The 57,671-nt window shown below is 40.5% G+C and carries 44 protein-coding genes, 9 tRNA genes, 3 rRNA genes and 2 pseudogenes (2 of these 58 running past the window's edge); 18 read left to right on the plus strand and 40 right to left on the minus strand.

The window, feature by feature from the left end; translation table 11 throughout:
- On the minus strand, nt 1–517 hold the 5' portion of the coding sequence (gene metG, locus L4F91_RS08065; protein ID WP_395895871.1) for a methionine--tRNA ligase. 1,535 nt of this gene lie to the left of the window's left edge; the window shows 517 of its 2,052 coding nt (coding positions 1–517); it begins with the start codon at nt 515–517; the stop codon falls past the left edge of the window.
- A 179-nt stretch (nt 518–696) separates the two neighbouring features.
- Here metG and apbC point away from each other — a divergent pair, with 179 nt between their 5' ends.
- Nucleotides 697–1,821 carry an iron-sulfur cluster carrier protein ApbC gene (gene apbC, locus L4F91_RS08070; RefSeq protein ID WP_395897856.1) on the plus strand — a complete coding sequence of 375 codons (1,125 nt, stop codon included), beginning with the start codon at nt 697–699 and terminating at the stop codon, nt 1,819–1,821.
- 293 nt (nt 1,822–2,114) lie between these two features.
- On the opposite strand, the gene rpsO is transcribed toward apbC, so the two are convergent.
- The gene (gene rpsO / locus L4F91_RS08075; RefSeq protein ID WP_250349684.1) at nt 2,115–2,384 is read right to left on the minus strand and encodes a 30S ribosomal protein S15; all 270 of its coding nucleotides are present in this window, start codon (nt 2,382–2,384) and stop codon (nt 2,115–2,117) included.
- Between the two features lie 170 nt (nt 2,385–2,554).
- Here rpsO and L4F91_RS08080 point away from each other — a divergent pair, with 170 nt between their 5' ends.
- The gene (locus tag L4F91_RS08080; protein WP_395895874.1) at nt 2,555–3,691 is read left to right on the plus strand and encodes a glycerate kinase; all 1,137 of its coding nucleotides are present in this window, start codon (nt 2,555–2,557) and stop codon (nt 3,689–3,691) included.
- Between the two features lie 259 nt (nt 3,692–3,950).
- On the opposite strand, the gene ruvB is transcribed toward L4F91_RS08080, so the two are convergent.
- From ruvB to L4F91_RS08120, 8 genes are all read right to left on the minus strand, one after another.
- A complete protein-coding gene (gene ruvB, locus L4F91_RS08085; RefSeq protein ID WP_395895876.1) occupies nt 3,951–4,958 on the minus strand; it encodes a Holliday junction branch migration DNA helicase RuvB in 1,008 nt (335 codons plus the stop codon).
- Nucleotides 4,959–4,971: 13 nt separating this feature from the next.
- The gene (ruvA, locus tag L4F91_RS08090; protein WP_250349679.1) at nt 4,972–5,586 is read right to left on the minus strand and encodes a Holliday junction branch migration protein RuvA; all 615 of its coding nucleotides are present in this window, start codon (nt 5,584–5,586) and stop codon (nt 4,972–4,974) included.
- Nucleotides 5,587–5,672: 86 nt separating this feature from the next.
- Nucleotides 5,673–6,233: a crossover junction endodeoxyribonuclease RuvC gene (gene ruvC / locus L4F91_RS08095; protein ID WP_250349678.1), complete on the minus strand. Its 561-nt coding sequence runs from the start codon at nt 6,231–6,233 to the stop codon at nt 5,673–5,675.
- A gap of 77 nt (nt 6,234–6,310) precedes the next feature.
- Nucleotides 6,311–7,051: a YebC/PmpR family DNA-binding transcriptional regulator gene (locus L4F91_RS08100; protein ID WP_250363442.1), complete on the minus strand. Its 741-nt coding sequence runs from the start codon at nt 7,049–7,051 to the stop codon at nt 6,311–6,313.
- Between the two features lie 373 nt (nt 7,052–7,424).
- Nucleotides 7,425–7,868 (minus strand): dihydroneopterin triphosphate diphosphatase, encoded by a 444-nt coding sequence (gene nudB / locus L4F91_RS08105; protein WP_395895877.1) that lies wholly within the window; start codon nt 7,866–7,868, stop codon nt 7,425–7,427.
- Between the two features lie 42 nt (nt 7,869–7,910).
- Entirely contained in the window at nt 7,911–9,680 is a 1,770-nt protein-coding gene (gene aspS / locus L4F91_RS08110; RefSeq protein ID WP_250363444.1) for an aspartate--tRNA ligase, read from the minus strand.
- 84 nt (nt 9,681–9,764) lie between these two features.
- Nucleotides 9,765–10,061, minus strand: coding sequence for a type II toxin-antitoxin system YafQ family toxin (locus L4F91_RS08115; protein ID WP_250349674.1), 297 nt, complete (start codon nt 10,059–10,061; stop codon nt 9,765–9,767).
- The gene (locus tag L4F91_RS08120; protein ID WP_265762759.1) at nt 10,062–10,352 is read right to left on the minus strand and encodes a type II toxin-antitoxin system RelB/DinJ family antitoxin; all 291 of its coding nucleotides are present in this window, start codon (nt 10,350–10,352) and stop codon (nt 10,062–10,064) included.
- A gap of 197 nt (nt 10,353–10,549) precedes the next feature.
- Here L4F91_RS08120 and cmoA point away from each other — a divergent pair, with 197 nt between their 5' ends.
- Nucleotides 10,550–11,275 (plus strand): carboxy-S-adenosyl-L-methionine synthase CmoA, encoded by a 726-nt coding sequence (gene cmoA, locus L4F91_RS08125; RefSeq protein WP_265762653.1) that lies wholly within the window; start codon nt 10,550–10,552, stop codon nt 11,273–11,275.
- Complete coding sequence (locus tag L4F91_RS08130) at nt 11,262–11,528, plus strand: hypothetical protein (protein WP_265762652.1); 267 nt, start codon at nt 11,262–11,264, stop codon at nt 11,526–11,528. The genes cmoA and L4F91_RS08130 overlap by 14 nt, the downstream gene beginning before the upstream one ends.
- 181 nt (nt 11,529–11,709) lie before the next feature.
- Here the strand turns inward: L4F91_RS08130 and L4F91_RS08135 are convergent, their stop codons facing one another.
- Together L4F91_RS08135 and L4F91_RS08140 are read right to left on the minus strand one after the other, a co-directional pair.
- Nucleotides 11,710–12,876, minus strand: coding sequence for a porin (locus tag L4F91_RS08135; protein WP_265762651.1), 1,167 nt, complete (start codon nt 12,874–12,876; stop codon nt 11,710–11,712).
- Between the two features lie 354 nt (nt 12,877–13,230).
- Nucleotides 13,231–13,662, minus strand: a pseudogene (locus tag L4F91_RS08140) (phage minor head protein); the annotation flags it as partial.
- A gap of 92 nt (nt 13,663–13,754) precedes the next feature.
- Between L4F91_RS08140 and L4F91_RS08145 the strand changes: the two are divergent.
- Nucleotides 13,755–13,943, plus strand: a complete 189-nt coding sequence (locus tag L4F91_RS08145; RefSeq protein ID WP_250349671.1) for a hypothetical protein — start codon at nt 13,755–13,757, stop codon at nt 13,941–13,943.
- 151 nt (nt 13,944–14,094) lie between these two features.
- Nucleotides 14,095–14,328: pseudogene (locus tag L4F91_RS08150) on the plus strand (lipopolysaccharide kinase InaA family protein); the annotation flags it as partial.
- A gap of 212 nt (nt 14,329–14,540) precedes the next feature.
- On the opposite strand, the gene rrf reads toward L4F91_RS08150, so the two are convergent.
- The 10 genes from rrf to wecA all read right to left on the minus strand — a co-directional run bounded on the left by rrf (nt 14,541) and on the right by wecA (nt 22,238).
- Nucleotides 14,541–14,656, minus strand: a 5S ribosomal RNA gene (gene rrf / locus L4F91_RS08155).
- A gap of 111 nt (nt 14,657–14,767) precedes the next feature.
- Nucleotides 14,768–17,666: ribosomal RNA gene (locus tag L4F91_RS08160) — 23S ribosomal RNA — on the minus strand.
- 309 nt (nt 17,667–17,975) lie between these two features.
- Nucleotides 17,976–18,051 (minus strand) — tRNA-Ala (locus L4F91_RS08165).
- Between the two features lie 25 nt (nt 18,052–18,076).
- Nucleotides 18,077–18,153: transfer RNA gene (locus L4F91_RS08170), tRNA-Ile, on the minus strand.
- Nucleotides 18,154–18,233: 80 nt separating this feature from the next.
- Nucleotides 18,234–19,776, minus strand: a 16S ribosomal RNA gene (locus L4F91_RS08175).
- Together the 16S, 23S and 5S rRNA genes with 5 tRNA genes alongside form the textbook arrangement of a ribosomal RNA operon.
- A gap of 138 nt (nt 19,777–19,914) precedes the next feature.
- Nucleotides 19,915–19,991: transfer RNA gene (locus tag L4F91_RS08180), tRNA-Pro, on the minus strand.
- Between the two features lie 8 nt (nt 19,992–19,999).
- Nucleotides 20,000–20,075, minus strand: a tRNA-His gene (locus L4F91_RS08185).
- 21 nt (nt 20,076–20,096) lie between these two features.
- Nucleotides 20,097–20,173 (minus strand) — tRNA-Arg (locus L4F91_RS08190).
- 171 nt (nt 20,174–20,344) lie between these two features.
- Nucleotides 20,345–21,157, minus strand: a complete 813-nt coding sequence (locus L4F91_RS08195) for a Wzz/FepE/Etk N-terminal domain-containing protein (RefSeq protein ID WP_395895880.1) — start codon at nt 21,155–21,157, stop codon at nt 20,345–20,347.
- A 10-nt stretch (nt 21,158–21,167) separates the two neighbouring features.
- Nucleotides 21,168–22,238 carry a UDP-N-acetylglucosamine--undecaprenyl-phosphate N-acetylglucosaminephosphotransferase gene (wecA, locus tag L4F91_RS08200; protein ID WP_395895882.1) on the minus strand — a complete coding sequence of 357 codons (1,071 nt, stop codon included), beginning with the start codon at nt 22,236–22,238 and terminating at the stop codon, nt 21,168–21,170.
- Between the two features lie 148 nt (nt 22,239–22,386).
- On the opposite strand from wecA, the gene hemL reads away from it, so the two are divergent.
- Nucleotides 22,387–23,676, plus strand: coding sequence for a glutamate-1-semialdehyde 2,1-aminomutase (gene hemL, locus L4F91_RS08205; RefSeq protein ID WP_250349669.1), 1,290 nt, complete (start codon nt 22,387–22,389; stop codon nt 23,674–23,676).
- Between the two features lie 19 nt (nt 23,677–23,695).
- Nucleotides 23,696–24,556, plus strand: a complete 861-nt coding sequence (locus L4F91_RS08210; protein ID WP_250351657.1) for a DMT family transporter — start codon at nt 23,696–23,698, stop codon at nt 24,554–24,556.
- A gap of 60 nt (nt 24,557–24,616) precedes the next feature.
- On the opposite strand, the gene glnD is transcribed toward L4F91_RS08210, so the two are convergent.
- On the minus strand, nt 24,617–27,214 hold the full coding sequence (glnD, locus tag L4F91_RS08215) for a bifunctional uridylyltransferase/uridylyl-removing protein GlnD (protein ID WP_395895885.1): 2,598 nt from the start codon (nt 27,212–27,214) through the stop codon (nt 24,617–24,619).
- Between the two features lie 690 nt (nt 27,215–27,904).
- Nucleotides 27,905–28,708: a type I methionyl aminopeptidase gene (gene map / locus L4F91_RS08220; RefSeq protein ID WP_250349667.1), complete on the minus strand. Its 804-nt coding sequence runs from the start codon at nt 28,706–28,708 to the stop codon at nt 27,905–27,907.
- 137 nt (nt 28,709–28,845) lie between these two features.
- Between map and erpA the strand changes: the two genes are divergently transcribed.
- The 4 genes from erpA to L4F91_RS08240 all read left to right on the plus strand — a co-directional run bounded on the left by erpA (nt 28,846) and on the right by L4F91_RS08240 (nt 32,731).
- Nucleotides 28,846–29,187, plus strand: coding sequence for an iron-sulfur cluster insertion protein ErpA (gene erpA / locus L4F91_RS08225; protein WP_268738983.1), 342 nt, complete (start codon nt 28,846–28,848; stop codon nt 29,185–29,187).
- A 14-nt stretch (nt 29,188–29,201) separates the two neighbouring features.
- On the plus strand, nt 29,202–29,561 hold the full coding sequence (locus L4F91_RS08230) for a YacL family protein (protein WP_265762644.1): 360 nt from the start codon (nt 29,202–29,204) through the stop codon (nt 29,559–29,561).
- 107 nt (nt 29,562–29,668) lie between these two features.
- On the plus strand, nt 29,669–31,954 hold the full coding sequence (mrcB, locus tag L4F91_RS08235; RefSeq protein WP_395897858.1) for a penicillin-binding protein 1B: 2,286 nt from the start codon (nt 29,669–29,671) through the stop codon (nt 31,952–31,954).
- Nucleotides 31,955–31,972: 18 nt separating this feature from the next.
- Nucleotides 31,973–32,731 carry a PIN domain-containing protein gene (locus L4F91_RS08240; protein WP_265777364.1) on the plus strand — a complete coding sequence of 253 codons (759 nt, stop codon included), beginning with the start codon at nt 31,973–31,975 and terminating at the stop codon, nt 32,729–32,731.
- 18 nt (nt 32,732–32,749) lie between these two features.
- Here the strand turns inward: L4F91_RS08240 and L4F91_RS08245 are convergent, their stop codons facing one another.
- Nucleotides 32,750–34,294, minus strand: a complete 1,545-nt coding sequence (locus L4F91_RS08245; protein ID WP_395895888.1) for a peptide ABC transporter substrate-binding protein — start codon at nt 34,292–34,294, stop codon at nt 32,750–32,752.
- An 81-nt stretch (nt 34,295–34,375) separates the two neighbouring features.
- Nucleotides 34,376–34,738 carry a YbaN family protein gene (locus L4F91_RS08250; protein ID WP_250363455.1) on the minus strand — a complete coding sequence of 121 codons (363 nt, stop codon included), beginning with the start codon at nt 34,736–34,738 and terminating at the stop codon, nt 34,376–34,378.
- A gap of 127 nt (nt 34,739–34,865) precedes the next feature.
- On the opposite strand from L4F91_RS08250, the gene prlC reads away from it, so the two are divergent.
- The 4 genes from prlC to L4F91_RS08270 all read left to right on the plus strand — a co-directional run bounded on the left by prlC (nt 34,866) and on the right by L4F91_RS08270 (nt 42,972).
- The gene (gene prlC, locus L4F91_RS08255) at nt 34,866–36,908 is read left to right on the plus strand and encodes an oligopeptidase A (RefSeq protein ID WP_395895890.1); all 2,043 of its coding nucleotides are present in this window, start codon (nt 34,866–34,868) and stop codon (nt 36,906–36,908) included.
- Nucleotides 36,909–37,140: 232 nt separating this feature from the next.
- Complete coding sequence (locus L4F91_RS08260) at nt 37,141–38,928, plus strand: transferrin-binding protein-like solute binding protein (protein ID WP_395895892.1); 1,788 nt, start codon at nt 37,141–37,143, stop codon at nt 38,926–38,928.
- A 9-nt stretch (nt 38,929–38,937) separates the two neighbouring features.
- Complete coding sequence (locus L4F91_RS08265) at nt 38,938–41,493, plus strand: TonB-dependent hemoglobin/transferrin/lactoferrin family receptor (protein WP_395895894.1); 2,556 nt, start codon at nt 38,938–38,940, stop codon at nt 41,491–41,493.
- Between the two features lie 60 nt (nt 41,494–41,553).
- A complete protein-coding gene (locus L4F91_RS08270) occupies nt 41,554–42,972 on the plus strand; it encodes a surface lipoprotein assembly modifier (RefSeq protein WP_395895896.1) in 1,419 nt (472 codons plus the stop codon).
- A 160-nt stretch (nt 42,973–43,132) separates the two neighbouring features.
- On the opposite strand, the gene L4F91_RS08275 is transcribed toward L4F91_RS08270, so the two are convergent.
- The 9 genes from L4F91_RS08275 to L4F91_RS08315 form a co-directional block, all read right to left on the minus strand.
- Nucleotides 43,133–44,395 carry an NRAMP family divalent metal transporter gene (locus L4F91_RS08275; RefSeq protein WP_395895898.1) on the minus strand — a complete coding sequence of 421 codons (1,263 nt, stop codon included), beginning with the start codon at nt 44,393–44,395 and terminating at the stop codon, nt 43,133–43,135.
- Nucleotides 44,396–44,684: 289 nt separating this feature from the next.
- Nucleotides 44,685–44,759 (minus strand) — tRNA-Gln (locus L4F91_RS08280).
- Nucleotides 44,760–44,804: 45 nt separating this feature from the next.
- A tRNA-Gln gene (locus L4F91_RS08285) sits at nt 44,805–44,879 on the minus strand.
- A gap of 27 nt (nt 44,880–44,906) precedes the next feature.
- Nucleotides 44,907–44,991: transfer RNA gene (locus tag L4F91_RS08290), tRNA-Leu, on the minus strand.
- Nucleotides 44,992–44,996: 5 nt separating this feature from the next.
- Nucleotides 44,997–45,073, minus strand: a tRNA-Met gene (locus L4F91_RS08295).
- A gap of 145 nt (nt 45,074–45,218) precedes the next feature.
- Nucleotides 45,219–46,442, minus strand: coding sequence for an ROK family transcriptional regulator (locus tag L4F91_RS08300; RefSeq protein WP_250349656.1), 1,224 nt, complete (start codon nt 46,440–46,442; stop codon nt 45,219–45,221).
- A gap of 140 nt (nt 46,443–46,582) precedes the next feature.
- Entirely contained in the window at nt 46,583–47,728 is a 1,146-nt protein-coding gene (nagA, locus tag L4F91_RS08305) for an N-acetylglucosamine-6-phosphate deacetylase (RefSeq protein WP_395895900.1), read from the minus strand.
- 12 nt (nt 47,729–47,740) lie between these two features.
- Nucleotides 47,741–48,544, minus strand: a complete 804-nt coding sequence (gene nagB / locus L4F91_RS08310) for a glucosamine-6-phosphate deaminase (protein ID WP_250349654.1) — start codon at nt 48,542–48,544, stop codon at nt 47,741–47,743.
- A 193-nt stretch (nt 48,545–48,737) separates the two neighbouring features.
- Entirely contained in the window at nt 48,738–49,886 is a 1,149-nt protein-coding gene (locus L4F91_RS08315) for a 5-methyltetrahydropteroyltriglutamate--homocysteine S-methyltransferase (protein ID WP_250363463.1), read from the minus strand.
- Between the two features lie 216 nt (nt 49,887–50,102).
- Between L4F91_RS08315 and L4F91_RS08320 the strand changes: the two genes are divergently transcribed.
- Nucleotides 50,103–50,909 carry a DNA ligase gene (locus L4F91_RS08320; protein WP_395897860.1) on the plus strand — a complete coding sequence of 269 codons (807 nt, stop codon included), beginning with the start codon at nt 50,103–50,105 and terminating at the stop codon, nt 50,907–50,909.
- A 44-nt stretch (nt 50,910–50,953) separates the two neighbouring features.
- On the opposite strand, the gene adk is transcribed toward L4F91_RS08320, so the two are convergent.
- The 4 genes from adk to galE form a co-directional block, all read right to left on the minus strand.
- Nucleotides 50,954–51,598, minus strand: coding sequence for an adenylate kinase (gene adk / locus L4F91_RS08325; RefSeq protein WP_250349652.1), 645 nt, complete (start codon nt 51,596–51,598; stop codon nt 50,954–50,956).
- A 133-nt stretch (nt 51,599–51,731) separates the two neighbouring features.
- Nucleotides 51,732–52,733 (minus strand): bile acid:sodium symporter family protein, encoded by a 1,002-nt coding sequence (locus tag L4F91_RS08330; RefSeq protein ID WP_395895903.1) that lies wholly within the window; start codon nt 52,731–52,733, stop codon nt 51,732–51,734.
- A 34-nt stretch (nt 52,734–52,767) separates the two neighbouring features.
- Entirely contained in the window at nt 52,768–54,036 is a 1,269-nt protein-coding gene (locus L4F91_RS08335) for an AmpG family muropeptide MFS transporter (RefSeq protein WP_265777345.1), read from the minus strand.
- 72 nt (nt 54,037–54,108) lie between these two features.
- Nucleotides 54,109–55,125, minus strand: coding sequence for a UDP-glucose 4-epimerase GalE (gene galE / locus L4F91_RS08340; protein WP_395895905.1), 1,017 nt, complete (start codon nt 55,123–55,125; stop codon nt 54,109–54,111).
- Nucleotides 55,126–55,319: 194 nt separating this feature from the next.
- Here galE and L4F91_RS08345 point away from each other — a divergent pair, with 194 nt between their 5' ends.
- Entirely contained in the window at nt 55,320–56,633 is a 1,314-nt protein-coding gene (locus L4F91_RS08345; protein ID WP_395895907.1) for an NCS2 family permease, read from the plus strand.
- Between the two features lie 75 nt (nt 56,634–56,708).
- Here L4F91_RS08345 and pheA read toward each other — a convergent pair whose 3' ends face one another.
- Nucleotides 56,709–57,671: the 3' portion of a prephenate dehydratase gene (gene pheA, locus L4F91_RS08350; protein ID WP_250349647.1), read on the minus strand. The gene runs 201 nt beyond the window's last position; 963 of the gene's 1,164 nt are visible here — the last part of the coding sequence; its start codon lies off the right edge, out of view — the gene reads right to left on this strand; its stop codon occupies nt 56,709–56,711.

A 57,671-nucleotide genomic window follows, 5' to 3' on the forward strand; every position in this document is an offset into this window, starting at 1 on the left:
TAATTAATTCTGTTGGGCTATATGTGGCAGAACAAACTTCGCAATTATCACCATATTGATCAGGGGATTTACATTTTGGGCAAGTCCCTTTAACAAATCGATCAGGCAAGAACATTTGTTTTTCAGGATCGAATAATTGTGAAATAGTACGGCTTTTGATAAAACCATTTTCTTTTAATTTACGATAAATACATTGTGCCAATTCACGATTTTCTTCACTATGGGTAGAATGATAGTTATCAAAGCTAATATTAAAGCCTTCAAAATCTGCAATATGTTTCTGCTGTACATCGGCAATTAACTGCTCAGGTGTAATGCCCATTTGATCAGCTTTCAACATAATTGGCGTGCCGTGCGCATCATCGGCACAAACAAAATAAATTTCGTTGCCACGCATACGCTGGAAACGCACCCAAATATCGGCTTGGATATGTTCAAGCATATGTCCTAAATGGATAGGGCCATTGGCATAAGGCAATGCACAAGTGACTAAAATTTTACGAGGTGAATTTGACATTATCTGTTCCTTTATCATCAGAAAAATTGTGCCGAATTTTACCTTATTGACGGTATTTTTTCCAGTTCAAGGCGGTTTATCTCAATTTATACTTAACAGCACCGCGTTGCCGTGTTTAAATATACCAACAAATTTACTCAACTATTTACTTACGATCGACTTAACAATAGGAAATAATGATGAGCATTCATTTTTCAGCGAATTTAAACGAGGCGCAACAAGCCGAGATTCAACAACGATTCCAACAATTTAAACAGCAAAGCTTACAGCGTGATTTAATTAACCTCAATGCAATCAAAAAAGTAGAACTCGGTGCAGGCGTTTTACGCATTGAAATTGCGATGCCTTTTGCTTGGAATAGCGGTTTTGAACAATTAAAAGCCGCCCTAACTAAGGAATTAGAAAAAATCACCCAAGCACAAGAAGTAAAATGGGTGCTGAACTATCAAATCGCCACATTAAAACGTGCCAATAACCACCCTGCAGTGAAAGGTATTAAAAATATCATTGCGGTGAGTTCAGGCAAAGGTGGTGTGGGCAAGTCCACGGTTTCAGTAAATTTAGCTTTAGCCTTACAAGCACAAGGGGCAAAAGTTGGATTGCTTGATGCCGATATTTATGGTCCTTCCGTACCTCATATGCTTGGCGTCGCAGATCAACGCCCAACCTCGCCAGATAACAAACACATTAATCCTATTGAAGTATATGGCCTACGAACCAATTCAATTGGCTATTTAATGGAACCAGATAATGCCACCATTTGGCGTGGGCCTATGGCAAGCAGTGCATTAAGCCAACTTTTGCAAGAAACCCTATGGGCAAAAGATGGCGTAGAGCTGGATTATTTAGTGATTGATATGCCGCCGGGAACGGGAGATATTCAGCTTACGCTCTCACAACAAATCCCTGTAACCGGGGCGATTGTGGTTACGACCCCACAAGATATCGCCTTAATTGATGCGATTAAAGGGATTTCAATGTTCCAGCGTGTTTCTGTCCCTGTGCTTGGTATTGTGGAAAATATGTCGGTGCATATTTGTAGCCACTGCGGTCATCACGAACCGATTTTTGGCACTGGTGGCGCTGAAAAAATGGCAGAAAAATATCAAGTAAAAGTCCTCGCACAACAACCATTACATATCCGCCTACGTGAAGATATGGATAACGGTAAACCTACGGTGATTTCTGCCCTAGACAGCGAAATTGCCCAATCTTTCTTACAGTTAGCAGAAAACGTTGCCAGCGAACTTTATTGGCAAGGAGAGATTATTCCAAGCGAAATTTTATTTAAAGCGGTGGAATAAACCTATTCGCACTTCACCAAGTGCGGTGCTTTTTTCACAAGTTTTTCAACGCATCTAATTTCAATATAAGGGCGGTTTGATGTATTCGCCCTTATATCGCTTAACTAAACGACTGGCGATAAAGCACTAAGCCTGTACCATACGATGTAAAATTGCCTTATTCTCTCATACATTAGTGCGGTGTTTTTTTCGGCAATTTTACGCATAAAAGAAAATTCATTCTGCACATCACCCAATCCCGGGCATAAAAAAACGCTCAATCTCTTGAGCGTTTTCTTTACTTAATTTAATGATTAGCGACGTAAACCTAAACGCGCGATAATTTCGCTATATTTAGCTAAATCAGTACGTTTTAAGTAATCTAATAATTTACGACGACGAGAAACCATACGTAACAAACCACGACGACCGTGGTGATCTTTTTTATGAACAGCAAAATGACCTTGTAAGTGGTTAATTTGCGCTGTTAATAATGCAATTTGAACTTCTGAAGAACCAGTATCTTTTGCATCACGACCAAACTCAGCAACGATTTCTGCTTTTTTTTCTGTACTTAGAGACATAGTTAAATCCTCAATTATAGGGGTTAATCATACATCAAACGCCGATCTCTAATTCAGCGCCGACAAGGAGCGATAATTGTAACGACTAGGCAAAAAAATGCAATAAATATCTTGAGATTTTTTCGGTTAGCAAGGTAGTATAACAATAGGTTTTTACGAAGGAATTGATAATGAAAATACTCATTGCACCAGACTCATTCAAAGAAAGCTTAACTGCTCTTGAAGTAGCGGAGGCGATTGAAATTGGCTTTAAAAAGATTTTTCCACAAGCGCAATATTGTAAAATCCCAATGGCTGATGGTGGTGAAGGTACGGTGCAATCCTTGGTGGATGCCACCAAAGGAAAGCTAATACGATGTACTGTCACTGCCCCGTTAGGTAATAAAATTGATGCATTTTGGGGGCTTTCTGGTGATGGTAAAACCGCATTCATTGAAATGGCAGCGGCTTCTGGATTGCATCTTGTACCAATGGAAGCACGCAATCCATTGAAAACCACCAGTTTTGGTACGGGAGAATTGATTTTAGAGGCATTAAATTATGGCGTTAAAAAAATTATTCTAGGTATTGGAGGGAGTGCAACCAATGACGCAGGTGTAGGAATGTTGCAAGCCTTAGGCGCACGTATTCTCAATGGTGAAAATCAGCTTTTAAGCTATGGTGGCGAGCAGTTAATTAACATCGTTCATATTGATTTACACCAGCTTGATCCGCGTTTAGCCCAAGTACAAATTGAGGTTGCTTGTGATGTGAGCAATCCAATGTGTGGTGAGACAGGGGCATCAGCAGTATTCGGGCCACAAAAAGGAGCAACGCCTCAAATGGTTCAGCAACTGGATGTCGCACTTGCACATTTTGCACAAACCGTGCGGCAACAACTTGGTATTGATATTGCTAACCAAGCGGGAGCTGGCGCGGCAGGAGGAATGGGCGGTGGATTATTGCTTCTCCCTAAAGTGCGGTTGAAAAAAGGGGTAAATATTGTATTAGAAACCTTAAATTTTGCCACACAAGTACAAAATGCGGATTTAGTGATTACAGGTGAAGGCAGAATGGATGGGCAAAGTGCATACGGAAAAACGCCAATTGGCGTCGCTAAAGTAGCCAAACAATTTGGCAAGCCTGTTATTGCTATCGTAGGTTGCCTACGAGAAGATTACGAAGTGGTGTATGAGCAGGGTATTGATGCGGTATTTCCTATTATTCGTCAGCTAGATAGCTTGGAAAACACCTTACGATCAGGAAAAGAAAATCTGATTTCAACCGCACAGAATGTTGCCCGATTTTATCAGTTAGCCACAAGATAACTTGAGTTCAGCTCAAAGTGCGGTGCAAAAATTAAGAAAATTTGTACCGCACTTAATTTATCTATGGAATAGTTTTTTCATTCGCTTTTCTTAATTAAACGTGATTACCACATCTTATCAGGACTAAATATAATGCGATCCAAAATCCTCTTTTATCTCATTATACTTTGAGTGAATATTTAGCTAATTTGCGATGAAATTTTCTACCTATCTTGCAAGCAAATGGTTCGCTCCCCTACTTGCTCCTTTCTTTTCTTGCTTAGTCGGTGAGTTTATTGACACCAAAATGGCGATAGGTTCGTAATGTGGCGATACGTCCTCTTGGTGTACGTTGTAAAAAACCTTGCTGAATTAAATAAGGCTCAAGCACATCTTCAATGGTTTCGCGTTCTTCACCAATGGCGGCAGCAAGGTTATCTAACCCCACAGGGCCACCGTCAAAACGTTCAATAATCGCGCTTAATAATTTGCGATCCATAAAATCAAAACCAGCCATATCCACATCCAACATTGAAAGGGCTGATTGCGCAATTTGTGCGGATATTTGGCCTGCATTTTTTACATCCGCATAATCACGCACGCGACGTAGTAAACGATTTGCAATACGTGGTGTGCCACGGGAACGGCAAGCAATTTCTTGTGCGGCATCTTGTTCAATGGCTAAATTTAAGCATTGCGCACTGCGTGCCACAATAGACGTGAGATCTTCCACTGAATAAAATTCTAAGCGTTGCACAATGCCAAAGCGATCTCGCAAAGGGGAAGTGAGCGAGCCAGCTTTAGTCGTTGCACCAATTAAGGTAAAAGGGGGTAAGTCTAATTTGATCGAACGTGCGGCTGGCCCTTCACCAATCATAATATCAAGCTGATAGTCTTCCATTGCGGGATACAGGACTTCTTCAATCGCTGGGGAAAGGCGGTGAATTTCGTCGATAAATAGTACATCGTGCGGTTCGAGATTGGTAAGCATCGCAGCAAGATCGCCCGCTTTTTCTAATACTGGCCCAGATGTAGTACGGATATTGACGCCCATTTCATTGGCTACTATATTTGCCAGCGTGGTTTTTCCTAAACCCGGGGGGCCAAAAATTAAGAGGTGATCGAGCGCATCTTGACGCAACTTTGCCGCTTGAATAAAAATTTCCATTTGCTCACATACTTGTGGTTGCCCCACATAATCAGTGAGTAATTTAGGACGAATCGCACGATCAATATATTCTTCATCAAATTTTTCTGTTGCGCTAACAATTCTATCTACTTCAATCATTATTCTGCCTTATTTATAACGCTGCTTTTAGGGCTTCGCGGATTAATTGTTCACTATTAAGTGTTGGATCGGCGACTTTTTTCACCATTTTTTCCGCCTCACTTGCTTTGTAACCTAAAGCAATTAATGCCGCTACCGCATCATCAATATGCATATTTTCTTTGTTTGATGATTTTTCAACCATAGGCAAATGGGTACTTTCAATAAAGAAATCTGCTTGTTGTAAATCTTTAAATTTCCCTTTTAATTCAACCAGTAAACGTTCTGCTGTTTTTTTTCCAACGCCCGGAATTTTAACCAATTTAGACAATTCTTCACGTTCTATGGCATAGGCAAATTCATTTACTGACATTGCAGATAAAATTGCTAAGGCTAATTTAGGCCCAACGCCATTGGTTTTAATCAGTTCGCGAAATAGACTACGATCTTGTTTATGAGAAAAACCAAATAATAAATGGGCATCTTCTCGCACCACCAAATGGGTGAATAATGTGGTTTGTTGCCCTGTTTCTGGCAAGTTATAAAAGCTGGTCATTGGCAATAAAAGTTCATAGCCGACGCCTTGTACATCAAGTAAAATTTCTGGTGGTTGCTTCTCGACTAATAATCCTGTTAAACGGCCTATCATAATTTCCCCTTAAAACGATTTGCCATAGCATAAAATAAAACTGGATAAATATCCAGTTTTAAACAATAAATTTTCACCCTTAACGATTATAAACGAAAACGCCCTCGGCTATATCTAGGACGTAAAAGTGCGGTGCTTTTTACGCCTGTTTTTTGCATATTTTGATTAACTTGAGCAAGCTGGGCGGCAGAATGAGCGTGGGTGATGGCGATAGCTAAGGCATCTGCCGCATCGGCTTGTGGCTTTGCAGATAATTTGAGGATTCGCATTACCATTTCTTGTACTTGGGTTTTATCCGCAGCGCCTGTTCCGACCACCGTTTGTTTCACTAAACGAGCCGCATATTCAAACACTGGTAAATCTTGGTTCACCGCAGCGACAATCGCCACGCCACGTGCTTGCCCGAGTTTTAATGCAGAATTGGCATTTTTTGCCAAAAAGACCTCTTCAATGGCAAACATTGTAGGGTGGAATTGAGTGATAATTTCGCTCACACCAGCATAAATTCGTTTTAAGCGTGTGGGCATATCTTCTGCCTGAGTACGAATTACGCCGCTGCCTAAATAGTCTAATTTAAGTCCAACTTGGCGGATCACTCCATAACCCGTTAAACGAGATCCCGGATCGATACCTAAAATAATTGCCATCTTTTTTCCTAAATGAAAAAGGTGCTGATGAGATCACGCACCTTTTAAATTATCGTCAATAAAATCAATGTGAAAAATTAAAGCAGTGCCGCCACTTCATCACTGATTTCACCATTGTGATAAACGTTTTGCACGTCATCACAATCTTCCAGCATTTCAATTAAGCGTAATAATTTTGGTGCGGTTTCTGCATCAAGATTCACCGTAGTAGATGGGATCATTGTGACTTCTGCTTCTTGAATTTTAAAGCCAGCTGCTTCAATCGCTTCACGCACTGTACTTAAATCTTCCCACGCAGTATAGATTTCAAAGCTACCATCTTCTTGTGGTTGGATATCATCTGCGCCCGCTTCAATCGCCGCTTCTGTTAACGCATCTTCATCCGCTTCGGCAATCAAAATTAAGCCTTTTTTACTGAATAAATATCCTACCGAGCCTTCTGTGCCTAAATTCCCGCCACATTTGGTGAAACTTGGGCGAACTTGTGAAATCGTGCGGTTTGCGTTATCGCTTAGGCATTCCACCATAACCGCTGTGCCGCCCGGGCCATAGCCTTCATAGACTTTGGTTTCCATATTCGTATCATCGCCACCGCCTACACCACGGTCAATTGCACGATTAATGGTATCACGTGTCATATTGTTAGAAAGGGCTTTATCCACTGCCGCGCGTAAACGTGGGTTGGCACTTACATCACCACCACCTAATTTTGCAGCGGTAACTAATTCACGAATTAATTTAGTAAAGATTTTTCCACGTTGGGCATCTTGGGCGGCTTTACGATGTTTAATATTCGCCCACTTACTATGTCCTGCCATTTTTTTTCCTTCTGTTTTCTGTGATCTTTTTGATCTTGAGTTTAATTAAATTTGTTTGTTTTTATAAATCGAGTTTCGCCGTTGGCGACTTACTTTTTTTTGCGCGTGCAAAGTAAAAGTAAGTAAAAAGAAAGCACGCCCGACTTCACTGCTTTTCTTCACTTAGTTGAAATTTTCTTTACGCAAAATTCAGAACTCGCTACGCTCAAACACGCTGAATTTTGCTAAAAATTTCAAGTCGTTCAGGCAGTTCAGACGGGATCAAGCTGAACGCTGATATTATTTATATTATTCCCCAAGTGCGGTGAAAAATTCTCTTATTTTTTCATCGCATCTTTCCCCTTTTTAGCAAAAAGAGGCTAGGGGAGATTTATCAGCCTTTATTTATTAAATATTTCTCTATCGCTGCGGCATTATTTGGTGATTTTGTTAGCTGTATGGCTTCTTGCACCGAAACCCATTTAAAAGCTAAATGCTCAGTTAATTGAGGCTCAAATTCTTGTTCAACCGCATATAAAAACCAATATTCTCGACAGTGCGTGATATTCGGTGCGTATTTATAGCGGAAATGAGGAAAAATTTCAAATTCTACGCTTTCATTGCAATCAAAAAGTGCGGTGGAATTTGGTGAAATTTTTAACCGCACTTCTTCCCAAAGTTCACGAATCACCGCTTCTTTTGGTGTTTCGCCCTTTTCTATTGACCCCGTTACCGACTGCCAAAAATCAGGATCATCTTTGCGTTGCAACATTAAGACCAGATTTGTCTTTTTAGCATAGATAACAACTAAAATACTTTGCGGGTTTTTGTAATTCATACAAGATAAGACGTGGGTGTCCCCACGCCTATTTACCTAAAGTTATTTCTCGTTTTTTACTACGCTAATCCCTAATTCGGCCAATGCCTGCGGGTTCGCATAGCTTGGCGCTTCTGTCATTAAGCACGCCGCGGCGGTGGTTTTCGGGAAGGCGATCACATCACGAATGTTGTCTGTGCCAGTTAAAAGCATCACTAAACGATCTAACCCGAAAGCCAATCCTGCGTGTGGTGGCGTACCGAATTTTAAGGCATCAAGTAAGAAACCAAATTTTTCATATTGTTCTTCTTCATTAATGCCAAGAATACGGAAGACTGTTTGTTGCATTACTGGGTCAAAAATACGCACAGAGCCGCCGCCCACTTCGTAACCGTTAATGACCATATCATAAGCATTTGCTACTGCTGAGGTAGGATCTTGCTCAAGTTGTGCTGGGCTGAAATCTTTCGGTGAAGTGAAGGGGTGATGCATCGCGGCAAGATTGCCTTCTTCATCACGCTCAAACATTGGGAAATCAATGACCCAAAGTGGTTTCCATTCGTCTAAACGGGTTAAGCCTAAATCACGACCTAATTTCAAACGCAATGCGCCCATTGCATCTGTTGCCACGTTCCATTTATCCGCACCAAAGAAGAGAATATCGCCATTTTGTGCTTGTACACGTGTTAATAAAGCATTCAGAACATCTTCAGATAAGAATTTAGCGATTGGGCTTTGTACCCCTTCTAAGCCTTTTTCAAGCTCATTCACTTTCAACCAAGCTAAGCCTTTTGCACCATAAATGCCGACAAATTGAGTATATTCATCAATTTGTTTACGCGTAATGCTTGCGCCATTTGGCACGCGAATCACAGTAACACGGCCATTTGGATCATTAGCTGGACCGCTAAATACTTTGAAATCAACCTCTTTAACTAAATCAGCCACATCGACCATTTCTAATGGATTACGCAAATCGGGTTTATCTGAACCAAAACGTTGCATTGCTTCTTGCCACGTCATCATTGGGAATTTGCCGAGATCTACGCCTAAGATCGCTAACCATAATCCGTGGATCATCTGTTCCATAATTTCACGCACTTCTGGTGCGGTTAAGAACGAGGTTTCCACATCAATTTGGGTAAATTCAGGTTGACGATCAGCACGTAGATCTTCATCACGGAAACATTTTACAATTTGATAATAACGATCAAAGCCAGACATCATCAATAATTGTTTAAACAATTGTGGTGATTGTGGTAAGGCATAGAATTTCCCTTTATGGACACGGCTTGGTACTAAATAATCGCGCGCACCTTCAGGGGTGGCTTTCGTTAGCATTGGGGTTTCAATATCTAAGAAACCGTGATCATCCATAAAACGGCGTACGAAACTGGTAATCTTCGCACGAGTTTTCAAGCGTTGCGCCATTTCAGGACGACGTAAATCTAAGTAACGATATTTTAAGCGTTGTTCTTCTGTATTATTTTGGTTGAAATCCAATGGCAATACATCCGAGGCATTATAAACAGAAAGAGATTTTGCCAACACTTCCACTTCGCCCGTTGCCATTGTTTTATTAATTTGATTTTCAGGGCGAGCAATGACTTCACCTTTAACTTGAATACAAAACTCATTGCGTAAATTGGCTGCCGCGCTCAATGCTTCTTGATATTTAGGATCAAAACAAACTTGCACAATCCCTTCGCGATCGCGTAAGTCAATAAAAATAAGTCCACCTAAATCACGGCGTTTATTCACCCAGCCACTTAGCGTAACCTCTTGCCCAATGTTGTTGCGGTTTAATGCCCCGCAATAATGAGTTCGCATCATAATATTTTCCTTTAAAATTTTAAAAAGTGATAACAGCGGAATTATAGCGGAAATCGAGGGCGGATAGAATTGTTAATTGAGAAGTTATGCAAAAACTTCTGAATGTGTGTTTAACCGAACTAATTTTAGGCATTGTTGTTCAATTTTATAAATTAGCACGAGATCATTGAGAATATGGCAATCCATATAGCCTTTCAAATTATCTTTAAGTGGATGATTTTTATATTCGGCAGGCAGGGTTATCCCATTTGTTAAGTAATGCATTACTTCCAAATAGCGGGGATGAACAAACAAGTGTGGCATTTTTTTGGCAAGTTGTACTAAATCTCGCTTAAATTCTTTTGCCATTTCAATTTCATTAATTGGCAATGGCTGGCTCATTTATTCTTTTCCTTCGGCTTTTTGTTTTAGTAAAGAGGCAAGATCAGTATTAGCATCAAGAGAAAACCGCTCAGCTTTTCCATTTTCAATTTCATTCATTGCCATTAACGTTTTTGTATTAGGTTGCAAATAATTCAAACTTAAAGGAATAGCTTTAGTCGCAACAATTTCCGTTAAAAACATATTGAATACCTGTGAGGGAGTAAGGCCATATTGTGCAATCACTTCAAACGCCTCGGTTTTTAAATGCTGTGGCAAACGAAAATTCACCACCGCATTATTATTCGTCATTGTTGCCATAATAAACCCCTTGACAGATTAAGTTAAGTTTATAGCATTATATTGCATATACATTATCATTACAAATTAAGCTTAATCTATTTTCATTTGTGAGAAGCACCGTCTTACTCTAAAATACAAGCAAAATAAAGTGCGGGGAAAATTTTATTAATTTTCAGCACATTTTAGTGAAAAATTTAGGATAAATAATGACTAAAGATACCCTCTTTTCTGCCCCGATTAAAAATTTAGGCGATTTTACTTTTGATGAAAATGTCGCGGAAGTGTTTCCCGATATGATTCAACGTTCTGTGCCGGGATATTCTAATATCATTACCGCAATTGGTATGTTGGCAAGCCGTTTTGTTACGCCTAATTCAAATGTGTATGATCTGGGTTGTTCCCGTGGTGCAGCAACGCTTTCTGCCAGACGTAATATTCAGCAACCTAATGTGAAAATTATTGGGGTGGATAATTCGTTGCCAATGGTAGAGCGTTGCCGTCAGCATATTCAGGCTTATCACAGTGATATTCCCGTTGAAATTTTATGTGATGATATTCGCCAAATTCACATTGAAAATGCCTCAATGGTGATTTTAAATTTCACCCTGCAGTTTTTGCCACCGCAAGATCGCACCACGCTACTGACAAAAATCTACCAAGGTTTAAACCCAAATGGGGTGTTAGTATTATCGGAAAAATTCCGTTTTAATGATGAAAAAATTGATGATTTACTGATTAATCTGCACCACGAATTTAAACGAGCCAATGGTTATAGTGAACTAGAAGTTAGCCAAAAACGCACCGCACTTGAAAATGTGATGCGAACAGATGAGATTGAAACGCACAAAGTGCGGTTAAAATCCATAGGATTTTCTCACGTTGAACTGTGGTTTCAGTGTTTTAATTTCGGTTCAATGATTGCCATTAAATAATGAAAAGGCTTTCATTCGTTTTGATTGCACTATAGGAACGGTAATTTATCCCCTTTATGCTCGAGATAGGGGAGTTACCGGCCTTTCACAACTGAGTATAGATCCGATTTTCACGCGCGATTTTATTATTTTTTACGACCGTACTTTAACAAATCCACAACAACTTATTACTGCCAGCCAAAAATTAGGGACTGAATTGCTTTACGAATACCAGAACCTTAATGCTATTGCAGTGCATATTCCTGAGAAATAGGATCTTCAATTGTTAGAAAAGCAGTTAGCAAACCTTAACGGTGTATTACAAGTAAACCCATCGCAGGTCATGCAATTGCATGAAAAATAGAAATTTAAAAGTAACCGATTCAAAGTTAGAGCATACTAAAAAAGCCACGTCAAACGTGGCTTTTGGGATAGATAAATATCTAATCTAACAATTAGAAGTAAACGCGTAAACCAACACCGTAGCGGTTGTCTTTAGCAGAATGTCTAGCTTTAGTACTTGCTGTAACATCATCAAGTTTAGCTACATCATAGATAGAGCCAGTACCTTTAGTACGAGAATGTGCATACTCTACATAAGCTACTACATTTTTGTTAAATGCATAATCAGCCCCGATAACATATACATTCTCTGTAAGTTTTTTATCTTTATCTACTGCCAATGCTCCAGAAACGGTGCGTAAGAAATTAGCATCACCTTTATCAAAACCTAAACCAGCTTTATTACCTTTATATTCATTACGCTCCCAGATTGCATATACAGAAGCATTCTCTAAATATTGGTATTTAGCCGCAACTTCTAAGAAACGACCTCTTCCTTCTTGATCTTGGGTTTGGTGATCTTTGTAATAAGATTGACCATACTCAGCACCGAAAGTTGCTGGTCCATAAGTAAATTGAGAAGCTACACGCCAAGATTGAACTTTACGACCTGTATCATTTGACAATGCATCACCATTATCATTCACTTCTACAGTATAGCCAGCGTTTAAATTCACACCAACATCAGCGAATTGACCTGCATAAAATGCAGATGCACCGTAAGCATATTTAAGTTTCTCATCTGCATTATTTTTCTTAGCTTCACCAAAAGCGTAGTCAGCACCGAAACCTAATGTTTGACCTTCAGCTAATTGGAAGTCAGCAGTACGGAAAGCAACCACTTTATTTCCACCAGTGAAAAGATTATTATTTCCACCAAATAAGTAAGAGTGATCATTAATTTCTACCGCATCACCAGAAGTATTTTGTTTACCAAAAGATACGCGACCAACACCCTCTTTTTCTAGTGCTAACCATAATTTATTAGTTGTAATATTGTTGAATGATGAACTTGTATCCCAACGATCACCACCTTCATTAAAACGGAAACGAGTATAAGCAACTGCTTTATAACCATCACCTAAATCGTGTTGTGCTTGGATAAATACACGTGATTCATTGTTACGTAAATCAGCACGTTGATCATTACCAAATTTACCTAAAACCACATCAAAACGACCGCCTACATCTACTTGTGTGCCATCGTTGTTATAAACTGTTGCCGCGCTTGCTGAAGTTGCTACAGCTGCAACTGCTAATGCTAATAATGTCTTTTTCATAATTAAATTCCTTTCAGAATTAAGTTGTTATAACAAATTTTAAAGTTAGGCTAAAACTTTTCTTAAAAGAAAATGTCAAAGCTGACTTCACTTGAAGCACGGCTATATTGGCAAAGAAATATTCAAGTGTCAATGTAAAATCTGAAAAAGTTCATTGTATTTAGTGATCAAGATCACATATTTTAAGAAAAAATCCATCTCTATATTTGCTTAATACAGAATTTGTATGAATTTGCACCTAATGTATAAAGTATAAATAATGATGACTTATCAAGGTTACTTAAGGCATATAGGAGCTAAAGTTAATAGCAGTATTAAATTCTCTTTCAAATTGAGCAAAATCCCATTTCAACCCCCGCCACTCATTTCCCGTTTGGCAAATGGATGCCCCAGTTTTTCAGGATGCAGATCTAAATTCGGCTTATAACTACTGCGCCCCACATTGTAATCAACCCCACGGTCAGTAATCACCCAACGGTCTTCATTCACTTTAAATGCCCTGGTTTTCTCGGTTTCTCGTTGGTTAATTTTACGCTCATATTCCACCAATCGCCCTTCTCTTTGGGTCATGGTTAAATTACGTCGCTTAATATCTCGCTCGGCAAGGGCAATCACCGTACAACGGCAATTAAAGCCATTAGGCGGGTAAAAGGTGTGCCAGAATGGATCATCATAGGCATACACTAAACCATTCATTGCGCTATGACTTGGGCAGGTGCGATCATCATTGACGGCACTATATTGCCGATAAGGGCGACTATCCACATTATCCCGCATTTGTTGATACCACTGAGCAAAATCACCATCCTCAAAAAAGCAATGATTTTGTCGAATAAATAATTAACAAAAAAGCACCGCACTTAAAATAACACTCAAATATGACTTATTTGAGTGAATTTTGGGTATTACGCGTAAAAAAGACAGCCCGCTATAAAGGAGAGCAAAAACCAGAGCAAGTAGCTGCTTATCAACATACATTGGAACAATACGATGAATATCAAGCCGTTTTATTGATGAAACAGGATTGGATACCTTTTATTACCGCCCTTATGCCTAATAATTGCTAAACGATACCTGCGCACATCATCTGTTGCAGCTCAAATCAAAGAACAAAATAGCTTAATTACATTCACGATTTATTCAGCTACGATGGATAGGTGTTTATTTGAAGCAGGGTTTGAATGAGTATTGCGACTAATCCGTTAATTACATGACCGACAAATTTGCCACACTAACCTCAGCCCCCATACTATTTTAGTACAACATTTCACCACGCTAGAACAAAAATATTGGCTCTTAGATTTCGATAAATGCACAGAAAAATCGGGTAATAGTTGGAAAGCTCAAAATCTAACTAAATTACACCGCTCTTTTAATAAAGAGGGAAATAAACTGGCAATTCAATTTACTCAGCCAGATTGGAATGAAATTTTAGTTGGATATCCTAAATAATTTAGCAGCTATATAAATCCTTTTCTCTTATTTTGAATAAAAATAGAAATTTTTATTTGACTTTGCAAAAAGTGAATTTTAAAAATTTAATAACCTACTTAGATTTCAATCCTCTTTTATCTTTTGAGTAATAGAGTGAAAATATCCCTCCTCCCTACCAAAATAGAAAAACGCCACTGAGTTCCCTCAATGGCGTTCTTCTCTCATTCAAAACCTGGCGGTGCCCTACTCTCACATGGGAAACTCCCACACTACCATCGGCGTTACAGCGTTTCACTTCTAAGTTCGGCATGGATTTAGGTGGGTCCACTGCACTAACGCCGCCAAGATAATTCTTTATCTCATCTAAATCTTATCTCTTCTTCACAGACTTCAAAGCCTTACGCTCTAAAATCCCTACTCTTTCAATCAAAAACAAGCCAAAACCCTTGAGTGTTGTATAGTTAAGCCTCTCGGGCAATTAGTACTGGTTAGCTCAACGACTCACATCGCTTACACACCCAGCCTATCTACGTCTTAGTCTCAAACAACCCTTACCAACTTAAAGTCGGGGAGAACTCATCTTAAGGCAAGTTTCGTGCTTAGATGCTTTCAGCACTTATCTCTTCCGCATTTAGCTACCCAGCAGTGCCTCTGGCGAGACAACTGGTACACCAGTGATGCGTCCACTCCGGTCCTCTCGTACTAGGAGCAGCCCCTCTCAATTCTCCAACGCCCACGGCAGATAGGGACCGAACTGTCTCACGACGTTCTAAACCCAGCTCGCGTACCACTTTAAATGGCGAACAGCCATACCCTTGGGACCTACTTCAGCCCCAGGATGTGATGAGCCGACATCGAGGTGCCAAACACCGCCGTCGATATGAACTCTTGGGCGGTATCAGCCTGTTATCCCCGGAGTACCTTTTATCCGTTGAGCGATGGCCCTTCCATTCAGAACCACCGGATCACTATGACCTGCTTTCGCACCTGCTCGACTTGTCTGTCTCGCAGTTAAGCTTGCTTATACCATTGCACTAACCTGACGATGTCCGACCGTCATTAGCAAACCTTCGTGCTCCTCCGTTACGCTTTGGGAGGAGACCGCCCCAGTCAAACTACCCACCAGACACTGTCCGAACACCCGTTTCAGGCGCTTCGTTAGAACATCAAACGTTAAAGGGTGGTATTTCAACAACGACTCCACGATAACTGGCGTTACCGCTTCATAGTCTCCCACCTATCCTACACATCAAAATTCAAGGTTCAGTGTCAAGCTATAGTAAAGGTTCACGGGGTCTTTCCGTCTAGCCGCGGGTACACCGCATCTTCACGGCGATTTCAATTTCACTGAGTCTCGGGTGGAGACAGCCTGGCCATCATTATGCCATTCGTGCAGGTCGGAACTTACCCGACAAGGAATTTCGCTACCTTAGGACCGTTATAGTTACGGCCGCCGTTTACTGGGGCTTCGATCAGGAGCTTCTCTTTCGATTACACCATCAATTAACCTTCCAGCACCGGGCAGGCATCACACCCTATACGTCCACTTTCGTGTTTGCAGAGTGCTGTGTTTTTAATAAACAGTTGCAGCCAGCTGGTATCTTCGACTGGTTCATGCTCCATTCGCAAAGAACTTCACACTACGCCAGCGCACCTTCTCCCGAAGTTACGGTGCTATTTTGCCTAGTTCCTTCACCCGAGTTCTCTCAAGCGCCTGAGTATTCTCTACCTGACCACCTGTGTCGGTTTTCAGTACGGTTTAGTAAAGCCTGAAGCTTAGTGGCTTTTCCTGGAAGTGTGGTATCAGTTACTTCAGCTCCTTAGAGCCTCGTCATCATCTCTCTGTGTTGACAGTAGACCGGATTTGCCTAGTCTACCCACCTACCAACTTAAACGTACATCTCCAACAGTACGCTAACCTAACCTTCTCCGTCCCCACATCGCAGCTTTACCAAGTACGGGAATATTAACCCGTTTCCCATCGACTACGCTTTTCAGCCTCGCCTTAGGGGCCGACTCACCCTGCCCCGATTAACGTTGGACAGGAACCCTTGGTCTTCCGGCGAACGGGTTTTTCACCCGTTTTATCGTTACTTATGTCAGCATTCGCACTTGTGATACGTCCAGCAATCCTCTCGAACCACCTTCTTCCGCTTACACAACGCTCCCCTACCCAACAATCTTTCGATTGATGCCGCAGCTTCGGTACTATATTTTAGCCCCGTTACATCTTCCGCGCAGGCCGACTCGACTAGTGAGCTATTACGCTTTCTTTAAATGGTGGCTGCTTCTAAGCCAACATCCTAGCTGTCTAAGCCTTCCCACTTCGTTTCCCACTTAATATAGATTTTGGGACCTTAGCTGGCGGTCTGGGTTGTTTCCCTCTCCACGACGGACGTTAGCACCCGCCGTGTGTCTCCTGTGCAGTACTCTTTGGTATTCGGAGTTTGCATCGGTTTGGTAACCCGGGATGGGCCCCTAGCCGAAACAGTGCTCTACCCCCAAAGGTATTCACACAAGGCTCTACCTAAATAGATTTCGGGGAGAACCAGCTATCTCCCGGTTTGATTGGCCTTTCACCCCCAGCCACAGGTCATCCGCTAATTTTTCAACATTAGTCGGTTCGGTCCTCCAGTTAGTGTTACCCAACCTTCAACCTGCCCATGGCTAGATCACCGGGTTTCGGGTCTATACCTTGCAACTAGCCGCCCAGTTAAGACTCGGTTTCCCTTCGGCTCCCTTATTCAGTTAACCTCGCTACAAAATATAAGTCGCTGACCCATTATACAAAAGGTACGCAGTCACCCAAAAGGGCTCCCACTGCTTGTACGTACAGGGTTTCAGGTTCTATTTCACTCCCCTCACCGGGGTTCTTTTCGCCTTTCCTTCACAGTACTGGTTCACTATCGGTCAATCAGGAGTATTTAGCCTTGGAGGATGGTCCCCCCATCTTCAAACAGGATTCCTCGTGTCCCGCCCTACTTCTCGTAAGCTTAGTACCACACGCGATTTTTCAGATACGGGGCTATCACCCTGTTTCGCTTGACTTCCCAGTCAATTCTCCTAAATCACTCGCTATCACTTACTGGCTACTCCGCTTTCGCTCGCCGCTACTCACAGAATCTCGGTTGATTTCTTTTCCTCGGGGTACTTAGATGTTTCAGTTCTCCCGGTTCGCCTTGTTTACCTAGTTTATTCAGTAAACAATGATAGGTTCTTCACCTATCGGGTTTCCCCATTCGGACATCGTGGGTTAAACGCTTCTTATCAACTCACCCACGCTTTTCGCAGATTAGCACGTCCTTCTTCGCCTCTGATTGCCAAGGCATCCGCCCTGTACGCTTTCTCACTTAACTATACAACCTCAAGGATTTTTTTCCTTAAAGCTATCATCGTCATTCGTTGAGAATCGCTTACTTGCTTTTGTTCAAGTAAGTCTTCTTCTACTCAGACTTCTTCAATTCAATGATAAACTTTATCCTTTATCACCGGCTTGAAAGTCTCTTCAGTTTTCAGCTTGTTTTTACATTGTTAAAGAGCAAATACAATAATACTGATTTTGTGTACTATCATTACTAAATTCTCTGACTAAAATCCATCTTAAGTATATAGACTTAAGATAACCTAAAAGAACTTACTAATGATTTACATCTCATTAAATGATTTGGTGGAGATAAGCGGGATCGAACCGCTGACCTCCTGCGTGCAAGGCAGGCGCTCTCCCAGCTGAGCTATATCCCCAATCATTTCTTCTTCATCACTTGAGTGGTGGGTCTGAGTGGACTTGAACCACCGACCTCACCCTTATCAGGGGTGCGCTCTAACCACCTGAGCTACAGACCCTCAAGGATTCGGGTATTCCTTTGCTTCTCATTGTCTAACATCAATCAACCAATCTGTGTGAACATTCGTCTTCTCTTCGGTAAGGAGGTGATCCAACCGCAGGTTCCCCTACGGTTACCTTGTTACGACTTCACCCCAGTCATGAATCATACCGTGGTAAACGCCCCCCTCTCGGTTAAGCTATCTACTTCTGGTACAACCCACTCCCATGGTGTGACGGGCGGTGTGTACAAGGCCCGGGAACGTATTCACCGCGACATTCTGATTCGCGATTACTAGCGATTCCGACTTCATGGAGTCGAGTTGCAGACTCCAATCCGGACTTAGATGCACTTTCTGAGATTCGCTCACCCTCGCAGACTCGCTTCCCTCTGTATGCACCATTGTAGCACGTGTGTAGCCCTACTCGTAAGGGCCATGATGACTTGACGTCATCCCCACCTTCCTCCAGTTTATCACTGGCAGTCTCCTTTGAGTTCCCACCCATAGTGCTGGCAACAAAGGATAAGGGTTGCGCTCGTTGCGGGACTTAACCCAACATTTCACAACACGAGCTGACGACAGCCATGCAGCACCTGTCTCAAAGTTCCCGAAGGCACAGTCTTATCTCTAAGACCTTCTTTGGATGTCAAGAGTAGGTAAGGTTCTTCGCGTTGCATCGAATTAAACCACATGCTCCACCGCTTGTGCGGGCCCCCGTCAATTCATTTGAGTTTTAACCTTGCGGCCGTACTCCCCAGGCGGTCGATTTATCACGTTAGCTACGGGCGCCAAGCTCAAAGCCCAACCCCCAAATCGACAGCGTTTACAGCGTGGACTACCAGGGTATCTAATCCTGTTTGCTCCCCACGCTTTCGCACATGAGCGTCAGTATCTCCCCAAGGGGCTGCCTTCGCCTTCGGTATTCCTCCACATCTCTACGCATTTCACCGCTACACGTGGAATTCTACCCCTCCCTAGAGTACTCTAGTAAACCAGTCTGAAATGCAATTCCCAAGTTAAGCTCGGGGATTTCACATCTCACTTAATTTACCGCCTGCGTGCCCTTTACGCCCAGTTATTCCGATTAACGCTCGCACCCTCCGTATTACCGCGGCTGCTGGCACGGAGTTAGCCGGTGCTTCTTCTGTGACTAACGTCAAATCAACGCGCTATTAACACGTCAACCTTCCTCATCACCGAAAGAACTTTACAACCCGAAGGCCTTCTTCATTCACGCGGCATGGCTGCGTCAGGGTTCCCCCCATTGCGCAATATTCCCCACTGCTGCCTCCCGTAGGAGTCTGGGCCGTGTCTCAGTCCCAGTGTGGCTGGTCATCCTCTCAGACCAGCTAGAGATCGCAGGCTTGGTAGGCCTTTACCCCACCAACTACCTAATCCCACTTGGGCTCACCTTATGGCTAGTGGCCTTCCGGTCCCACTACTTTAATCCTCAGATATTACGCGGTGTTAGCCATCGTTTCCAATGGTTATCCCCCTCCATAAAACAGATTCCCAAGCATTACTCACCCGTCCGCCACTCGTCAGCATCGAAAGCAAGCTTTCAACCCGTTACCGTTCGACTTGCATGTGTTAAGCCTGCCGCCAGCGTTCAATCTGAGCCATGATCAAACTCTTCAGTTTAATCTCGCTCAATGAATACATAACGTTATATTCTTTTCGAATTTCAAGTTAAGCATCATTGATTTCTAAATTTTAAATCTTTTTGAAAATCAACGAATGCCCACACAGATTGTCTGATTGATTGTTAAAGAACAAAAGTGGTCGGCGAGATAGGATTTGAACCTACGACCCACTGGTCCCAAACCAGTTGCGCTACCAAGCTGCGCTACTCGCCGACATAAATTGGGGTGGCTAATGGGACTTGAACCCACGACAACCGGAATCACAATCCGGGGCTCTACCAACTGAGCTATAGCCACCATTGTTGTTTGCATTGACTCTGGCGCGCTCGACAAGATTCGAACTTGCGACCTTTGGCTCCGGAGGCCAACGCTCTATCCAACTGAGCTACGAACGCGTTTTATATCTCACTGCGTCGTTGCGGGGCGTATATTAAGAGTTTCCAAATAGCTTGTCTAGTATTTTTTTTATTTTTTTTATCACAAGATAGTTTTTTGTTCAATTTGTTTATAAAACGTAAAATACTTGTCTATCTTTTATAAAACGCTAAAAAATCCAACCGCACTTTTTATTCTTCAATACTTTCTTTTTTAGATTTTATTGTGAGTATGTTTGCGAAGAAAATACCTATCATCAGCCCCAATAAACCTGCAAATAATACCCAATATAATGCCTGACGTTCAGGACTAAGCGGTTGAATTGGTGATTTAAGGTAACGATAAGCAGTCAAATTATTATCAAGCGGGTTGACTGATTTCATCATATTTAATTTGCCTTGCCAATCTTGCTCCCCCAGTGTATTAGCCTGTAAGGTTGCGCCTAGCTTTAATTGAGCAGCACTACTTACTTGATTAAACAAATTTTTCCACTGCCCGATCAATTCATTGTAAATCACCTCTCTTGTTGCAAGATTACTTTGCTCAATAAATGCATTGAGCATTTCCAGCGCCTGCTTAGGGTTATCTAATTGAATAGAAAGTGTTTCTGGCTGTCCTTTAAGTGCGGTGGAAAATTTGACTGTTTTTACTAATTGTTCGAGCAATTCTTCATCATTTTGTGCATTCCCTGTTTCTCGTTGTTTATAGTAGGAACTTTGCAGCCAAAATTGACGGATATTGTCATAAGCAGAAAGCTGACGTTTAAATTCATCATACACGTTGTTCACTAACAAGGCTTCTGGCTCATTCTTACCTTGAATAAACTGATACATTGATGCCAGCGCATAATAATTACCTAATTGATTTACGGTCGGTTGAGAGATTTTCGCTTCCGCCTTCCACTGTAATTTCTGTAAAAAACTTGCCCCATACCCAGCCAAAGCAAAAATAATCGTAAACAAAATAATGATAAAAGATTTTTTTGCTGTATTTTTTGATTGCATCGTTTTCTCCTTATTGTTTTGCTAGACGGCGATGGCGGCGTTTTAGGCGTCTTACCCAGCGAGTAATACGCCACGCTCTGGCGATAGAAAAGACATAAATGAAAAACAGAAGAATAAAGCCGAGAAACATTATCCATTCATTGATGTAATAAATTTCACCTAAAATCCCAAACCCTGCACAGAGTGCGGCGATAAAGGTGATAAATAAAAAGGCTTGGCGTGAACTTAGCCCCGCACGCACCATTAAATGGTGAATATGCAAGCGATCAGGACGAAATGGGCTTTTACCTTTACGCAAACGGCGGTAAATAATCGCGATCATATCAATCACGGGAATGGCAATGATCCATAATGCCGTAATTGGATTCATTGGGTGACCTTTACCCTGTGTGCTAAGCAGTAAGATCCAAATAATCGTAAAGCCAATCAGTGTGCTACCAGCATCCCCCATAAAAACTTTAAATCTCGTACCAAAAGGAATGCCAAGATTAAGCATTAAATAAGGTAAAATAGCAATAATTAAGGCAAAACTCCAATAGGCGAGATCCATTTGATTATCCATAACAAGTAAGATGCCTATCGCCGCAAAAGCAACACTAGATAAGCCACCAAGTAAACCGTCTATACCATCTATCATATTGAAGGCGTTGATTACAGCAATCGTTGCGAACACGGTGATCATCAACCCGATTGAACCGAGTGTTAGTTGGAATGGACCTAAAATTTGCCCGAGATGATCGAGATAAATATTGCCCATATCAATCATTAAAATAGCTAAAAAGGCTTGAATTCCCGCACGAATGAAAGGGCTGATGTCGAAGCGATCATCTAAAATACCGATGGCTAACAACACAAAGATACTGAAAAGATATAACGCTGGCAGCCGCATTTGCTCCCACTCAAGAAAATAGAAGACACAGTTACCGATAAATAGCGAAATGCCCCCAATCAGAGGGATTGCGCCTTTGTGGCGTTTGCGATAATTTGGTTTATCCACTAAACCGATTTTTTGCGCAATCGGGCGCATTGCAAATAAAGAAAGCAATGCACCGAGAAATGTGAGCAGAAAACTCAACAACATAATGAATAATTTCAGTAAAAAATAAGTGGCAAAAGCATACCATAAAGGCAAACGCGTACATAAATATTTTTATAAATTTACTCAGTTTTACAGTACAATATTTCAGTTTTATGCAATTTCTCTTAGACAAGATAAAGGACAAATAGTAATGAACCATTCAGAAAGCCTCTTTTCCCAAGCGCAAAAAGTCATCCCCGGTGGGGTTAATTCGCCTGTCCGTGCCTTTAATGGCGTCGGTGGTACGCCGGTATTTATTGACCGTGCAGAAGGTGCCTATATTTTTGATACAGACGGCAAGCAATATATTGATTATGTGGGATCTTGGGGGCCGATGATTTTAGGGCATAACCACCCCGCCATTTTAAGTGCGGTGCTAAAAACTGCCGAAAAAGGCTTGAGTTTTGGGGCGCCTACCCCATTAGAAATTGATTTAGCCACCTTAGTTTGCCAGCTTGTGCCTTCTATTGAAATGGTCAGAATGGTAAGTTCTGGTACTGAAGCCACAATGTCCGCCATTCGCTTAGCGCGCGGTTATACCAAACGAGATAAAATTATTAAGTTTGAAGGTTGTTACCACGGGCATTCTGATAGCTTACTGGTAAAAGCTGGCTCTGGTGCATTAACCCTTGGGCAACCTAGCTCACCGGGCGTGCCAGCAGATTTTGCAAAACAGACGTTAACTTGTGAATACAATAATATTGATTCTGTTAAACAAGCCTTTGAACAGTATCCTGATGAGATTGCCTGTGTCATTATTGAACCAGTTGCAGGAAATATGAACTGCATTCCACCTAAGGCAGGCTTTTTACAGCAATTACGTGAACTCTGTGATCAGTATGGCGCATTATTAATCATTGACGAAGTGATGACCGGTTTTCGTGTTGCCTTAGGCGGTGCGCAACAATACTATGGCGTAACCCCTGACTTAACCACCCTTGGCAAGGTCATTGGCGGCGGAATGCCCGTAGGTGCATTTGGCGGAAAAAAAGAAATTATGCAATATATCGCACCAACAGGGCCTGTGTATCAAGCTGGCACGCTCTCTGGCAATCCAATTGCAATGGCAGCGGGACTAGCCTGTTTAACAGAATTGAAAAAAGCAGGTAACGAACAACGCCTTGCCACTTTAACGGAAAAACTCGCCGTTGGCTTAAAAGCCCTCGCGGACAAACATCACATTCCATTTGTGGTGAATTATGTAGGGGGAATGTTTGGTATTTTCTTCACTGATCAGCCTGAAGTCAGCACTTATCAGCAGGTGATGAAATGCGATGCGGAAAAATTCAAACAATTCTTCCATAAAATGCTAGAACAAGGGATTTATCTCGCCCCTTCCGCTTATGAAGCAGGTTTTATGTCTTTGGCACATACTGATGAAGATATTGAACGCACCTTGCAAGCAGCCGATAATGCCTTTGCCACAATCAAAAATGCTTAAGGAAAAGTAGGAAGAAATGATGGAAAACGCCAACAAACACTATCAGCTTGCATTGCTAAAAGTACATAGTACCGCAGTGTTATTTGGTTTAACGGGCGTGCTGGGCGTGCTGATTCAAAGCAGTGCTGGCGTGTTAGTGCTTGGGCGTGTATTTATCGCTCTTATGGCACTCTCCCTCTTCTTCCTCTATAAGAAAATGCCTCTCAACAAGCTTTCTGCACAAGGCATTTTGTTACAATTTGTGCTAGGTAGTTTACTCACTGCCCATTGGGTCACCTTTTATATTGCCGTTAAAGTTGGCGGTGTCGCAGTGGGAACACTGGGCTTTGCCAGTTTTCCCGCCTTTGTCTGCTTATTTGAAATGCTCATATTCAAAGTGCGGTTAAAATTAGGTGAATTTTTCTTATTACTCGCCATTACATTTGGATTAATCCTTGTAACCCCTGCCTTTGAATTTGGCAACCAATCCACACAAGGCCTATTATGGGGCATTTTTTCAGGGGCGATTTACGGCTTACTTGCGGTGCTAAATCGCAAAAATCGAGGCCTCCTTTCTGGTAGCCAAGCCAGCTGGTGGCAATATTTGGTGGGCGTTATTGTACTTTTACCATTTTACGCCAATGAATTACCAAGTGTTTCTTTACAAGATTGGTTTTGGATCGCCTGCATTGGCTTGCTTTGCACCAGCCTTGCCTACACGCTCTTTGTTTCTAGCCTTGATGTGCTAAGTGCAAGAACGGCGGCGATGATTATTTCCCTTGAACCGGTTTATGCCATTCTGATTGCTTGGCTATGGCTTAATGAAGCCCCTACGCTCACAATGTTACTTGGCGGTGCAATTATCATCACCGCTGTCGCCTTAGAAAATTTACGCAAGTAACAAGAAAAAATTCACCAAAAAACACCGCTCTTTAAAAAAGCCGTGTTCAATTATATTTGATTATATTGAGGCTAAAATTCGCTGCTCTAACGCCTCTCTTTCCTGTTGCGACAATGCCTTCCCTTCGCGATTGGTTAAAATAAAGAAATCCTCTGCTTTTTCACCAATCGTGGTAATTTTGGCGTTTTGGATATTTAACTGAAGTGCGGTGAAAATTTGGCTGATTTCTGCTAACAGCCCTGCTTTATCAAGGGCAAACAGTTCCATTTCTGTGTGCGTACTTTTCGCTAAATGCAAGAAGCGTACTTCGGTTTTTACACGAAATGGCTTAAGCTGATGGTTTTTCATTGTGCTGATTTTCGCGATTTTGTTCGCACTCAGTGCCTTTTGCAAGGCTTGCTCTAGTTCGCGGCGGCGATCAAATTTCGCGAGTGTTCCATCTAATTCAGTAACAATAAAACTGTCAAACACCTTGCCGTCTTCAGCCGTGAGAATTTGTGCGTCGTGAATACTAAAACATTTTGCACCGATGGTGCTGACAACTTTATGGAATAAATTGTCTTGATCTTCACAATGAATAAAGATTTCCGTCCCCCCTGCGGAAAAGCGGTTACTGATTTTTACCACATTTTGCACCGCACTTTGTTTTCGACTTTCCGCAATGAGGGCGCTATGCCAGCAAATTTGCTTTGGATTATTGCGTAAGAAATAATCTTGTGGAAACGTTTGCCACAAGCACTGAATAGCTTCTTGCAGAAGTTCGGGCTTCTCTTGTTGTAATAATGCCAGTGCCTGATTTTTATGCTGTGCGATTTTGTTCTGATTATCCAACAGGTTTGCCATTCCTAGGCTAAATTGCTCGGTAGTAGATTGATAAAGCTTTGTTAATAAAGAACGTTTCCAACTATTCCAAAGGGTTTCGTTAGTCGCACAAATATCTGCCACCGTTAAGCAAGTGAGCAAATCAAGGCGTTGTTGAGTCGTAACTTCCTCAGCAAATGCAAGGACGATATTGGGATCGTCAATATCTCGCCGTTGTGCCGTTACCGACATCAATAAATGCTGTGCGACTAACCATTGCATTAATTCACTGTCTTGAGCAGAAAAACCGTGTAACACGGCAAAATCTGCAATGTCTTTTGCACCAAGCTCGGCGTGATCACCTCCGCGACCTTTGGCGATATCGTGGAATAACCCTGCAAGATAAAGCAAAGCACGCTGTGATAATTGAGTAAAAATGCCATAGCAGATAGGGTGCGCAGATCGGCTTTCTGGCTGGGTAAAACGTTCTAATTTTAGCATCACGCGCAAGGTATGCTCATCAACGGTATAGCTATGGAATAAATCAAATTGCATTAATCCTTCAATGGCTTGCCATTGTGGTAAATAGATGCGTAACACGCCATATTGATGCATTGGCAAAAATGCTCGTTGCACGCAATTGGGTTGTTGAAATAAGCGGAGAAATTTTTCTCTCGCTTGTGAATTTTCACTTAAATAGCCTTGAAATGTTTCAATCGTGCGGATTAATTGGCGTAGCGTGCTGGAATGAATTTCTGCTGTTGGGTATTGAGTGAGATAGAAAAACAAATCTAAAATACTGTCTGGCTGTTGTTGAAAACAGTCTTTTTGCGTTAAGCAAATGGCATTATTCGCAACGTGAAAATGGCGATCTAACGGAAAACAGGTTTGCTGACTTGGCTTGTCTATAAAATGTTCACGATAATGTTTCGTTAAGCTATGCGTCAGAGTCGCAATCGTTTGTAAAGATTGAAAAAATGCTTTCATCATTTTTTCTACGGCTTCATTATCTTCCCCTTGATAGCCAAGCAATTGGCTCACTTTTACTTGGCGATCAAATAATAGTCGGTTATCGTAACGCTTTAAAATGAGGTGCAAAGCAAAGCGCATTTTAAACAAAAAATGTTGCTTTTCTTGCAATAACGCATACTCTTCGGGGTAAATAAAGCCCGTTTGTAAAATATCCTGCAAGTTTTTTGCCCCAGTATGCCGTAGGGCGAGCCAATAGAGCAAATGTAAATCACGCAAACCGCCCGGGCTGTATTTGATATCCGGTTCAAGGTTATAACTAGTGTTGTTATAACGTTGATAACGCACATTTTTTTCTTCCATCTTGGCCTGATAAAAATCCTCCAAGCGCCAGAAATCGGACTGTTTTAAAAGTGCGGTAAGTTTTTCAAATAATTTTTCATTTCCGCATAAGTAGCGACTTTCGAGCAAATTAGTGGCGATAGAAATATCTTCTCGACCGGCCTGTTCACATTCCGCCAAAGTACGAACAGAATGCCCGACTTCAAACCCACAATCCCATAAAAACTGAACAAATTGACGGAGCTGTCGCTGAATGTCTTCACTAGGTTGCGATTGTGTCAAAATCAAAAAATCTAAATCAGATAGAGGAAACATTTCCCCTCGTCCATAGCCACCTACTGCAATTAGGCTCAGATCTGGTTGTTGTTCAAGCTGAAAATGTTGCCAAAGGTGTTGCAATATATCGTCATAAAATGTTGTGCGATTTTCTAGTAATTGATAGATAGAAGCTTGTTGAAATTCAGCGAGTTCAAGGTTTTTGAGTTGATCTTTTTGCGCTTTGACAGATTGTATTGTGAACGGCGTTGCGCGACTGTAAGTAAACATTTTGGATCAGATTCCTTTTCGGCTATCAGCTTCAGGCAGACACATAGGTCTACCTCTACATTACATTGATGATTTAATAAATCGTAGGGACAAGCCGATCTATTCGCCCATTTCTATTTTTCTGCTTGCTGTTCAGAAAACCTTATGCGGGCAGACACATAGGTCTACCTCTACATTACATTGATGATTTAACAAATCGTAGGGGCGAACCGATGTGTTCGCCCATTTCTATTTTTCTGCTTGCTGTTCAGAAAACCTTATGCGGGCAGACACACAGGTCTGCCCCTACATTACATTGATGATTTAATAAATCGTAGGGGCGAACCGATCTGTTCGCCCATTTCTATTTTTCTGCTTGCTGTTCAGAAAACCTTATACGGACAGACACATAGGTCTGCCCCTACATTACATTGATGGATTTAATAAATCGTAGGGGCGAACCGATCTGTTCACCCATTTCTATTTTTCTGCTTGCTGTTCAGAAAACCTTATGCGGGCAGACACATAGGTCTGCCCCTACATTACATTGATGATTTAACAAATCGTAGGGGTGAAGCGATGTGTTCGCCCATTTCTATTTTTCTGCTTGCTGTTTAGAAAACCTTATGCGGGCAGACACATAGGTCTGCCCCTACATTATATTGATGACTTAATAAATCGTAGGGGCGAACCGATGTGTTCGCCCGTAGATTATACATTCACCATAAACCGCTGAATGCGTCCTGCTTTTTCTTCTTCCTCGCGAATTGTCATTACTTCACAACCCTTTGCGGTAACCACGATTTGATGCTCAAATTGCGCAGAATGGCTGCGATCTTTGGTTTTTACCGTCCATCCATCGCCCATTAAACGCACTTCACGCTTGCCTGCGTTGATCATCGGCTCAATGGTGAAAACCATTCCCTCTTTCAAGATCACACCGCCATCATCTCCGTCATAATGTAACACTTGGGGATCATTATGAAATTCGGTACCAATGCCGTGTCCACAATATTCACGCACAACACTAAAGCCTTGCGACTCTGCATATTTTTGGATTGCTTTGCCAATTTCTCTTAAACGAATCCCCGGTTTTACCGTACGCAAGCCGATATATAAGGCTTCTTGTGTTACGTCCACCAATTTTTTGCTACGGATATTTGTCTCGCCAACGATAAACATTTTGGAATTATCGCCATAGTAGCCATCTTTAATCACTGTTACATCAATGTTCACAATATCGCCATTTTTTAGTTGTTTTCCTTCACTGGGAATACCGTGACACACCACTTCGTTAATGGAAATACAGGTTGCTTTAGGAAAACCGTGATAACCTAAGCAAGCAGGAATCACCTTTTGTTGTTCCACCATATACTCGTGGCACAAGCGATCTAACTCGCCAGTGGTAACACCCGCTTTTACATAAGGTTCGATCATCACTAACACATCAGAGGCTAATTTACAGGCCTCACGCAGTTTTTCAATTTCTTGTTCTGTTCTAATTGGAATTGCCATAACTTCTCCTTGACAAAAATTTGTGCGGCATTTTACCACCTTTCCGTTGAAAAATCCTTGATAAATTCTTGAATGGTTTACTTGGTTATTAGATAATAGCCAACTTAAAATTGACAAGGATACAAGCGAGATAAATTATGACAGAGATGGCAATTCCTTTAACCTTTACCGATGCGGCGGCCAATAAAGTAAAAGCCTTGATTACCGAAGAAGAAAATAGCGAGCTAAAATTACGCGTTTATATCACAGGCGGTGGTTGTAGCGGTTTCCAATATGGTTTTACCTTTGATGAAAAAGTGAATGAAGGTGATCTCACTATTGAGAATTCAGGCGTGCAGTTAGTCATTGATCCAATGAGCTTGCAATATTTAATTGGTGGCACAGTGGATTACACGGAAGGGCTAGAAGGCTCTCGTTTTGTGGTAAATAACCCTAATGCGACAACGACTTGTGGTTGCGGTTCATCGTTCAGTATCTAACCTAATCACTCAAAATGGATTATCAATTTTTTGCCCAAGGCGGACAAATTTCAGCCAAATGTTCAATGGGACACGAGGCTTTAGCCAATTGGTTAAATACCGAAGTGCGGTCAAATTCTCAGCTAATTTCCACCGCACTTTCTCTTATCAATCAAGCTCGCCAAGCGCCAACACAGGATTTCAAATTACTTGGCACTGAATATAGCCTATTTGTCAGTGCTGATGAAGTGATGATTCGTGCGAATAATCTTGCTATTGATGAACAACAAGAACTTGAGCCAGATTTTCATTACTATGATGAGGAAAGCCTCGCTTTCTGTGGCTTGGAAGATTTTGAACAGTTTTTACAATCTTATTTATCCTTTAAGCGCTAAAATTCGTGCCAGATCACTAGGTATAATGTGTAATGTCAGAAAGCAATCCTACACCAGAAACAAAAGAAACAGCCTCCCCTTCGCGAAAAAAGCGTTTTCGTCATTTTTTGCTTAAAATCGCGTTTGTGCTGGCTTGTTACGTTACTTTTTACGGAATTTATTTAGATGGGCAAATCCGCACCAAAATGGATGGGCAAATCTGGCAGTTACCCGCGGAAGTTTATAGCAAAATAGATACCATTAAATTATCTGATGGGCTAAGCCTCAATGAGGTCAAACAACGTTTATTAGAAAACGATTATCGTCAAACCACAATGGTTGCTGCCCCGGGCGATTTCAAAATTGAAGACAATACCCTCGTTTTGTTGCGTGGTGCCTTTCCATTCCCTGTTCACCCTGAAGCCCAGCGTGTTTTCCGTTTACGCTTTAAAGACAACAAATTAGCGGTAATAGAAGATTTAGTTAATGTAAAAGCCATTGATGAATTTTCTCTCGCCCCCAAATTAATTGCAATGTTGCAATCAGAAAATGAAGAACGCTTAACCCTTTCTTTACAAAATTATCCTAGATTATTGATTGATACCTTGCTTTTAACCGAAGATCGCCGATTTTATGAACACGACGGGATAAGCCCTTTAGGTATTGCAAGAGCCATTGTGGCAAACCTACAAGCAGGCCATCGCGTGCAAGGGGGAAGTACCTTAACGCAGCAATTGGTTAAAAATCTTTTCCTTTCTAACGAACGTACATTCACAAGAAAAATCAATGAAGCACTAATGGCACTCATTTTAGATTGGCGTTACGACAAAAACCGTATTTTGGAAACCTATCTTAATGAAATTTATCTTGGACAAAACGGCAATACGCAAATCCACGGTTTTGAATTAGCAAGCCATTTTTATTTTGGCCGTTCAATTCGTGAGATCAATTTAGATCAAATTGCCTTATTAGTAGGAATGGTAAAAGGCCCTTCGCTATATAATCCTTGGCGCAACCCTGAAAATGCGCTTGAGCGCCGTAATGTGGTGTTACGTTTATTACTTGAACACAAAGTAATTGGGCAAGAGCTGTATGAGATGTTGAGCAAACGTCCGCTTGGCGTGCAAAAACGGGGACAAATTAACCGTAAATATCCTGCTTTTATTCAAACCTTGCAAGCCGAACTTCGCCAGCAATTAGGCGAAAATCGTGCAAGTAGTTTATCTGGCACACGCATTTTCTCTACGTTAGATATTAAACAGCAACATTATGCTGAACAAGCAGTGATTAATGCCGTTTCTGAATTACAGTTGAAATATAAAAATCCTTATTTAGAGTCTGCAATGATCGTGGCAGATTATCATTCAGGTGAAATCAAAGCCATTGTGGGTGGTTTGCAAACCAACTATGCGGGTTTTAACCGTGCATTAAATGCGAGACGTCAAATTGGCTCACTCGTAAAACCTTCTATTTATTTAACCGCACTTACTGAACCTAGCGAATTTCGTTTAAATACGCCGATTAAAAATCAGCCGATTACCATTCATACTAAAGGTAGCCCGCCTTGGCAACCACGGAATTATGATCGTCGTTATAGTGGCTCTGTGATGTTAATGGATGCACTTGCACGATCGTTAAATATTCCTACGGTAAATATTGGAATGAAAGTAGGACTAAGCAAAGTGATTGAAACCCAAAAAGCGATGGGCTGGGATAAAGTAAAAATTCCTAAAGTCCCGGCAATGTTATTAGGATCTTACTCAATTTCCCCCTATGAAGTGACGAAATTATTCCAAACAATTGCCAATCAAGGGGCAACCATTCCCCTTGCAACAGTAAATAGCATTACAAATCAAAAAGGGGAATTAATTTATCAACGAAATACGCAACCAAACCAAGTTGTTCCAGTACAAGCGGCTTATGAAACGCTTTTTGCTATGCAACAAACAGTTGAACGCGGCACTGCACGCAGTTTGCAAAACCAATTCGCCCATTTACATTTAGCAGGAAAAACGGGCACCACAAACTCTGCGCGTGATACTTGGTTTGTGGGGATTGACGGCGAAAATGTCGCCACGGTTTGGCTTGGACGTGATGACAATGGCGAAACAAGATTGACAGGAGCAACGGGGGCATTGCAGGTATATAAAAACTATCTACAACGCACGCAGGCGAAAACCTTGCATCCATCCACGCCAGCGGGCATTAAATGGGTTGGTATTAATAGTTATGGAGGTTGGGATTGTGGCAATGCACGGCAAATTCCTGTATGGACAGATGGTAACCAATCTTTCTGTTCAGCCCCTCGCGAAGTTGCACCAGAACCGAAACAGCCGAGCTTGTGGGATGTATTAAAGCCCTCCGCTTTAGGCTCTCAGCCAGCCCCCGTGGAAGAAGCTGCACCTGCCAATTAATTTTTATCGAGGAATAAGATGAAATTGATTTTTATTGATTATGAAAATATCCAACCGACAACATTAGAACATTTATCTCCAAATGATCATTTTATTGTGCTTTGTATTGGTGAAAATCAAAAATCCCTGCCTGTTACATTGGTAACCTCTTTGATAAGATTCGAAAAAAATTGCCGTATTATTGAATGTCCGAAATCAGGAAAAAATGCATTAGATTTTATTATTGTTGATGAGATGGCGCGTATCACAACAGAATATCAATTTAATTCCCTTTATATTATTTCTAAAGATAAAGGGTTCGATTCGATCATTCATTATTACCTCATAAAAGATCGGATCAAACAGGCTAAGCGATTAGACAGCATAAATGACATTCTAAGTAATCCGAATCCAAGAGATAATAGCCAAACTAAAAATATGGTTGAATTTGCCTCAACAATACAAAAGCACATTGATAAAATAAATGCGATTTCTCCCAGAAGCTTACCGAAAAAACCGCAAAGTCAATATAATTGTATCAATGCGTTATTAAAATCAGAAAATCTTGCTGAAAAAGAGATTAAAGCCCTGATCAAAATGGTAGATTTTTCCCCTGCCCAATCAACAGAATTAAAAATCTATATTGCTCGTGCTAAAGCAAAATTAAATAGCCTAGAAAAAAGGCATCACCCGAATAAACTCGAAACGCAAACGAACTGGCTCAAGAGCTTTTTTAACGGTGATGGTTTAAATGCCTCGCAAATTAGCAAAATTAGGGAAATGATTTTTACAACGTGATTTCACTTTCCTCTGATGTTAATACTCCCGCTTTAAATCCTTGCTATAAATCACATTGGTTGGATTTTGCTGATCAATACCTTGTAAATTAGGACTAAGATAAATGGGCGTGGTGTACTGAAACACGGGTAAAACCACATTATCTTGCTGCAATAATTGACTTACTTGCTGATAAAGTGCGGTGCGTTTTTGCGTAGAAATGGGTTGTAGACTCTGTTCTAGTAACGCGTCCACTTTTTCGTTGTGATACGCGGATTTATTGTCTGGATTTTTGGAATAAAAATTCATTAAAAATGCCGAAGGATCATTGTAATCCGCACACCAGCCTGAGCGAATAATTTGAAAATCACCTTTCGCACGTCTTTCCAATAAGGTTTGCCAAGGCACAGGATCGGCTTGAATATGAATGAGATCAGATTGCGACCACATTTGCACTAAACGCTGCCCAATGGTGTGATTAATCCCTTCTTGGTCAAAAGTTAAACGCAACACGAGAGGCGATTTTTCGGTAATCCCGTTTTGCTGTAAAAGCTGTTCCACTAACACGGGCGACCACGCATTCTCTGGCTCACCTTGCATTGAAATGGGAAGAAAATGATTACTCGCCAGACGAGCCTGCGGTTCACCCCGTACTAAGTTACGGGCTGAAGCTAAAAAAACAAGAGATTTTCGTACCGCACTTTTAGCCAGCCTTGGATCATTAAAATTAAATTCATAATAATAAGTGCAAAGTTTCGGAAAATACGTCACTTGTACATTGCGATGCGTTGGATTAACAACAATATCAATCCCCGTCAGTTCTTGATTTAACGTGAGTTTTTTATAATCAACCAAAGAGAATGCCACATTCTCACCTTGCCAATAATAAGGATTTTGTGCCAGATGAATTTCATCCCCTTGCTGATTTTTCACATAATAAGCCCCATTGCTCACAAAGCCTTGCTGTTCGGCAAAAGACTGCGGTAATAGCACAGGGTGCGCCAACATTGCGGGTAAATAGGGGATCGCTTTTTCTAAGGTGATTTGTAATTGCTGTGGAGACAGGGCTTGCACGCCTAATTGAGCAACATCCGCTTCCCCTTGTATCACAGCGGTTGCGTGCTGAATATTGATAAAAGCTAAGTATTTTTTCAGTGGATTATTTGAAGTCGCTAATTTTCGCCAGCTTTGTACAAAATCTTCAGCGGTAACAGGTAAGCCATTTGACCATTTTGCCGCTTCGCGCAAAGTAAATATCCAAGTTTTATTATCTTTGGTTTGCCAGCTTTCAGCAACGGCGGGAATCACATTGCCGTGTGGATCATAAATTACCAAGCCTTCTAGAATATCACGCAAAAAAGTGGCTTGTTCATCATTTTGTAGTTTGTCTGGTGAAATCACTAAATCACCATAAACGCCACGCACTAAGCGAGGAATACGCACTTCAGGCTCGGTTGGTGTTGTCGTGGTTTGTGCAGGATGAGGCGTGGTAACCTGCTGTGGCTTATCGCAACCGGTTAATCCGAAAATAGCACAAAAAAACACCGCACTTGGTAAAATTGTTGAAACGTTCAATGATGGCATTGGCTTAAAAACTCAGGTAAAAGTAGGGGCATTATACAAAAATGCCCCTTTATTACCAATCATTCTTTCTTTAATAACGGCTTATTCTTTCAGCGTTTTAATCCAAAAGAAAAACACCCAATAGTGAATGATCAAACCGAGTAAAATGGCGATTTTACCAAAAATGGTAGGGGTAAAATAAAACCCAATTGCCAGCATTGTGGTGGATAAAATAAGAATCCGAATTTTGGTTTTTAACGTTAATGCACGCTGTTCACTGAAAGATTGTAAATGCTTTTTATAAAGTTCCGTGTGAATGATCCAATTATGTAAACGTTCAGAACCTTGCGCAAAGCAAAATACCGTGAGTAATAAAAAAGGTGTCGTCGGTAGTAAGGGCAAAAATGCGCCAATAATGCCGAGTGCTAACGAAATAAATCCTAAAATGATGTAAATAGCTTTCATTTTTCTTTCCAAATAAAAATAATTCTCAATTATCCATATTTTTTTTAGATTTCTCAACCTTGATATTATAAAATCGCCCCTTATTTGTTATGCAATGAAAAACACTATAAAAAAGCAAGGAGCTGTTATGCCAAATCCGCTATTAAGCGAAACGACCTTACCGCAATTTTCGCACATCAAACCTGAACATATTCAACCTGCAATTAGCCAATTAATTCAAGAAAATCGAGATACCGTCGCGCAAGTTTTAAAACAACCGCACTTAACGTGGCAGAATTTTATTGAACCACTCACTGAAAGTGGTGATCGCCTAAGTAAAGCGTGGTCACCAGTCAGCCACTTAAATGCGGTAAAAAATAGCCCTGAATTGCGTGAAGCCTATCAAGCCTGCTTGCCATTGCTTTCCGAATATAGCACTTGGTTAGGGCAACACGAAGGTTTATATCAAGCCTATTTACAACTCAAAAACAGCCCAGAATATGCAACTTATACCGTGGCACAGAAAAAAGCCATTGATAATGCCTTACGTGATTTCAAACTCTCGGGCATTTCCCTTCCAGCAGAAAAACAAAAACGCTATGGGGAAATCGTGGCGCGTTTATCTGAATTAAGCTCGCAATTTAGCAATAATGTGCTAGATGCCACAATGGGCTGGGATAAAGTGATCACAGATAAAAATGAATTAGCTGGTTTGCCAGAAAGTGCTTTACAAGCCGCAAAACAATCCGCAGAAAACAAAGGGCGAGAAGGCTATCGCTTTACCCTTGAGTTTCCAAGCTATTTGCCAGTGATGACGTATTGTGAAAATCGCCAATTGCGTGAAGAAATGTACCGAGCGTTCGTTACGCGCGCTTCAGAGCAAGGCCCAAATGCCGGCAAATGGGATAACTCTGCCATTATGCAAGAGATCTTAACCTTGCGTGTGGAATTAGCAAAATTGCTTGATTTTGAGCATTACACCGAACTTTCCCTTGCCACCAAAATGGCTGAAAATCCGCAACAAGTATTGGATTTCCTTGAGAATTTAGCAAGCCGTTCAAAAGCACAAGGACAACAAGAATTAGCCGAATTAGACGCATTTTGTAAAACGCACTTTAATATCACCGCACTTGAACCTTGGGATATTGCGTTTTATAGCGAAAAACAAAAACAACATTTATATGCGATTAATGATGAAGCACTTCGCCCTTATTTTCCTGAAGATCGCGTACTGACTGGCTTATTTGAGCTGATTAAACGTTTATTTAATATTCGTGCTGTTGAGCGTTTTGATGTAGAAACTTGGCATAATGATGTACGTTTCTTTGATCTGATTGATAGCCAAGATCAACTGCGTGGCAGCTTTTATTTAGATCTCTACGCTCGTGAAAATAAACGTGGCGGGGCGTGGATGGATGATTGCGTCGGTCGTCGCCGTAAATCAGACGGCACTATTCAGCATCCTGTGGCTTATCTTACTTGTAACTTTAATGCGCCTGTGGGTGATAAACCTGCTCTCTTTACCCACGATGAAGTGACCACATTATTCCACGAATTTGGACACGGCATTCATCATATGCTAACACAAATTGATGTGGCTGATGTGGCAGGGATCAATGGTGTACCTTGGGATGCCGTGGAATTACCAAGCCAATTCTTAGAAAACTGGTGCTGGGAAGAAGATGCCCTTGCCTTTATTTCAGGACATTATGAAACCGGTGAGCCTCTACCAAAAGAAAAATTGCAACAGCTACTCAAAGCGAAAAACTTCCAAGCAGCAATGTTTGTATTACGCCAACTTGAATTTGGCTTATTTGATTTCCGTTTACATCATTATTTTGATGCGAACCAAGAGAATCAAATTTTAGAGATATTACAGCAAGTGAAAAAAGAAGTTGCGGTGCTGAAAGGTGTTGAGTGGGCAAGAAACCCACATAGCTTTAGCCATATTTTTGCTGGAGGCTATGCCGCTGGTTATTACAGTTATTTATGGGCTGAAGTGCTATCAGCCGATGCATTTTCTCGTTTTGAAGAAGAAGGCATCTTTAACCCACAAACAGGGCAATCTTTCTTAGATGAAATTCTTACCCGTGGTGGTTCGGAAGAGCCAATGGCATTATTTAAACGCTTTAGAGGGCGTGAGCCTAAACTCGATGCTTTATTAAGGCATAAAGGGATTGCAACCTCATAATATTCATTTCCCTTTTTGGTGCATAGCTCTTTCGCTATGCACCTTACTACGCCACATCTTTCTTATTCCTGAAATTTAGTAATTATCTCTCATCTCCTTTATATTGAAACATCAAACAAACCATGATTGAAAAAGCATTTCAGAAAATTTTCTTTATTTGAAAATAGTTTTTGATAATAATTATTATTTATAATAATATTAATGAGAACTATTACCAATAAGGAGCTATTTTATGGAAATAAAGAAAACCGTTCTATGTACTCTCACCTCATTATTCTGCATAAGCTGTGCTTCTGGTGGTGGAGGCTTTGACGTGGAGAATGCTAACCCACCCAATGTTGTCACGGATAATCAACCCTCTAAACCTAATTATGTTACCGAAAATAATGGCAAAAAATTAGAATCTCCTGCCCCAGAAGACTTGAGTGAAATGGGCTGGGTAGCTACAACCCCTTGGGGACCGGGGAGAGATGGTAATGTAATGAATAAAGAATATGAAGATGTAAAAAGCCAAAAACGAATAATTACCGATGCACGTACCAACCTTAATCCTAAAGACTATGATGTCCTATTATTTAAAGGTGATTATCCTCTAACCCACGATCATCAAGCTCGTTCCGAATCTATTCAAGTTATTGATGAAAATGGTAAGAAAGTATGGAAAAGAGCGGTAAAAAATATTTCACAATTTTTATCAATAGGAGATAAGAAAGATACATTGATTTTTTATGCCAAAGAAGATAGTGCCAATTATATTTACCTCAAAATCACAGAATATGGTGATGTCAAAGTCGGTTTTATTGAATTAATTGAACAAGATCCGAAAACAGTACTTCCTAGAAGCCAAAGCTATAATAATATTTTTTATGCCATTCGTGAAAAAACGATGGATATGCCAATGAAAGGAAAGGCAACTTATAGTGGTGTTTGGGAATATGCAACCTATACGCCACAAAAAGGTAGCGGTAGTGGTTCATACTACGAAACAGGCAAACAAGCTGGTGGAACATTAAAACAAAATAAAGCGGTTTTCACCGTTGATTTCTCAAATAAAACGGTAACGGGAACATTAGATGCGGTTGATAGAAATGATAAAAAAATTGTTTATGACATTAACGCAACGATTACAGAAAACGGTTTCCGTGGTAATGCCACAAAAAATGGTCAAACCACGCTTTTTGCTAATGATGGAAATGACAACCCTCCGCTACCTGAAAATGCAAAGGTATTAGGCTCTTTTGCGGGTGAAAAAGCAAAACAATTAGCTGGGCGGGTATGGTCAGAAGATAATCATTTTGCAGGTGTTTTTGCTGCTAAGCAAAATTCAGAAGAAGAAGCCGTTGAAACTGACGGTAAACACCTAAATGCTCAAACTTTACCTTTTACCAACGAGGAAAATAGTACCACCTTTTCTGAAAATAAACCGCAATCACAAAATTTTTCTGGTGATATTAATAAGCTTCAAATTGACGGCATTTTAGTTAATTTAGATACTACTAACACAGATAATATATGCTGTGGAGATTTTAATTTTTTACGTTTTGGTGTTGAAAATCACGAAATAAAACAGGCAGATAATAAAACCGAGAAGCGAGGCAATCTGTTTGTTCAAGGCTATGTTACACCTATTTCTGAAATCCCTTCAACGGGTGAAGTAAAGTATCACGGACATTGGTATGGCTTTGGTAAAGGTCAAGCGGCTAATGTATCTAGACGTTATCAAGATGCAGAATTTACGGCAAATTTTGCGACTCGCCAAGTCTCTGGTGAATTGAAAAATAATGGCGGAACTTCAGCAGTAAAATTTGAGAATTTGTCTATTACTGAAAATGGCTTTAATGGAAAAGCAAATCTAGCTGTACACGATGGCAATATTACTGGCTCAGGTGCCGTTATTACAGGTGAGGCAGATGTAGCAGGTCATTTTTACGGTACAAACGCTAATGAAATTGGCGGAACGGTAATTAAAGAAGACAAAACTTTTGGTGCCGTTTTTGGTGGAAAACAAATTCAACAATAAAAGGAAAGAATGATGTCAGCAAAGAATACCATTTCTCTCATAAATAAAATGAATCTCGTTTTTTGTCTTTTTTGTACCGCACTTTATGTTCAAGCAGAAAATCAGCAAGAGGCGTTAGAAGAGTCCGAGATTACAACACTAGAAACAATTCATATTAAAGAGAAATTTGAAAAACAGAAGCAAAATGTTTCTGGCTTAGGGGAAGTACGTAAAAATCAGGCTCAAATACAAAATGAACAAATAGAAAATATTCGTGATATCACACGCTACGATCCCGGTATTTCAATCACCGAAGCGGGAGGACGAGGAACAACCAGAGGGTTTTCTATACGTGGTGTTGATCAAGATCGAGTCGCTATTGATCTAGATGGATTAGGTGCTTCATCAACATTGAAAAGACATGATGCAAGCGGTACATTTTCAATGTTATCCGGTTCAGCAAAAAATGATGTGGAATATGAAGATCTTCGACTACTTGATCTAAGAAAAGGCGCATCATCTGCTGAATCTGGTAGTGGGGCATTAGGTGGTGCTGTATCAATGGAAACGAAGAATGTTGATGATTTCTTACAGCCCGATCAATCCATAGGCGGTCGTTTTAAAACAGACTATACCTCCAAAGATAAGCGAAAATTATATAGCGGTGGTTTAGCTTTCCGAGCGGGGAAATTCGATGGGTTTGTTCAATATTCTCATCGTAATGGACATGAAATTCAAGCGCATAAAGATCTTTATAAAGGCACGCTTTTCATTGCGAATCACGCTGATCCTGTCGATCCTATTATGAATAAAAAAGGGCGTTGGGTCAGTATGGAAGAAGTAAGTGGCGTACGTCGTCGTATTCCTAATCCACTCGATTATGAAAGTCATTCATTACTGAGTAAATTTGGTTGGCATTTTACCCCTCAACACTACTTGGGCATTGTACTAAATCGAACTAAGCAACAATATAAAATGCGGGAAATGCAACGTCCAAATTATTATAATGGTCAAGAAAAGCATCTGATTAATGGTGTACTCTACCCTGAATCCCCTTTCTATGATGAAATCTCAACAAAACGGATTCAATATACCCCTTCACAATTTTATTTTGATACTCATCAAAACAATCGAATTGGATTAGAGTACCGTTTTGATGCAAAAGACGAAGCTGCTTGGGTAAACTCTGCGGTGGTTCGTTTTGATAAACGTGATCTGATTATGAAATCAGAAGTGAAGCGGTTAAATTGTGCAAAATGGCCTTCCGTAGATGCGAATTGCTGGGCAACTGAAGAAGGGCAAAAATCTTGGCATCATATTGTTAATAGCAAACAAACAGACTATCGCTTCGATCTCAATTTGAATAAACTCTGGGAATGGGGAGAAACAGGACACGATACCCGCGTAGTTCTCGGCACGATATTGAGTAAGCATCATTTTTATGATTATGATCGTTTTAGTGACATCATTTATAAACGTGTCGGCTCAGGACCTCGTGAATTTGCTGGTAAACACCATATTGATTTTCACCCAATTAGTCCAATAAAAAGTCGCCATTATTTTATAGGTGTAAGCGACTCTATCACACTAGGACAAAAATGGTTTATCTCTAGTGCATTACGTTATGATCACTATCAATTTAAAGGTAACCCTACCCTTGAGGAACAGCAACGCTCTATTCAATTCAAACAAAGTAAATACCAAAACCTCTCTTGGGATCTGGGTATAAAATATCAAATTATCGAACCATTAGCCCTTACTTACCGTAATAGTAGTGGATTTAGAATCCCGTCTGTTTATGAACAGCTAGGTCCTGATCTCAATGCCTATGGACATTCAATCCAAGGAAAATTAGACAAAGAGTACTCACGCAATCAAGAAATTGGTGCAGAATTTGAATACAAAGCATTACGCCTAAAAAGCAGTTATTTCTGGGCAACCTATAAAAATATGATTGCTCTTGCCTCTTTAAAAAAACCTACAGGGCAAGGACGAGGTGATCTATTCTATTACAATACGCAAGATATCAAAGTACGTGGCTATGATATTAGTGCCAATTTAGATCTATATAGTTTATGGGAACGCTTTCCTGAAGGAATTAATCTCTTTGCTAAAATTAGTAAAACGCAGCAAATTGGCGGACCAGCCAAAATGCCTGAAGGATATGAAGGAAGAGCATATTCCCTTGATTCTATTCAACCATTACGCGTGGTCTATGGAATCTCTTACCTCTCACCAGAAGAAAAATGGGGGCTTAACTTCGTTACAACCTATTCCAAAGGCAAAGATAGTGGAGAATTGGTTGCACAAGATAGTTCACCTTTAGGTGTGATAGAAGAAAGCCGTTCTCACATTAAAACCAAATCTTGGATCATTGCCGATCTCACTGGGCATTATCGATTTAATAAATATATGACATTCCGAGCAGGGATCTATAATTTATTTAATTACCGCTATGTGACTTGGGAATCCGCTCGACAAACAGTATGGAATGGCAGTTTAGAAACGAATTTAGACACGCCAAACTATTCTGTTGTGGCCGCCCCGGGACGTAACTTCTTCGCAGGACTAGAAATTAAATTCTAATAGGTTATTAAATGCAGTATGACATTCAGGCATACTGCATTTTCTTGAGTAATAAGTAAAATGAAAAAAACAACATTTTTAATTCTTCCCCTTATTCTATCGAGTAAAATCTGGGCTTTACCACAAAACATAGATATAAAAGAAGCGCCAGAATTAAATTATGAGCCAATCCATATTAATTCTTCCTCCTCTTGGCAGGAAATTCCAAAAACCTCTTCAATGCCTCTTAAGATTAAGGCAGAACAATTACGTCATGCGCCAGAATTATTACAAAAAGTGATAAATCTTGCGATTGCGCAGGAACATATTCCACTACTCAAAAAAATTCTTCCTGTCTATGAAACGAGTACTCATCCAAATCCAATTATCATCGCTTATGCAAAAGGACTCGTAGCAAAATCAGCACAACAATATCCCCTAGCTATAACAGAGTTTAAAAAAGTAGAAACACTTTACCCTAATTCGGAAAAAGCCATTTTTCACCATATTGATAGTCTTCTACTGAATCAACAAATTTGGCAAGCTACTGAACTTGTTCAACAGCATTTAACAACGACATCCTCCCCGCAATTTATTACTCAACTAGAAAAAGTCGATCAATACCTCCAATCACGCAAAGCATGGAAACACTATATTGCAATTGAATTTCTCAATGATAAGAATATTAATAATGCACCAGATAAACAAAAAATCGGTGCCTTTTCATTTGAAAAAAAACTTGCGGATAAAGGATTAGGCTATCAATTTGGAAATCGAAAAACTTTTTTTATGCCAAATGGTTTTTATGCACAATGGCAAAGCGATTTTATCGGAAAAATATACCGCACTTACCACCAATATAATGATTTTTATGGGCGAATAACAATACCATTCGGCTATGCAAATTATCATCATCAATTTACACTAGAACCTTATTCAGGATTACGCGTTTTTTCAGGAAAGCCCTATACGAATCATTTTGGTATAACAACCAGTTGGCAATATCAATGGAGCAACTACTTTCGCAGTAAAATTGCATTTAATTATGCCACTGAAAGGTATCGGCAGAAACAATATAAACATCTCACAAACTACACGCAAAATTTAGCGTTGAGTAGTTCTTGGAACATTAACTCAAGATGGTATGCCGGCATTTCCGTTGATATAGGTAAAAAATATGCTACCGCTTATCCACAAGATCGGTATATAAAATATCGGGCGAATCTCAATATAGGCTATCAAAACGAAAATATTGGTGTCCGTTTACGCCTTGCTCGTGAACAAAAATACTACAAAGCGCCATTTTATTGGGGGTTAAGTGGTAATGCCAAACGGCAAGATCGAGAAACGCAATTCTCGACATCCATCTGGTCACCCCATATTCAATTCATGGGAATAGTGCCAACATTAAGCTATAACTATCAACGGGTGAACAGCAATAGCTTAAATATTCCTTATCACAAACATAGCATCGCATTGGAAATACAAAAAATATTTTAATATAAGTTCTCCTTTAGTACTTATCATTCTTAGTTTGACTGGCTAGGATGGTAAAAATAAAAAAGGAGAGCATTCGATCTAGAAATCGAGATTATAGCTCTCCTGAATCAGTAAAATTTAGATTATATAAAAGTGCGGTGATTTTTTTCTAAATTTTAGGCTAACCAATCCAACCGACTTGATATGAAATAAATAACACAGTAAACAAAGATAAATAAATAAGCCCAATAAATGACAACCATAATAACCCCCCTTCAACCTTATGTTCACCTTTTAAGACGAGAGAAAGGTTAAGATAGGCAAAAATAGGCGTTGAAACAAAAGAGCAAATCATAGCAAAGCGCAACATTGTTGCGACATCACTCATAAAGAAACTAATGATAATTATGCCTGCTAATGCGGCAAAGGTCATCCATAAAGCCAATTGTTTTGGTGACTGCTCTTTATGATTTAATAATAAACGTAGAGCCTCAGCATTCGCTCGGGAATAGCCATCGATCACCGTGATTGTTGTTCCGAACATACACATTAATGCAACAAAGGCAATTAATAAGCGAGACCAATCTCCAATAGCATAAGCATACATTTTAATTAATTGCGCAATATATTTCACGCCAGCTTGTTCCACGGCTTCTCCAGAACCATACTGAATGAGCGCCCCTAATGCTAAAAATACCATTGCTAGAATAGCGGTACCAATAAAGCCTACATTAAAATCAAACAGTCCATCTTTATAATTTATATGGGTAAAACGTCTTTTGGCCACAACCCACATTGAGTTAATTGCAGAAATTTCAATAGGTGCTGGCATCCAGCCCATTAAGGCAACAATAAAACCAAGCGAAAGCATATTCCAAGGGGATGGCTCAATAAAGTCTGGTGCAATCACTTTTTCCTTGAAAACGGCAATAATTACTGCTGTTACAGTTGCCGTAGTCAATGCAATCATAATCCATTTCGATAAACGATCTAAAAAGCGGTATTTACCAAGCAATAAAATACCCCAAGTTAGCACAATAATAACCGTACTCACCTGAGAAATACTTAATCCCCATTCTTTAGGTAAAATAAAACTTAAAATCGCTGCAGTTACAATGCCTACTCCAGCTGTATTAATCGCTGTCGCAAAAACATTAAGCAAGAAAAAAATTAATAAATAAAAATATCCTTTTTCTTTATAACCCTCTAGCAAGGTTTTCCCTGTACTTAAGGTGTACTGAGTACCAAAACGGAAAAAAGGGTATTTAAATAAATTTGCAAGAAGAATAATAATCGCTAATTGCCAGCCATAAATCGCCCCAGCTTGCGTTGACGCAATAAGATGCGATCCCCCAACCGCAGCGGAAGCCATTAAAATACCGGGACCTAAAGCCGAAAATTTAGAACGCCACGTAGAAGCATTGAAATTTGAAGTCGTTGTCATTTGTTATATTCCTTTTTATTACATCATCCACAACAATGATGGATGCACACAATAACACAGCAAGGACGAAAGTAAAAGCCTCATTTTTAGTATAAAAAACTGAGAAAAAGATTAAAAAAGACAAATAGAATAAATTTCAGATATTTAACACTATAAAAATGATAAAAAACAGAATAAAACTCCAATACAATTTAATAGTAAGATATTTAATTCTTAAGCTTACATCAGAAAAGTATAGGTAAATCTGTTTCTATTAAAAACTAAAAATGAAATAGAAAATGAATAATGATGGCTGGGGTACTAGGATTCGAACCTAGGGATGCCGAGATCAAAACCCGGTGCCTTACCGCTTGGCGATACCCCATTAGGAATTCTATAATCAGAATTTTTGATGAGAAATCAGATAGTATGGCTGGGGTACTAGGATTCGAACCTAGGGATGCCGAGATCAAAACCCGGTGCCTTACCGCTTGGCGATACCCCACCTACTAAAGAACTGCAAGCTAATGAATGGTGCGGGACGAGGGACTTGAACCCACACACCTCGCGGCGCCAGAACCTAAATCTGGTGCGTCTACCAATTTCGCCAGTCCCGCAAATATGGTGGCTATGACGGGATTCGAACCTGTGACCCCAACATTATGAGTGTTGTGCTCTAACCAACTGAGCTACATAGCCAAACATTTTGCATTCACCTCATCGGCTTTGCGGGGCTAATTATGCTGATCTGACTCCCCTTCGTCAACTCTTTTTTTACGCTTTTTTCTAAATTCTTTCTCATTCGCATAGAGATTATACAAATCGGCGTAAAAGCAACCGCACTTTACTCTGCTAATAGATGTTGGAGCAATCTACCATCGAATAAGGCTTGTTTAATCAACGCAAATGCGCCGATAACATCTTCATTTTGTAGTTCAGAAGCCACCAGTGGTGTATTTTTCACAAAAGCAGGCAATGCCAAATTATCCAAGGTGCGGCGAATAGCGGAAAACAGCACATCCTTAGCTTGCGTAATTTCTCCTGAAATCACGATTTTTTCAGGGTTAAACATATTTACGCTCATTGCAAGTACACGTCCAATTTGGATACCTACGTGTTCAATCAACTCTACTGCCACGGTATCTTGTTTATTCACTGCCTTACAAATCGCTTCAATATCATGACTTTCTAAAGAAATCCATTTGCTTTGATAACCATCTTCAAGTAAACGTTGCATTTTTTCTTCAATTGCCGCATTACTAACCACGGTTTCCAAACAGCCTACATTGCCACACAAACAGCGTTTACCTAAAGGATCAACCTGAATATGCCCAATTTCCCCCACATTATTTTTATAACCAAGGAATACTTCGTGATTAATCACAATGCCAGCACCAACACCACGATGAATACGTAGTAATAAAGAATCATAGCAATCTTTTGTTACACCGAAATAATGTTCTGCTAAAGCAAGGCTACGCACATCATGCCCAATAAAGGTCATCAATTGAAATTCCTGTGTTATTTTTTGCGCTAATAACCAAGGTTCATCTAACTTAAGATAAGATAAATGTTCAATCGCGTTTGTTTTGCTATCAACAAAGCCTGATACAGTAACACCAATTGCAATAAATTCACTACGGCGATGCTGATTGGCTTCAATGAATTGCTTCAAGTGAGTACATAAAAATGCTTCGATTTCAGCGGCACTATTCATCTCTGGCAAATCAATCACGGTTTTCTTTAATAATTTTGTAGAAAGATCCATTATTGCAAAGGTAATATACTCTTGTCCCAACCGAATTAGAATGGCTCGAAATGCCTTATATTCCGCAATAATCGACGTTGCTCGGCGTCCCCCTGTTGATTCTTGTTGCTCAACTTCTTTAATCAAACCGCGCGCGAGTAAATTTCGCGTAATTTTTGTCACACTGGCTGGTGCAAGCTGGCTTAATTCTGAAATTTGAATACGAGAAATTGGTCCTTGTTGATCAATTAATTTATAAACCACCGCACTATTCATTTGTTTAACAAAATCAACATTTGCAATTTGATGATGATCCCACATTCTCTTTTCCTACATCATAAAACCGATAATGGGGGTATTTTAAAATGAATTGAACAAAATGCCTAGCTGAGAAAACAGGCTAAATAAAAAGGTAGCCTGTGCTACCTTTTTCTTATCAATAAAGTGCGGTGTTTTTTCTCTTAGTTTTCATACCATTGCCATTGCCCATTGACTGCACTGCCTAGCACTTTAAAATCATTATTGAACAATGTCAGGTTAGCAATTTTCCCTTCGGCAATATCCCCTAGATGATCATCCACACCAATGGCTTTTGCTGGGTAGTAATTGCACATTCTTAGCGTTTCATCAAGTGGAATCCCCACGTGTTTTACTGCATTTTCTACCGATTCAATCATTGTGATCGCAGAGCCGCCGAGCGTACCATTTTCGTCATAGCATTTACCATTGCGCACATACACGGTTTTCCCCACAAAATCGAAAGATGTGATATCCGCACCAGCGGCTGCAGTGGCGTCTGTCACGATGCACAATTTATCGCCTTTGACTTTTTTATCAATTTTGATATTGCCGAATTCAACGTGCAAACCATCCACAATAATACCTGTGTAAATATCGCTATCTAACACTGCACCGACAACCCCCATTTCACGCCCTGAACTAATCGGTGACATTGCATTATGCAAGTGTGTAGCGAAAGTTGCACCATTGGCAATCGCCTGTTTTGCCACATCATAAGTGGCGTTGGAATGCCCAATGGAAACCACAATGCCACTTTGTACAAAATCACCAATGTATTTCGCTGTTGGGTTTTCAGGCGCCAGTGTAATCTTGCTAATCACCGAGGAATTTTGGCATAGAAAATCTTTCATTTCAGGACTAATGGCACGAATATATTCCGCCTGATGCACGCCTTTCTTTTCTACGCTTAAATAAGGGCCTTCCAAATGCAAACCAAGTGCTTGGTTTTTATGCTTTTTAAGGTACTCGCCCATCACTGAAATTGCTCGCTTAATGCCTTCATCATCTGCTGTGATAAACGTGGGCAAATAACTTGTCGTGCCTGAACGCAAATTGGTTTGTTGCATAATTTCAAGGGTTTTCACTGAAGTATCGCCATTAAACATAACGCCACCGCAGCCATTTAATTGCAGATCAATAAACCCTGCTGTTAGATTATTCCCTTTTAAATCAACTTGTTGCAATCCTTCAGGCAGATTTTCTTGTGGCATAATCGCCACAATTCTCTCCCCATCGACGATCACTGCTCGCCCATACTGCACGCTTTGCGAGGTATAAACGACCCCGTTTACTAATGCATAACTCATTTTTTACCTTCTCTATAAGACACTATGAATTGCTTTAGCTTCTAACTCAGTAAAATATTTGACAGTTTTTACTTTTAGCTCTTGTGTAGCAGGTTCATCACAAACAAAAATTGCGTGGCGGTGTAGTTGTAACGCACTGATCGTCCAAAAATGATTTACGCTCCCCTCCACGCCTGCTTGCAACGCAAGGGCTTTGTTATGTCCCGTAACTAAAAGCATCACTTCTGCCGCATCTAATAAGGTTGCAACCCCAATCGTTAGGGCGTATTTCGGTACTTTATTAACATCATTATCAAAAAAGCGCGAGTTTGCAATTAAGGTATCTTCTGTCAATGTTTTAATTCGAGTGCGAGACGCTAAAGATGAGGCAGGTTCATTAAAGGCAATATGTCCATCCACGCCTACTCCGCCCATAAATAAATTCACTTTGCCATAAGATTTCATTTTTTCTTCGTAACGGCGACACTCTTCATCCAGATCAGGAGCATTGCCATCTAGTAAATTAATATTTTTTTCTTGAATATCAACGTGATCGAAGAAGTTTTTATACATAAAAGTGCGGTAACTTTCAGGATGATCTTTAGGCAATCCTACATATTCATCCATATTAAAGGTAACCACATTTTTGAAGCTTACTTCCCCAGCCTGATACAGTTTAATTAATTCTTTATAAGTTGCTAAGGGGGTGCCACCTGTTGGCAGTCCAAGCACAAAAGGCCGCGCTTCTGTTGGATTAAATTCATTAATACGATCAACAATATGACGAGCCGCCCATTTGCTGACTTGTTCGGAAGTTTGTAAAGGAATTAAACGCATAGCTCTCTCCTATTTGCTATTTTGAAGTATCATTTCATAATTTTGATTATAAAATAAAATTAACTTCAAAGGAAAATAGAATTTTATTGAAAAGAAAAAATCGTGATCTACATCACAAAGAAAAATTCGCAAAAATAATACCGCTCTATTAAAAAGCGGTATTATTCTGGAATTAGGAATAAATGGTAGAAAATTAAGCCTTGCCCCAAACTTCCTCAACAATTTCACGGATAAAATCCAGTTTATTCCATTGCTGCTCTTCCGTCAGAATATTGCCTTCCTCCGTTGAAGCAAACCCACATTGTGGGCTTAAACAGAGTTGGTTGATATCCACATATTGTGCGGCTTCTTGAATGCGTTTAATGATTTCATTCTTATCTTCAAGGTTACCATCTTTTGACGTAATTAAGCCAAGTACCACTTGCTGATCTTTAATAAAGCGCAATGGTTTGAAATCACCCGAGCGATCACTATCGTACTCAAGGAAGAAACCATCTACATTGCAATTGCCAAATAAGATTTCAGCTACAGGCTCATAGCCCCCTGATGAGAACCACGTTGAACGGAAATTGCCACGACAAATGTGCATCGTTATTGTCATATCTTCAGGTTTAACAGCAATAATACGATTGACCATATACACATAATCTTTCGCCAGCTGTTCGAGATCAAAGCCACGCGCTTGATAAGCTTGGCGTTTTTCTTCAGAACATAGTTCGCCCCAGCTTGTGTCATCTAATTGCAAGTTGCGACAGCCCAACGCATAGAATTTTTGCATTGCACGAATATAAGCCTCAGCAATATCATCAAGTAGCTGTTGATTATTGTTTTTATAACGCTCAATGGGTTGATACGCCGTTTCACGCACCGTACAAATTAAATGTAGCATTGACGGTGATGGAATGGTGAATTTCACAGGATAATCCCCTGCAATTTGCTGTAAAGAACGGTAATGTTCAAGGAATGGATGATGATCGGAAAAACCAATTTTATCGACAATTTTCAACGTTTTAGGACGAACATTATGGTGTTTAAATTGAACAGAAAATTTTTCTGCTTCAACTTCTTCCACGCCTTCTAAAGCACTTAAAAAATCCAAATGCCAAAAAGTACGACGAAATTCGCCATCAGTTACCGCAGGCAAGCCTACTGCTTTTTGTTTAGCCACCAAATTGGCAATTTCTTTGTCTTCCACTTCGCTCAGATCTGCACAAGAAATATCACCACAGCTACATTGTTGGCGTGCTTGTTTTAAGCTTTCAGGACGTAAAAAACTCCCCACAATATCAAAACGATAAGGGGCATTATCTCGAAGTTGTGCATTAGGAAATAGTTTGCTCATAATCACTCTCTTTTAGTTATAGTTAGATAGGAAACAACGATTTTAACAAAAAATTCACACATATCCTAAAAAATGCGAAAAAAACCACTGCACTTATAAAACGAAAAAATTCTTACGATCGGGATCGCAAAACTGCGGTTAATTTTCCACGATGGCAGAAAAGTCGCTTAATATCCGAACAAGTTTTTATATGGGAGAAAAATGATGTCTTATATTATGCGTAGTTTGTTCACCTTATTCACACTCTGTTCACTTTTTGCTTATGCCAATCCACCTGATTTAATGTTGCTTGGCACTTATCATAATCAAAACGTGCAAGGTTGGGTGATGAGCGAAAAATTAGACGGCATCAGGGGGTATTGGGATGGTAAGCAGCTTTTTACAAGGCAGAATAAAATCCTCACACCGCCTGCTTATTTTATTAAAGATTTTCCTCCTTTTGCCATTGATGGTGAACTGTTTAGTCAGCGTAATGAATTTGAGCAAATTTCCTCCATTGTGCGTTCACAAAAAGACAAAGGCTGGGAAAAATTAAAACTCTATGTATTTGATGTCCCCAATGCCAAGGGCAATCTATTTGAACGCTTAGCAGTGTTAGAAAATTATCTGGCACGGCATCCTAGCCAACATATTGAAATTATTAAACAAATTCCCATTAAGGATTATTCTCAAGTACAAGATTTTCTGCACCAAGTAGAACAAAATCAAGGAGAAGGTTTGGTGTTGCGTAATCCTAATGCACCTTATGAAAAGAAACGTAGCAACCAAATTTTGAAATTAAAGACCACACTTGATGAAGAATGTGAAGTGATTGCACATCACAAAGGCAAGGGGCAATTTGTCGATAAGCTCGGTGCCATTACCTGTAAAAATCAGCGTGGCGAATTCCGTATCGGGTCAGGTTTTAAATTGGCAGATAGAGAAAATCCGCCCCCCATCGGGTCAATCATTACCTATAAATATCGTGGTTTAACGCAAAAAGGGTTACCGAGATTTGCCACTTATTGGCGGAAGAAAGAATAAAAAATCCCCTTAAAATCAAGGGGATTAATAAAGTGCGGTGGAAATTAAGCCAAAATTTTATCTAATTCTGCGCTCACTTCTTCCACTTTTTGGGTACCGTCTAAGCGGAAATATTTCGTATTCCCCGCTTTAGCTTCTGCTTGGTAGTAATCCACCAGTGGCTTGGTGGTATTGTGATACACTTTCAAGCGATCTAATACCGTTTCAGGCTTATCATCAGCACGAATAATTAACGCTTCGCCTGTAACATCGTCTTTTCCTTCCACTTTTGGTGGGTTATACACAATATGGTAAGTACGCCCAGATGCTTGGTGAACACGGCGACCACTCATACGTTCTACGATGACTTCATCTGGCACATCAAATTCCAGCACATAATCAATGCTAATACCCGCACTTTTTAAGGCATCAGCTTGTGGAATGGTGCGTGGGAAGCCATCTAATAAAAAACCTTTTGCACAATCATCTTGCGCAACACGCTCTTTTACTAAAGAAATAATTAAATCATCTGGCACAAGTTGCCCTGCGTCCATTAAGGTTTTCGCTTGTTTACCTAATTCCGTCCCCGCTTTAATCGCTGCACGCAGCATATCACCGGTTGAAATTTGCGGAATACCAAATTTGTTCATAATGAATTGTGCTTGCGTCCCCTTACCAGCACCGGGCGCACCTAAAAGAATAATTTTCATAGTAACCTCATTTTTAGAAAAATTTGCCTTACCATACCGTTAATAACGTTAAAACTCAATACTCAACAAATGATGAACATTAAATTTGTACTATTTAATGAAAAATTAAGCAAAAAATGACCGCACTTTCACTTTAGTTCACTTCATCAATATTGATTTGTTTAATTTGTTCTAAATATTGTGGTGATTTACGGTATTTATCTAGCCATAATAAAAAATTAGCATAGACAGTTCCTGCCACAGAATGCCACACACAAGCAACGGCACAAACCACCGCAGATTCTGGAATGGTTGGGAAGAATTTCATACTTAAGCCCGTGGCTAACCCTGCATTTTGCACGCCAACTTCCAAGGAAATGGTTTTCTTTTTGGCTAAGCTCATACCAAATAATTTCCCTGCGGAATAACCTAGCGCATAGCCAATCACATTATGTAGCACAATACAAAGTAAGATCATTAAACCTGACTGTAAAAAATAATTGCCATAAACGGCCACAACGCCTCCCACAATAAAGGCAAAATTTATCACCGCAACGCCGGGCATTAAGGCTTTAATATCTTGGAACCATTGTTTACGATGTAAAGTAATATTTAAAATTGATCCCACTGCCACAGGTAATACCGTAACCAAAAGCATAAATTTGAACATTGCCCAAGCATTCATTTCTACGCTTTGCCCAACAAGGTAGTTAAGTAACAAGGGTGTCATTACTGGGGCAAGCAAGGTTGAAACCGTGGTCATTCCCACTGAAAATGCCACATCACCTTTACATAAAAAAGTCATAATGTTAGATGCCACGCCACCGGGGCAAGATCCCACAAGCACTAAACCAAGCGTCAAGGCAGGCGAAAGATCAAAACTTTTTGCAATGGCAATGGCGACAAAAGGCATAACGGTATATTGCACAAGGGTGCCAATTAAAATATCCAAAGGGCGTTGCGCAAGCACCTGATAATCTTGCTTACCTAAGGTCATTCCCATTGAAAGCATAATAATACTGATGATGAAAACTTGTGTATCGCCTTTAACCCAAGTAAATAAACTCGGTTGATAAAAGGTAATCAGTGATAGCACAATAATAAAAAGTGCGGTGAATTTTGCTAATAAAAAACTGAGCTTCTTCAAAAATTGCATTACTTTCTCCTACATTTCTCTATCAATAAACGCGCTAGCTCCCCTCATTCCAAGGGGCAACTTTGACTAAGCATAACATACCGGGGATTGCCAGCCAGAAACAAAGCCAGAAATAATCATAGTAGCCTAGCCAATCGATCAATGCCCCCGCTTGGGTATTGAGCGTAGCCCTTGGTAATGCGGCAAGGCTGGTGAATAAGGCAAGCTGAGTGGCGGTGTAAAGTGGGTTGGTTTCCCTTGCCATAAAGGCAACAAAGGCAGCGGTACCTAAGCCGATGCCGATATATTCCGCCGCCACAACAAGGGAAAGCGACCACAAGGCACGGCTATCTACAAGCTCAAAAGGCCCTTGTTTAGCTAGCCACGCAAAGCCAAGAATGGTGATAATTTGCACTAAACCAAATGACCATAAGGCACGGTTAATACCAACTTTCAGCATTAAAATCCCGCCTAAAATGCTCGCGATGACCATTGGCCACAAAGAAGCGTTTTTCACGACCAAGCCAATCTGCGTTTTGCTAAATCCCATATCTAAATAAAAAGGCGAAATTAACGCCGTTGCCATACTGTCGCCCAATTTATACAGAAAAATAAACGCTAAGATCCCTAAGGCAGACCAGACGCCTTTGCGTTGAAAAAATTCACTAAAAGGGTCAATCACACTTTCTTTTAAAGTGCGGTGCTTTTTGAGTGTGATTTTAGGTTCTGTACTTAAAAATAGACACATTAAAATCCCCGGCAACATAAACATCGCGGTGATAATAAATACCGTTTGCCACGGAAAATGATCAGCCAAAATTAGTGAAAGCGAACCGGGAACAAGCCCAGCTATACGGTAAGCATTAACATGGATAGAATTACCTAAACCTAATTCCTTATCGGTTAAAATTTCTCGTCGATACGCATCTAGCACAATGTCTTGCGTAGCAGAAAAAAACGCACAAAGCACGCCCAAGGCTGCAATCAAACTCAACCCAGCCTGCTTGCTTGGATCTAAAAAGCCAAATAATGCAAGACTGATTAATAATAAAATCTGTGAAATAAACATCCAGCCACGACGACGTCCTAAGAAAGGCGGCACAAAGCGATCGAGCAACGGCGCCCAAACAAATTTCCACGAGAACGGAAGCATCATCAGGGTGAAATAGCCTAAGGTTTTAAGATCCACATTTTCTGCACGCAACCAAATAGGTAATAAAGACACAAGAACATAAAGAGGCAAGCCTGAGCTAAATCCGGTAAATAGACAGATCAGCATATTACGGCTGAAAATTTGTGAAAATAAGTGAGTTTGTGTAGTCATAGCCATCGAGTGCGGGGTATTTTTCAAACAAATTGTGCTGTAAGTTTCCTTACAGCACAATGATATTAAGGATTAATCACGGTACCCTTGAGGGTTCTTTTTCTGCCAATTCCACGTATCCTGCATCATTTCCGTTAAGCCACGTTCTGCTTTCCAGCCTAATTCTTTTGCGGCAAGCGATGGATCAGAATAACAAGTCGCAATATCCCCCGGACGACGTGCCACTAACTGATAAGGAATGTGAATATTATTGGCTTGTTCAAAGGCATTCACCATATCTAACACAGAATAACCTGTGCCTGTACCAAGGTTATAGATGTGTAATCCTGCATCGTTTTGGTGACGATCTAAGGCTTTCAAATGCCCAACGGCAAGATCCACAACGTGAATATAATCTCGTACCCCTGTGCCATCGTGCGTGTCGTAATCGCTACCGAATACAGAAAGTTGCGGTAATTTACCAATTGCCACTTGGCTAATATAAGGCAATAAATTATTTGGAATACCTGTTGGATCTTCACCAATTAGCCCGCTGTGGTGCGCCCCTACTGGGTTGAAATAACGCAAAATAGTAAAACTAAATTTGTCTTCTGCTTTAGCAACATCCGCTAAAATTTGTTCCACCATTAATTTGGACGTGCCGTAAGGATTGGTTGTGCCGCCTACTTTGCACTGTTCGGTGATTGGCACAATTTCAGGATCGCCATAGACGGTTGCCGATGAGCTAAAGACCAAATTCCATACACCTGCCTTACGCATTTCATCGACTAAGACTAACGAGCCAGTGACATTATTCATATAATATTCAATCGGTTTACGAACGCTTTCGCCCACTGCTTTCAAACCAGCAAAATGAATCACCGCGTCAATGTGATTCTCCGCAAAGATTTGCTGCAACATTGCCCGATCTAACACATCGCCTTGATAGAATTTCACCGCTTTGCCCGTGATTTCCTCAACACGCTGTAAGGATTTCGCCGAAGAATTGGATAAATTATCCAGTACCACCACGTCTTTTCCCACATTTAATAATTCTACAACAGTATGAGAGCCAATGTAGCCCGCACCGCCAGTCACTAAAATCGCCATTTTTTCCTCACTTAGGTTATTTGTATTATTTGACGGCATTATAAACCATTTGTAAAACAAGCCCAAAAACTTCCGCAAAAATCACCGCACTTTCTATCAAGCAAACGTTTACTATTCTTTTCTTTTCTGTAAAATAGCGCCATTTTTATTTCAACAAGGCTTTTTATTTTAACTTCATTAACGAAAGGAAATTTATGTTCGCAGAAAAACTTTTTGAGATCACCAAACGTGGCTCAACGGTACGCCAAGAAATTATTGCGGGTCTCACCACCTTCTTAGCAATGGTGTATTCCGTGATTGTAGTACCAAATATGTTGAGTGCCGCCGGCTTCCCGCCAGCAAGCGTATTTATCGCTACTTGCTTGGTATCAGGCTTAGGCTCAATTCTGATTGGCTTATGGGCAAACGCCCCAATGGCAATTGGTTGCGCCATTTCATTAACCGCCTTTACGGCATTCAGCCTTGTACTAGGGCAAGGCGTGAGCGTTCCTGTTGCACTGGGTGCAGTATTTTTTATGGGGCTTGTTTTTACCTTAATCTCTGCAACAGGCATTCGTGCGTGGATTTTACGCAACTTGCCTGCAAGCATTGCGCAAGGTGCGGGAATTGGGATTGGTTTATTTTTATTATTAATCGCAGCCAATGGCGTGGGGATTGTAGTTGGCAACCAAGCTGGTTTGCCGGTAAAACTCGGTGATTTCACCACGTTCCCTGTGCTAATTTCCCTTGCGGGGTTAGCGGCAATCATCGGCTTAGAAAAAATGCAAATCAAAGGCGGCATTTTGTGGGTAATTATTGCCATCACGCTTATCGGTTTAGTGATTGATCCAAATGTAAAATTTAGTGGTGAATTATTCAAAATCCCCACTTTTGGTGAACAATCCTTATTCCTTGAGCTGGATTTAATGGGCGCATTACAACCTGCGATCTTGCCCGTTGTTTTTGCCTTAGTAATGACCGCCGTTTTTGATGCCACTGGCACAATCCGTGCCGTAGCAGGGCAAGCAAACTTGTTAGATAAAGACGGGCAAATCATCAATGGTGGCAAAGCCCTCACTTCAGATTCAGTGAGTAGCTTATTTTCAGGCTTATTTGGAACAGCGCCAGCAGCGGTATATATTGAATCCGCCGCTGGTACCGCAGCGGGCGGTAAAACAGGGATCAGCGCGATTGTTGTGGGTCTCTTATTCCTTTTAATGCTCTTTTTCCAACCCCTTGCCAGCCTTGTGCCTAGCTACGCCACGGCACCAGCGTTAATGTATGTCGGCTTACTTATGTTAAGCAACGTAAACAAATTAGATTTTTCTGATTTTATTGGTGCGATGAGCGGTTTAGTTTGTGCGGTATTTATTGTACTGACTGCAAACATCGTAACAGGCATTATGTTAGGTTTTGCCACACTGGTGATCGGACGAATTATCAGCGGTGAAGTGAAAAAACTGAATATCGGTACGATATTAATCGCCGTGGCATTATTAGCCTTCTATTTAGGTGGCTGGAATATTTAATCTCTCACTAAAAAAGAAGTGCGGTGGAAATTTTTTGATTTTTTCACCGCACTTAAATTTGCACATCTTACCCGTTTAATTGACTTCCACCGGCTTTACAATCTCACTTGGGTAGCAGCCGAGTATTTTAAGATAATTACTGTATTCTCTTAACTCCTCTAGCGCTTGTTGTACGGCAGGATTATGGATATTCGCATCAATTTCCAAATAGAACATTTCATCCCAAGGCTGACCATAAATCGGGCGAGATTCTAATTTCGTCATATTAATATTGTGCTTTTTAAATACCAATAACGCGTCCACCAATGACCCCGCTTGTCGTTTATTGGTTGTCATCAGCAATAAGGTTTTTGCCTGAATTTGAGGCGATACCGCAACAGGTGCTTTCGCTAATACAATAAACCTTGTAATGTTATTTTCTTGGTTGGCAATGTTATTTTTCAGTACACGCAAGCCATACAGATGACCGCCATCTTCATTACCTAACGCAGCAATATTTGGCTTGTTCAGGCTCGCTACAAGCTGCATTGCGTGAGAGCTACTTTCGCAATATTCAATATGCACACGGTCAAGGCGACGAATAAATTGACTACATTGTTGGATGACTTGCGGGTGGCTGTATAACGTGTCGATTTGACTTAATTCCCCCTGCTCTGTGGCTAATACACAATGTTTTATCGGATACGCTAATTCTCCGATTAAAGAAAGATCCGTATGTTGCAATAAATCGTAAACTTCATTAATTGAGCCTGATGTGGTGTTCTCTAGCGGTAAAATGCCGTAATCCGCCTCGCCATTTTGCACTTTTTCAAAGACTTGCTCAAAAGAACTACAACTTAGTTCAATAAATGGTTTTTGATAGCGTGTTGCGTAACTACGCGCAGCAAGGTGAGAATAAGAACCGCGTTTACCTAAGAATGCAATATGACTATTTTGCTCACGCTGTTCATTGAGTTTCTTTTGTAGATAAGCTTGTTGAGTGAGTACAGAATCTTCAATAATTTTTTGGAAAATTTGCGTAATATATTGCGGATCAAG

It is taken from the genome of Avibacterium sp. 20-126, from assembly GCF_044358625.1.
GTDB lineage: Bacteria > Pseudomonadota > Gammaproteobacteria > Enterobacterales > Pasteurellaceae > Avibacterium.

Bases quoted from the DNA above. Each gene is read 5' to 3' on its own strand.
- L4F91_RS08270 (WP_395895896.1), top strand. From the start codon at position 41,554: ATGAAAAAAACAACATTTTTAATTCTTCCCCTTATTCTATCGAGTAAA.
- hemL (WP_250349669.1), top strand. From the start codon at position 22,387: ATGAACCATTCAGAAAGCCTCTTTTCCCAAGCGCAAAAAGTCATCCCC.
- L4F91_RS08080 (WP_395895874.1), top strand. From the start codon at position 2,555: ATGAAAATACTCATTGCACCAGACTCATTCAAAGAAAGCTTAACTGCT.
- L4F91_RS08345 (WP_395895907.1), top strand. From the start codon at position 55,320: ATGTTCGCAGAAAAACTTTTTGAGATCACCAAACGTGGCTCAACGGTA.
- L4F91_RS08100 (WP_250363442.1), bottom strand. From the start codon at position 7,051: ATGGCAGGACATAGTAAGTGGGCGAATATTAAACATCGTAAAGCCGCC.
- wecA (WP_395895882.1), bottom strand. From the start codon at position 22,238: ATGTTGTTGAGTTTTCTGCTCACATTTCTCGGTGCATTGCTTTCTTTA.
- nagB (WP_250349654.1), bottom strand. From the start codon at position 48,544: ATGCGTTTAATTCCTTTACAAACTTCCGAACAAGTCAGCAAATGGGCG.
- ruvA (WP_250349679.1), bottom strand. From the start codon at position 5,586: ATGATAGGCCGTTTAACAGGATTATTAGTCGAGAAGCAACCACCAGAA.
- adk (WP_250349652.1), bottom strand. From the start codon at position 51,598: ATGAAAATTATTCTTTTAGGTGCGCCCGGTGCTGGTAAGGGGACGCAA.
- L4F91_RS08210 (WP_250351657.1), top strand. From the start codon at position 23,696: ATGGAAAACGCCAACAAACACTATCAGCTTGCATTGCTAAAAGTACAT.
- L4F91_RS08250 (WP_250363455.1), bottom strand. From the start codon at position 34,738: ATGAAAGCTATTTACATCATTTTAGGATTTATTTCGTTAGCACTCGGC.
- L4F91_RS08330 (WP_395895903.1), bottom strand. From the start codon at position 52,733: ATGCAATTTTTGAAGAAGCTCAGTTTTTTATTAGCAAAATTCACCGCA.
- L4F91_RS08195 (WP_395895880.1), bottom strand. From the start codon at position 21,157: ATGCAATCAAAAAATACAGCAAAAAAATCTTTTATCATTATTTTGTTT.
- glnD (WP_395895885.1), bottom strand. From the start codon at position 27,214: ATGTTTACTTACAGTCGCGCAACGCCGTTCACAATACAATCTGTCAAA.
- nudB (WP_395895877.1), bottom strand. From the start codon at position 7,868: ATGAATTACAAAAACCCGCAAAGTATTTTAGTTGTTATCTATGCTAAA.
- L4F91_RS08120 (WP_265762759.1), bottom strand. From the start codon at position 10,352: ATGACGAATAATAATGCGGTGGTGAATTTTCGTTTGCCACAGCATTTA.
- L4F91_RS08335 (WP_265777345.1), bottom strand. From the start codon at position 54,036: ATGACTACACAAACTCACTTATTTTCACAAATTTTCAGCCGTAATATG.
- ruvB (WP_395895876.1), bottom strand. From the start codon at position 4,958: ATGATTGAAGTAGATAGAATTGTTAGCGCAACAGAAAAATTTGATGAA.
- rpsO (WP_250349684.1), bottom strand. From the start codon at position 2,384: ATGTCTCTAAGTACAGAAAAAAAAGCAGAAATCGTTGCTGAGTTTGGT.
- nagA (WP_395895900.1), bottom strand. From the start codon at position 47,728: ATGAGTTATGCATTAGTAAACGGGGTCGTTTATACCTCGCAAAGCGTG.
- L4F91_RS08145 (WP_250349671.1), top strand. From the start codon at position 13,755: ATGACTTATTTGAGTGAATTTTGGGTATTACGCGTAAAAAAGACAGCC.
- ruvC (WP_250349678.1), bottom strand. From the start codon at position 6,233: ATGGCAATTATTTTAGGTATCGATCCGGGATCTCGTTTAACGGGTTAT.
- prlC (WP_395895890.1), top strand. From the start codon at position 34,866: ATGCCAAATCCGCTATTAAGCGAAACGACCTTACCGCAATTTTCGCAC.
- aspS (WP_250363444.1), bottom strand. From the start codon at position 9,680: ATGATGCGAACTCATTATTGCGGGGCATTAAACCGCAACAACATTGGG.
- L4F91_RS08300 (WP_250349656.1), bottom strand. From the start codon at position 46,442: ATGTGGGATCATCATCAAATTGCAAATGTTGATTTTGTTAAACAAATG.
- L4F91_RS08265 (WP_395895894.1), top strand. From the start codon at position 38,938: ATGATGTCAGCAAAGAATACCATTTCTCTCATAAATAAAATGAATCTC.
- L4F91_RS08230 (WP_265762644.1), top strand. From the start codon at position 29,202: ATGGATTATCAATTTTTTGCCCAAGGCGGACAAATTTCAGCCAAATGT.
- L4F91_RS08275 (WP_395895898.1), bottom strand. From the start codon at position 44,395: ATGACAACGACTTCAAATTTCAATGCTTCTACGTGGCGTTCTAAATTT.
- L4F91_RS08115 (WP_250349674.1), bottom strand. From the start codon at position 10,061: ATGAGCCAGCCATTGCCAATTAATGAAATTGAAATGGCAAAAGAATTT.
- L4F91_RS08320 (WP_395897860.1), top strand. From the start codon at position 50,103: ATGCGTAGTTTGTTCACCTTATTCACACTCTGTTCACTTTTTGCTTAT.
- L4F91_RS08315 (WP_250363463.1), bottom strand. From the start codon at position 49,886: ATGAGCAAACTATTTCCTAATGCACAACTTCGAGATAATGCCCCTTAT.
- L4F91_RS08240 (WP_265777364.1), top strand. From the start codon at position 31,973: ATGAAATTGATTTTTATTGATTATGAAAATATCCAACCGACAACATTA.
- galE (WP_395895905.1), bottom strand. From the start codon at position 55,125: ATGGCGATTTTAGTGACTGGCGGTGCGGGCTACATTGGCTCTCATACT.
- L4F91_RS08245 (WP_395895888.1), bottom strand. From the start codon at position 34,294: ATGCCATCATTGAACGTTTCAACAATTTTACCAAGTGCGGTGTTTTTT.
- apbC (WP_395897856.1), top strand. From the start codon at position 697: ATGAGCATTCATTTTTCAGCGAATTTAAACGAGGCGCAACAAGCCGAG.
- L4F91_RS08135 (WP_265762651.1), bottom strand. From the start codon at position 12,876: ATGAAAAAGACATTATTAGCATTAGCAGTTGCAGCTGTAGCAACTTCA.
- cmoA (WP_265762653.1), top strand. From the start codon at position 10,550: ATGACTAAAGATACCCTCTTTTCTGCCCCGATTAAAAATTTAGGCGAT.
- erpA (WP_268738983.1), top strand. From the start codon at position 28,846: ATGACAGAGATGGCAATTCCTTTAACCTTTACCGATGCGGCGGCCAAT.
- L4F91_RS08260 (WP_395895892.1), top strand. From the start codon at position 37,141: ATGGAAATAAAGAAAACCGTTCTATGTACTCTCACCTCATTATTCTGC.
- map (WP_250349667.1), bottom strand. From the start codon at position 28,708: ATGGCAATTCCAATTAGAACAGAACAAGAAATTGAAAAACTGCGTGAG.